Source organism: Alicyclobacillus hesperidum (genome assembly GCF_900107035.1).
GTDB lineage: Bacteria > Bacillota > Bacilli > Alicyclobacillales > Alicyclobacillaceae > Alicyclobacillus > Alicyclobacillus hesperidum.
Genome location: NZ_FNOJ01000001.1, coordinates 1 through 57,671, shown reverse-complemented (window position 1 = coordinate 57,671; position 57,671 = coordinate 1). Strand labels below are relative to the sequence as shown.

The window sequence follows — 57,671 nt, the reverse complement described above, 5'->3', positions numbered from 1 at the left end:
CCGACGAGCGGATCGTGATGACCGCCATCGACAAGTTTGGCGGGGGACCCGTTGGGCTCGAAACGCTGGCGGCGGCTGTAGGTGAGGAAGCAAGCACGATTGAAGACGTCTATGAACCGTATCTGCTACAAATGGGCCTGTTAAAGCGCACGCCGCGTGGACGTGTGGTGATGCCGGCGGCATATCGACATTTTGGCAGAAAGATGCCATGATCGTGAAAGAGTCTGAAGCATCTGTGCGATAGTGGCCCGGTTGTCTGAACGACACTCGGACGTACCCCCACAATTGGGGCGGAGAATTCGAATGCGTGAAGAGAGGTGGAAGCGTGGGCGTTTTGCCGTTTCGGGGGCGTCGTATCGAGGAACGGAACGAGTTAGCCCGATTGCTCCACGGTGCAAAATCCGGGAATGCGAGTGCGCGCAATGAGCTCATTGCGATGTACATTCCTTTTATTCTGCGGATTGCGGCACAGACGGCACGCAGGTATATCGACCCCAAAGCTGACGACGAATATAGTATCTGCTTGTCCGCGTTTAACGAAGCGATCGATCGTTTTCAGGAAGGCAAGGCAGCGTCATTTTTGACGTTTGCCGAGACGGTAATCCGCAGGCGTTTGATCGATTTCTTCCGAAGCCAGCATCAGCATCGGTTGAAGCAATTGCCGTGGAGCGAATTCGATGTGATTGACGACGAAGACAATGTCTCCAATTGGGCGGAGGTAAGTTCATCGCTGGAAGTTCATCAGGCAGAGCAGGAGGCGGCTATGCGTGCTCTCGAAATCGAAGAGTATGCGCATCGGCTGGCGGCGTTTGATCTGTCGTTCCACGAATTGATCGACATTTCGCCAAAACACGAGGATGCACGGCGGAATGCATTGGCCTGTGCACGCGCCATCGCTTCGGACGCAGAGTTGCTGGCCTTTGTCGAACGCAGGCGTGCACTTCCGTTAAAAGCGCTGGAGGATCGGGTCAACGTGTCGCGAAAGACGCTGGAGAGGCAGCGCAAATATATTTTAGCCATCGTCATCTTACTTGCGGGTGATTTTCCACTGCTCAAATCCTTCTTGATGAATGCGGAAGGGGCGTGACATCATGCGGAGAAGGGATGAGGAAGAGGCCGTTATCTTATCGCTTGACGGAGATTGTGCAGTTGTTTTCATGCGCGACGGCAGCTTTCGACGCATCCGCGTGAGGGAGGGTGCACAGGTTGGCGAATTGTGCTCGGTGGCGTCGCGAGAGCACCGATACGCTCGTGCCTTGCGCAACCTAGGCAACAGCGGTCGACGCTGGCGAACGACGGGCTTGGCGGCTGTTGTGGCGTGCTGTGTACTCATTGGAGGGCTGATGGTCGGCGCAATATCCCATCGCTCCGACTATGCGTTGGTATCTTTGGACGCAAACGGCCAAGTGAGCTTCGCCGTCGATGCGCAAATGCGCGTTGTGTCGGCGCGTGGGCTCAACTCAGAGGGACAAAAGGTTCTCTCGGCTGTCCCAGTAAAAGGTTTGCGGCTTACATCGGCCGTGGACGAAGTGGTCAGGAAGCTCGCACAAACACAGGCGTTGCCCCGCAATGACAGCATTGTTGTGACAACGGCCTCTGTTGCGCAGAGTGCCGATGTGCATGCGGTGGATGAAGAAGTCATATCGGCCATCCATACGGCATTGGGTAGGCGTGATCCGGGGAATGTGTACCATATGGATGTACCCAAATCTGTGTGGGCACAGGCCCAAGCTGCGCACGTATCGCCCGGGCAATATGCCACATACTTACTCGCGCAACAAGTGGGGGTACCGGTGAAGTTGACCGATCTGAATTCGGCCAACTTACAGACGGTTCTCGCCGAGGCGCACGACTTGCATACGGCGTTATCCGGTTTCAACACGGGAGACTATCAGCAAGTAGCCTCGATTGTGGAAAGTGCCGTCGGGTCATCGACTTTGAATTCCACACAACAGTATCAGTATAATGGGTGAAGTTGCCCCGTCCGCACAGCGCAAGCTGTGCGGAATTGTGTGTAAGGAAAGGATGGGACGATACCTGTGCGGGTCGATGAATTTGACTATTACCTCCCGGAACACTTGATTGCCCAAGAGCCGTTGCCAGAACGGGATCAATCCCGTCTACTTGTGGTCGATCCGGTCGTGCAAGCAATATGGCATCGCAAGTTTGCCGACATTGTCGAAGAACTACATCCGGGTGATGTGCTGGTGATGAACGATTCGCGCGTCTTGCCAGCGCGTCTCTATGCTCGTAAAAGTGCGACGGGAGCCCAGGTAGAACTGCTGTTGCTACGCCCGTCCGAAGCGGATTCGCACACATGGTATGCCTTGGCCCGCCCAGCAAAACGGCTTCGTCAAGGAACGCCACTCACGCTTGGTGAAGGCGAAGATGCCATTGAAATTGAAGTGGTGGCGGAGGGCGAAGAAGGTATCCGAGAAATTCGATTCCTCACTGAGGAGTCGGTCATTGACATCGCCAACCGGTATGGCGAGATGCCGCTCCCACCTTATATTCACAATAACCTGGAGGATCAGGAACGTTATCAAACTGTGTACGCTAAGCGCGTTGGATCGGTTGCGGCACCGACCGCGGGACTGCATTTCACGCCGCAATTGTTGGAGCGCATTGGTGCGAAGGGTGTCGATATCCGACATGTCACCCTGCACGTTGGGCTTGGCACATTTCGACCTGTACAAGTTGAGACGGTTGAAAGCCATCACATGCACAGCGAATGGTATGAGGTGAGTCCAGAGACGGCCGCAGCTGTCAACCAGGCAAAGGCAGAGGGGCGGCGCATCGTCGCGGTCGGCACGACGGCACTACGTACATTAGAAGCGGCAGGTGCGTCCGGAACGCTTGAAGCCAAGCAGGATGAGACGGATATTTTTGTTTACCCTGGATATAAATTTAAGATGATAGATGCGTTGATTACAAATTTTCATCTGCCAAAATCGACGTTGTTTATGCTTGTTTGCGCGTTGATGGGCACAGAGTTTGCCAAAACCGTCTATGCCGAAGCCGTCGCGGAGTCTTACCGGTTCTTCAGTTTCGGTGACGCGATGTTCATTACGAGGAGGGCCGCCGTTGAAGCAACCGGTAACGTATGAACGGATTGCGCGTTGCTCACACACTTTAGCGCGTCGTGGACGTGTTCACACTCCTCATGGCGAGATCGAAACGCCAGTGTTCATGCCGGTCGGCACACAGGCGACGGTGAAGACGATGGCTCCTTGGGAACTGACCGAGCTCGGAGCCCAGATCATTTTGTCGAATACCTACCATTTACACCTTCGCCCAGGTGAAGATATCGTGCGCCAGGCTGGTGGCCTGCATGGTTTCATGCAGTGGCCAGGAGCGGTTTTGACGGACAGTGGCGGGTTTCAAGTCTTCAGCCTGGCGAGTCTGCGCAAAATCACCGATGAGGGCGTCGCCTTCCGCTCGCACATCGACGGGAGTCCACGCTTTTTTTCGCCCGAATCGGTGATGGGCATTGAAAACGCGTTGGGTGCCGACATCATCATGCAACTCGACGAATGTCCGCCCTATCCTGCGTCCCGAGGGTATTTGCGCACGTCGCTGGATCGCACCCTGGCATGGGCAAAGCGTTGCAAAGAAGCGCATCGCAGACCAGAGGAGCAGGCCTTGTTTGGCATCGTGCAAGGTGGTGAGCATCTCGATTTGCGTAGAGAAGCGGCGGAGCGCCTCGTCGAGCTCGATCTTCCAGGCTATGCGGTCGGAGGGCTTAGCGTCGGCGAGCCGAAGCCATTGATGTACGAGATACTCGCGTACACCACCCCTTTGCTGCCAGCGGACAAGCCTCGCTACTTGATGGGAGTCGGTAGCCCTGATGATCTCTTTGAGGGCGTGGAGCGTGGGATCGATATGTTTGACTGCGTGCTGCCCACCCGCATCGCACGCAATGGAACGGTTTTCACTGCAACGGGCAAACGCGTGCTCAAACATGCTCGATATCGCGACGATTTCCGCCCACTCGACGAGGCGTGCTCGTGTCGTGTCTGCAAGACGTTCTCGCGGGCATACATCCGACATTTGCTTAAGGCGGACGAGATTTTAGGCCTGCGCCTGACGAGCTATCACAATGTACACTTCCTGCTCGACATGATGGCCAAGATCCGAAAGTCCATTGAGGAAGACAGGTTTTTGCAACTCAAACGCGAATTTTATGAAACGTATGGTTATACTGGTCAGCGAGAGGACGTGTTGGATTGAAAGGCGGAAGCAGTCTCATTTTTCTGATCATCGTCGTGATCGTGTTTTACTTCTTGATGATTGTGCCACAGCGCCGTCAGCAGAAGAAACGTGCAGAAATGATGAAGCAGATTGGCCCTGGAGCACGCGTGATGACGGCGTCCGGCTTATATGCCGAAGTCGTGGAGACGCGCGGCGATATCGTCGTCGCCCAAATTGCAGAGGGTGTGAATGTGGAAATGGATCAACGCGCAGTTGTGCGCGTGATTGAAGAGGGGCCGGCGCAGTACAACGACGAAGTGGACGAGTTGCCGGAGGCGGACGATAACGTGGTGTCAGGCGTATCGGAAACCGTGGATCAAGTCGATGACGAACTGACAAGTTCTGACGCGGAGCGTCAGTTTGACGAGCATCACAAGCAGCATGGGGAGTCGTGACGAATTACGACAACGGCCGTGGGCATACGCCTGCGGCCGTTTTGCTGGTTGGCTTGGTCATGCCACCTTGTGCGACGTGTGCGCATGAACCCTATTTACGCGTGAATGCGGTTCCTATCATGCCGCCGAATGCACCGATGACTGCCATCAGCAATACGCGAAACAGGCCACTTCCGTCCATCGTGAACGTGTTATACACGAATAGCCCGATAGCTACCATGATAAGGGCATAAAGAAGACCGGTTGCGCCCCCGTGAAACCATCCTCGGCTCTCCACTTGGCGGGCCGCCGCGATCGCGCCGCAAAACACGGCAACACAGTGCACGACATAAGCAGCCGCGGTAAGCGAGTTGACGTCCCATTCGCTGGATCGTGCGAACAGAAAAATTGCGACCGTCCCTAAGAAAGCAATGAAAAGACTCCAAAGACATCCATACAAAACCGGTATTGCACGCAGTACGTCGAGCCGGCTGCCACCTTCCGCCTGAGGCACGTTCATCACCTCTTGTACAAGTTTCACTACAAAATATTCGGGTATCAAGATAAATATGATCTTGTCCAAATAGATATGAATTGTTTATACTGGAAACTTGAAGAATTCTGTAATTGGTTTGCTGCGGGGGTGAGGGCATGACCGAGGGTACAACGTTATGGCGCCAGAACGTGTACAGTGCGGTTGTCGGAATCGCCGGATGCCTTGTTGCATTATACGGTTTGCCGAGTTTGCGCCATGAGAATGGCTGGCTCGTCGCCGCGATGGCGGTCATTGCGTGCTTGCTCGAATCCCTCCCGATCCCGCTACGACAGGCACAGGCGTCTTTGTTGCCGGCCGTCATCATCGCGCTCGTCGGCCTCGGGGGGCTTGAACCCGCGATGGTGTGTGGAATGTTGGCAGCGTGTGCGGCGCCGCTGTTCTTGCGAACGTGGGACAGCGTCATAGTATTGTTCAACGCCGGGCAGTATGCCCTTAGCACATGCGCCTTATGGCTCGTCTTGCACGCACTTCATTCTTTGCCCATTGTCTCCGTACATGCCATTGTCCTTTTCGATCTCGCCGCCGGTTCCCTGGTCTTTTTGGTGGTCAATCACTTGCTCGTTCACACCTTGCAGTGGCTTCGCGGAAACTTGTTGCCGTCGTCCATCGTTAGTGCGCTTGTCACGGACGCCGCCAATCTGGCTCTTTGCCTGCCGTTTGCTGTCCTTGTACTGGCGCTGGCTCCTGATAACGTGTGGTTCGCGCCCATCGTTATGTTGCCGTTGGCAATGCTTGCATATATGTTGCGGGCGCATCGGCAGACGCTTGATCTACAAATGATTCACGAGGCGACAACAAAACTCGCCACCGAATTTGATATCCGCGCAATCGCGGCGGACGCGGCGATTCTCACGCGCCGCATGACGCTCGCCGACTGTGTTGTCGTATTTCTGATCGACAACGAGCACAATGCGCTTGTCCCTATGGCTGTGTATCCGCAGGCGTACGATCACTTGTTTGACAAGAACGGTTGGCCTGAGGAGGCGGGTGGTGTTATTTGGAAAACTATTCACCACCGCGATCCCGTGCACATTCCGGACGTTCGTAAGGACGCGCGCGTACGCATTTTAGGAGATCACCCAACATTTTTAAGTATGGCCATCTTCCCCATGCATGCCCATCTGAAAGCACACGGCGCGATCGTCTGCTATGCCAAACGGCCTCGGGCTTTTGCACATGTACACCAATATATGGACACTCTGTCCAACCAAGTTTCCGTTCTGCTTGAGAACGCGAAGCTCTACCAGGAACTTCAGGAACGCACATTTCGCGACGAGGCGACGGGCCTGTTTAACTATCGCTATTTCTACGAGGAATTGGCAAAGCGGGTGCAAACGTCTGTAACGGAGAACCGCCCCGTTTCGGTGTTGATTGCCGACGTTGACTTCTTCAAAAAGTTCAACGACACCTATGGGCACTTGGCGGGAGATGTCGTGTTGCGTGAGGTTGGCCGCTTGCTGCAGCGGCATGCCGGAGTTCACGGAATCGCCGCGCGGTACGGCGGCGAAGAGTTTGCGATCCTCATCTGGGCGAACGCCGAAGAGGCTTATCGGATTGCGGAACAGATTCGGCAAGAGGTGAGTCGGTTGGCGGTCGAGTTTCATGGCTACCACCTGCAAGGGATTTCCGTCAGCGTCGGTGTCGCCACATGTCCTGACCATAGCCTATCGGATCGGGATCTCCTGCTCAAGGCCGACAGTGCGATGTATTGGGGCGCAAAACAGCGGGGCCGCAACCGAACGGCCATGTATGCGCCAGAGTTCGATACGCAATTGTTTGTCGACAGTTTAACCAGCTTGTACACGCACCACTTCGTCAACATTCGGATCCGCGATGACATGATGCAGGGTGTGACAAAGTGGGGGGTCATTTGTATTGACCTGAACCAGTTTGGCAAAGTCAATACAGGATTTGGATTTGATGTGGGGGACGCGGTTCTACGCCAAGTGGGTGTGCTCGTTCGTCAATGCCTTCGCCATACGGAACTCGCTTGTCGTTACGGAGGAGACGAAATTTTGATCGTCCTGCCGGATGTTGCAGAAACAGAGCTTGCGGGAGTTTGCGATCGCGTCGTGAACGCGATCGAACAACATCGTTACGTCGTCTCCGACCATGTGGTACTTTCCATGCGGACAACGGCTACATACCGCGTTTTTGAAGACGTCGCGGACGGCCCAGACTTATTCAATCGGGTGGCTGAGATGTTTGCACAACTGAGCACAGCTTCCGAGCAAACGATGGCGTAGTGCCCTGTTGCGAAGACGGGAGCGTGGGCAGATGTTTGAGAGTTCCTGCGTTTTCTACTTTCCCGCTTCGCTTCACGTTTTTCCGCCTCGAGGACGCATGAACGACGGTGCTACCAGGTCATACTAGCGCCGGAGGGATTAGCCATGCATAGCGTTCCCTTATGGCAATTTCCGGTACGCGCACTCGTCCTCTATTTGATTGTGATGATTGCCCTGCGCATTATGGGCAAACGGGAAATTGGTCAACTCTCCGTGTTCGATCTCGTCGTATCTGTCATGATGGCTGAGCTGTCCACCTTGCCGATGGAGGACCGACGCGTGCCCATTTATGAGGCGGCCATTTCCATTGCGTCGCTTGTGCTATTTCAGGTTGCAGTCGCGTTTCTCCAGATCAAGAGCCATCGTTTTCGCCACTTGATTGATGGTGAACCATCCGTGCTCATCGAACATGGGAGAATTCAGGATAGGGAAATGCGAAGAATTCGCTATTCGGTTCACGATTTGCTCACACAGCTTCGCGAAAAAGGTGTCGCGAACGTAGCGGATGTGGAATTTGCGATACTGGAGACGTCTGGCCAATTGAGTGTTATTCCGAAAGCCGAGGCACGCCCCCTCACACCGCGCGACTTGGGCAAGCCGGTCGCGGCAGAAGCCATTCCATGGCCGCTTGTCATCGATGGCCGCCCCGTGCCAAAGACGCTCACCCTCATCGGCCGCGATGAGGTGTGGCTGCGAGATGAGCTAAGGCATCGTGGCTATACCTTGGAAAACGTATTTTATGCGACCATCGATTCGGACGGAAGTATATGGATTGACGAGCGGGATCAAACATAGGGGACGCGCACGTGTCCATGCTGTCCCTCACACCGCAAAGGGCATCCAGCGGACGATTCGTGCCAACGCTGGACCCACTTTGGGAATGCGCGAGACGGCTCGGCTCGTGAGTACCCTCAGGGCGCACAAGAGCGCAAAGTAGACGATAAGTCCACCGCCAATGGCCAGGAGCAGGGTAGAGCCGGGCAATGGGCGATGGTGGAACGTGATGGCCTGCATGTACGCGAACATCCCAATTGCAGCGATACCAACGCGTAGGAGCGACTGTAGTCGAATGTGAAAGCCAATCATGCGTACGACAAACCACAAGTTTAAAAGCGTCGAGAGTGTAAACGAAAACGCCGTTGCCATGCTCACACCGAGGATACCGACTTCGGGGCGACGGGCCAGCACGACGATGAGCAACAGTTTGGCGACGCCACCGACAATGGAATTGACCATTGCGACACCAGCCCTGTTCAGACCCTGTAAAATGCCTGTCAGGGGCGCTTGCAGGCAGAGCAAAAACTCAAACGGAGCCATAATGGCGAGAATGGGGCCGATATTAGGCTGTTTGTAAATGACGGTCGTGAGAGGCCCTGCGAACAGCGTGAACACCACGGACGCAGGAAACGAGACAAGTGCGGTCGCAGTAAAGCTTTGCGAGAGTCGCTTGCGGATGCGGAACATCTCGCCTGCGGCCGCGGCTTCCGACACAGCCGGCACAAGATTGGTTGCCAGTGAGGATGTGATGACCGTCGGGAACACGAGCAGCGGGATCGCCATGCCGCTGTACTCGCCGTACATGCTGGTGGCTTGACTCGTGACAAAGCCTGCGGCCTGCAACGCACGCATGACCAGTACCGGTTCCGCTGCAAACAAGAGCGACCAGATCAATTTGCTTAAGGTCACAGGTAGTGAAATTTGGCCGATCGCGTGCACAGTGCTTCGCATCGACTCGGTGGCACGTGTGTAGGCAGGGTCAGGGATGACGTCTACCAGACGCGCTCGCCGACGCTGCTGAAAGACCATAAACAAAAGGCCGGAGAGTTCGCCAAGAACCATGCCCATCATGGCAGCGGCAGCGGCGTAGGAAAGCGAATAGCGGACAAAGTATGCCGCCAGGATCCAAATGCTTAGAATGCGCACCGTTTGCTCAAGAATCGAGGCCCACGCCGTTGGTGCCATGTCTTGCAGTCCCTGAAAGTAGCCGCGGTAAAGGCTTGAGATGGCGATAATGCCGACTACTGGAATCATTGCAAGATACGCCGGATAGGCGCGCGGGTCGGTCAGCCAATGTGTTTCGATCGCGTGACGGAATAGGTACATGAGCAGAGTGAACAGGACTGCAAGAGACGCGACCGAAATTCCTGAGATACGCATGATGCGCTGAATGCGGGCGCGATCGCGCTGTGCGACCGCTTCTGCCACGAGCTTGGAGATGGCCAAGGGGAAGCCCATGGTGACAAAGGTCAAAACCAAGCCAAGAATGGGAAAGACAATTTGGAACAACCCCATCCCCTCGGCTCCGATGATGCGAGTGAGGAAGATGCGGTATATAAAACCCATCACGCGGGTGACGAGCCCAGCGATCATCAGCACAAGCGCTCCGTGCAGGAAGGTGTGGCGATTCACGGTACAGTACCTCCCATTTTGATTTCTGTCTGCGGCGGACATGTACGTTATTCCGTATGCGAAACGGGCGTGAGGTAGTCCTTTTTTTGGACCACAGAGGAATTTGCACTGTGCGGGTGGAAACATAGATAGCTCAGGCAAGCCAAGGGAGATGCATAGGGCATGGATCCGTTTCAACTACCGTCGATCGCGGAACACAAAGCGGCCATACTCGAACTCTGCCGAGCCAAAATCGAGGAATTTAAGCTTCTCGGCTATGATCGGGTAGAGTTTGACGAGTTTTGGTCGTACATCGAATCAAAAGTGCGGTTTGGCATTCAATTGCACGAATTGGTGGAACTCATTCTATCCGTTCGCATCACGGATTACATGAACTATTTGACGGTGAACGCCTATCGCCAAATGCAAGATGGACTTGGTGATCCACCGCGTTCGTGACATCGGCAGGGATGGCGTACGCACTCGTGCCGCGGGGCAGGTTTTTTTTGTTTGACGGCGAAATTTGTCGTTCGTATACTGAACATGGCATGCTGTTGGAATCGACAGCGGATCGTTCGCTGTGTTCGACGCCACCCGTTTGCCGGGCGAGGTTGGACGGCGGACTGAAGGAGGACAAGCTATGAAATGGGGACGCCTGTTCGCGTTTCTGCTGATGGTCGCGGCTATCATCGGCGTTACAGCGGGCACAGTTCCACAGGTATGGAAGTCGATTCCACTCGGGCTCGACTTGCGAGGCGGTGTCGATTTGTTGTACGCGGTCGATACGCCAAAAGGGCAATCGCTTTCGGACAGCGGCCGCCAAGCCTTATTAAAGGCGGTTGAAATGCGCGTGAACTCGCTTGGCGTTTCATCGCCAAGCATCGATCTCGAAGGCAAGAACCAACTTGGGCAAGATCAGATCCGCGTCCAGGTTGCAGGCGTGAAGAATCAGCAAGAGGCGGTACAAGTCATCGGTGCAACCGCTCAGCTGGCCATTTACGGGGACGCAACCATTGACAAAAAGACAGGAAAAATTACACCTGTTGGCGCACCCCTTGCGACCGGGGCCGACCTGAAGAGTAATGCTAAGTGGGTCGTGGATCAGCAAGATGGCAAAAATGCGGTCGCCATCGAGTTTAAACAGGCGCAGAAGTGGATCGACATCACCAAAAAGTATGTCGGTAAGCCGATTTTTGTATTTCTCAACGGGCAATTGCTGACAGATCCCGTGATTCAGCAGGTTATGTACAGTGGTAGCAGTGAAATATCGGGTGGCAGCCTGACGACGCCGCAAGCGTGTATGGCGTTGGCAAACGAGTTGAATGCGGGCGCACTCCCGTATCCATTGACGCTCGAGAGTGAGACGAGCGTAGGTCCGTCGCTTGGCCAAACGAGCTTACAGCGGACGATGGTCGCAGGTCTCATTGCCATCATTATCATCTTCGCCTTCATGATTTGTGTATATCGCCTGGCCGGACTTATCGCCGATATTGCGCTCATCGCGTACGGTTATTTGACTTTGCTCGTCTTCTCGGGTCTGCACGTCGTACTCACGCTTTCGGGATTGGCGGCTCTCGTGCTGGGCGTGGGGATTGCGGTCGATGCGAATATCATCACATATGAGCGCATTAAGGACGAAATGCGAAACGGCCGCAGTTTGCGATCCGCAGTGCGTATCGGCAACAAGAACGCCTTGCGCACCATCGTCGACTCGAATGCGACGACGTTTATTGCTGGTGCTGTCATGTACATTTTCGGTGGACAAGGGGACGTTCGGGGGTTTGCCGTCGCGCTCATGGTCGGCATCATCGTCAGCCTTTTGACAGCAGTGTTGCTCAGCCGCCTCATGCTGCTTACGTTCACGGCGTCTGGCGCCGTTCGCCGCCCATGGTGGTACGGCGTCGGGAAGGGAGTGTTGAAACAGCATGAAACCCAGGTTTAACATCGTTCGGTTGAGCAAGTGGTTTTTTATGCTGTCAGGTGCCATTACCATCGCCGGCATTATCGTATTCGCATTGTTCGGATTTAACTTAAGCACAGATTTCAAAGCCGGATCGCGAATCCAGTTTCAATTGAATCAACAAGTTCCCGATGCCCGCGTGCGACAAATGTTTCAATCCGTCGGCCTCACGATTGGCGACACCGGTCTCACGGTTGGTGGCATTGAACGTAATGTCGCCATCGTCACACTCCCTGAACAGTTGAGCGCCAAACAGATTGCCGCCATTCAGTCGGCTGAACACAAATTCTTTCCGAGCGCCAAGCAAGACATTCAGGTGAATTCGGTCGATCCGTTTGTCGCACAACAAACGGCGCGCAAAGCGATTTGGGCCGTGCTCGCGGCGGCGGTGTGCATTGTGGTTTATGTGGCCATCCGCTTTGAATTCCGTTTTGCGATTGCCGGCATCATCGCCCTGTTGCACGACGCCTTTATCGTCCTTGCTGCCTTTGCTCTTTTGCGCCGCGAAGTCGATTTGACCTTTGTCGCGGCTTTGCTGACCATTGTGGGGTATTCCATCAACGACACCATCGTAATTTTTGACCGCATCCGTGAGAACGTGAAAATTCACAAGCCGGAAGACATCGATGCCCTGCGCGACGTGGTCAACAAGAGCCTGTGGCAGACGATGACGAGATCTATCAACACGGTCTTTACCGTGCTCGTTGCGGCTGTGATTCTCTACTTCTTCGGCGGGGTGTCCATACGCAACTTCACGTTTGCACTCATCATCGGTCTCATCAGCGGTGCATACTCGTCCATATTTATCGCGAGTCCGATTTGGGTTGCATGGAGAGGTCGCTCCATGCGTAAACATAAAGCTGTTGCCAATGAAGCAAGTGTGCAGTGATTCATGTTGCGCCGAAGCGCTCCCAAGGGGCGCTTCTTTAATTTAGTTAGCACACTTAGCAAACGTACATCGGTCACGCGTGGGAAAGGACGAGATCCGCAGTGGATGCAACAACCAGACTTGTGCGTCAAGGAACTCGCATCGCCTATGCCAATGCAGGGTTTAACGTCGCCCTTACGGCTGCGAAGGGACTCGTTGGCGCGATAGCACACAGTGACGCCCTCATCGCTGACGCGGTCCACTCAGCTTCTGATCTCGTCGGCTCCTTGGCCGTCATTATTGGGCTTCGCATCGCCCGCAAACCGCCTGATGAAGACCATCCATACGGCCATGGCAAGGCGGAGTTGATCGCTTCCATCGTCGTAGCCGGTTTGTTGATTGCCGCCGCCATTGATGTAGGCGTGTCGTCGATCTCGTCTTTTATGAAGTCCCCTAAAGCTCCTGAACTGGCGGCAGCCGAAATGGCCTTCGTCGCGATCGTAGTCAAAGAGCTACTTTTTCGATATAACGTCCGGATCGGCCGTCGCTTGCAAAGTAAGAGCCTGATGGCACAGGCATACGACCACCGTTCCGACGTCTATTCGTCGTTGGCGGCGCTCGTCGGCATTGTCCTGGCCATCATCGGTGAGCGGCTGCGTATCCGCTGGCTCATGTACATGGATGCCGCCGCTGGCCTGTTCGTGGCGTGTCTTGTCCTCAAAATGGCCATTCATATTGCGCAAGACTCGCTACAGAGTCTGATGGACAGGGTCGTGCTAGAAGAAGCCGCCTTACATCCGTACCGTGAACAAGTGATGCAGGTACACGGGGTACGGGCCATTGATGAACTGCGCGTGCGCGATCACGGCCAATACGTGATTGTTGATATCGAGATTGCGGTGGATGGGGACATCACTGTGTTCGCAGGCCACGAAATTGCCGCGGAGGTCCGGCGCGTCTTGCGTGAGAAATTCGCTCGTGTGCAAGACGTGTTTGTTCACGTGAACCCATATGAGGCGGGGGACGAGCGAAGAGAAGGGAATAGGGATTGTGAGTAATATGCAACCATTGTGGAGGGCCGCAAGTGTCCCTCCGGAGAATGCCGTCTCACTTGCGGATCGTCTGGGACTGCCGACGCGTGTTGCGCGCTGGCTGTTGGCGCGCAATATCAGCAGCGAAGATGAGGCCCGTCGATTTTTGTTTGCGCGCGAGGCGTGGACAGATCCGTTCGACTTTTTCGATATGCGCTTGGCTGTCGACCGCATCTTGTCAGCGGTGCGCAATCGTGAGCAGATTGTGATTGTTGGTGATTACGATGTGGATGGTGTGACAGCGAGCGCCATTCTGGCGAGTGAACTTGAGGCGCGGGGCGCCAACTGGCACTGCATCATTCCAGAGCGGGTTGCAGACGGTTACGGACTGGCGCCGTCATTAGTCGAGCGTGCACAACAACTTGGAGGCACCCTCATTGTCACGGTGGACAATGGCATTCGGGCACAGGCCGCCCTGGAAGTGGCTGGCGATCTTGGCATCGACGTGATTATTACGGATCACCATGAGCCGGGAGATGAGATTCTCACAGGTGCCTTCGCTGTGGTTCACTATAGCCGTCACGCCGACAAGGAACGGTCCCGCCCACTGTCTGGTGCCGGCGTGGCGTGGAAGCTGACGCAAGCTTTACAAACAGTCGATCCGCGGCGGGCGCAAGGTGCTCCTGCACAGTTTCACGAGGAGTGGTTGATAGGCCTTGCGGCGCTTGGTGCTGTAAGCGACATGATGCCGATGCGTGGCGAGAACCGACGGCTCGTCCGCGAAGGACTTACCGCTCTGCGCAGGTGCCAGCGCCCTGGCTGGTTACTGCTTTGTGAACGGGCCAGGGTCGATGTGAACCAGTTGTCCGTAAGTGACATCTCGTGGCGGATTGGGCCGCGCTTAAACGCGGCCGGAAGAATGGCTCACGCGGGTACGGCATTTTCTTTGCTCATGGCCGAACACCGGGCAGAGGCTCTCGATTTCGCAGACGAGATCGAGAGGTTAAACGTCCAGCGGAGACAGGCGACGGAGCGTGCGACGCAAGAAGCCATCGCCCAGGTCGAATCGATGTATGGATCCAACCCTGACGCTGTCGTGGCGTGTGGCGCGTGGCCATTAGGCGTTGTCGGCATTGTAGCAGCCAAATTGGTGAACCACTTTGGTTGCCCGGCCATCGCGCTGGCCCATATGGAGGACGGCACGTTGCGCGGGTCCGGGCGGGCACCTTCTGGCACCTCGTTGCACTCGGCGGTGGCCCTTTGCGCATCGTATCTCAGCCACTATGGCGGCCACGATGCGGCAATTGGTTGCGGTTTACAAGCGTCGTCCTTGGCCGATTTTCGAACGGCGTTCGCAGCAGCCGTGGCGCGTTTGCGGGAGGCAAATGGTGACACAGTCACATGCTCTTCACAGGAGATGCTCGCAGATGACTATCTGCCACTGTCGGAACATGGGTTGGAGTTGCTTGAGTGGGCACAGCGATTCGCGCCGTTTGGGCCTGAAAACGAACCTTTGCAACTATTTGTTGGGCCAGTGGAAGTACGTCAGGCTACGAAGATAGGAAATGGTTCACATGTGCGCCTTAGGCTTGCAGAAGGCGGCGTCGAACAGGATGCAGTTTGGTTTCAGTTACCGCCGCTTGCAGCTGCCAGGTTGGCGGCAGGCCTGCCAAAGGTTTGTGCGTTTTTGGTCGAGATCGAAGAAAACGTATGGCAAGGCAGGCGCTCTGCGCAGTTGCTCATTCGCCGCGGATGGGTGCTGGATGCGCCGGTTTTGCGATCGCGCTTTGCCACAGTGTACCGCCTCTTGCGCCAAGGTGTCACGCGGGCACAAGCCTTGCTTGAGCATTTGCACAATCGCGGGGAAGACAGTACACCCGAAGAGCTCGCTGCGATTTTGGCGACATTTGTCGAATTGGGATTTGCCGCTGAGCGCGATGGTGCGTATCATGTCATAGAGGGAGAAAAGCGCGATTTACGCGATGCAATGACATACCAGTCGCTCGTGCGCGAGCACTTGTCGCCATTAGATGACAGTGGGTGGACAGGCTCGGGTTTGTACGAGCGACAGCAAAGGGTGTAGAGGAGAGAATGTGTTGACCACTCGATATCGTGATTGGATTCGCGATGTTCCGGACTTTCCTAAGCCGGGCATCTTGTTTCGAGACATTACACCGCTTTTGGGCAATGGTCCCGTCTACCGACAGGCCATTGCCGATCTCGCCGAGCGCGTGCGGGCGTGGGGTGCTGACGTGATCGCAGGACCGGAGGCTCGTGGCTATGTGGTTGGTGCACCGCTAGCAGCGACGCTGGGACTGGGTTTCGTGCCAGTTCGCAAGCCGGGCAAATTGCCGTATACCACAGTATCTGTGACCTATGACTTAGAATATGGTCAGGATAGGCTCGAAATTCATAGTGATGCCATTCAAAAGGGACAACGTGTGGTCGTCGCAGACGATTTGCTCGCGACTGGGGGAACGATGAGCGCGACCATCGAACTGGTGCGCAAGTTGGGGGGAGAAGTTGTCGGCGCGGCTTTTTTCATCGAGTTAAAGGCCTTGGCGGGGCGTTCTCGCTTGGGTGATATTCCGATTCACACGCTGGTTCAATACGAATCGTGAACTGGCATGCTGTCGACGGGAGGTGACTGCCATGACGGAGCAAACGAAGGATCAGTCAATAGATGGCTTATGCGAAAAGTTGGCATCGTACTGCAGCCAGGAAGAACTTGATGAAGTGCGTCAGGCTTACGAGTTTGCGAGCCGTGCGCATGCAGGGCAGGTGCGCATGTCGGGTGAACCCTATATCACGCACCCGTTGGCGGTCGCGTATATTCTTGCAGACCTGCAGCTTGACGCGACCGCCGTCGTCGCGGCTCTTCTGCATGACGTGGTCGAGGATACATCGGTGACGGATTCCAACATCGTGCAGACGTTTGGGGCCGAGGTGGCGTCTCTCGTCGACGGCGTGACAAAGCTGAAGCGGATCCGCTTTGATTCGCGAGAGGAACAACAAGCCGAAAATCTGCGCAAGATGTTTATGGCGATGGCGCGCGACATACGCGTTCTGATCATCAAGTTGGCGGATCGTTTGCATAATATGCGCACGCTGCGCTACCAAACGCCAGCGACACAGATGCGCAAAGCGCGCGAAACACTTGAAATCTTCGCTCCTTTGGCACACCGCCTTGGAATTAACACAATTAAGTGGGAATTGGAAGATATCTCGCTAAGGTATCTCAATCCGCAACAGTACTATCGGATTGTCAATTTGATGGCGCGCAAGCGACAGGAGCGCGAGCAGTTCATCGAAGGTGTGATGGACGTTTTGCGCCAGAAACTTGGCGAGCTCAATCTTAAGGCTGAAGTCAGCGGACGGGCGAAACACATTTACAGTATCTATCGCAAGATGACGACGCAGCATAAGGAGTTTAACGAAATTTACGACCTTTTTGCGATTCGCGTCACAGTCGAAAGCATCAAAGACTGCTATGGGGTGCTCGGTGTCGTGCACACCATGTGGAAGCCTATGCCCGGGCGTTTTAAAGACTACATCGCGATGCCAAAAGCGAACATGTATCAGAGTCTGCATACTACGGTTATCGGGCCTAATGGAGAACCTCTGGAGATTCAGATTCGCACCTGGGAAATGCACCAGACGGCGGAATACGGTATTGCCGCACACTGGGTATATAAGGAGTCCGGATCGCGCAGGGTCGAGGACGACTTTGCGAAGAAGTTGGCCTGGTTTCGCGAGGTACTTGAATGGCAACAGGATTTTCGCGATGCCCAGGAATTCATGGAAACCCTCAAAATCGATTTGTTCTCGGACCAGGTTTTTGTGTTCACACCAAAGGGCGACGTGATAGAACTGCCTGCTGGTTCTGTACCCATCGACTTCGCATACCGCATTCATACGGATATCGGAAACCACTGTATCGGCGCAAAAGTGAACGGCAAGATGGTGCCTCTCGACTACCGCCTGCGCACTGGCGATATTGTCGAGGTCATCACCAGCAAACATTCGTACGGCCCGAGCCGTGACTGGCTGAAAATTGTACAATCATCTCAGTCGAAAAGCAAAATTAGACAGTGGTTTAAACGTGAAAAGCGAGAGGAGAACGTCGCGCGTGGCCGTGAACAAATCGAGCGCGAGATCGTCCGTCAACGCTTGGAGCCCAAGCAGTTGTTGACCTCTGCGGGACTGGCGGAAGCCATGCATAAATTCAGTTTCTCTCGTGAGGAGGATCTCTACGCTGCGGTCGGTTATGGAGGCTTGAGTGCGGCTCAGGTTGTAACGCGGCTCGTGGAAGTATACCGGAGGTCTTTGGAAGAGAAGCCGGTTGATTCGATGTCCATTACCAAGGGACAGGCGAAGCCATCAGATACGGGTGTGCGCGTCAAAGGCGTTGACAACGTGTTAATTCGTTTTGCACGTTGTTGTAATCCTGTACCCGGCGATGACATTGTCGGCTTCATTACGCGGGGGCGCGGTGTTTCGGTGCACCGCGTCGATTGTCCAAATGTTGCTGCACTTTCGGCGGCTGAGACGCGGACCCTGGAGGTCGAGTGGGCGACGAGCAAAGACTGGTCGTACAACGCTGAAATTGAAGTGACTGCGTTGGATAGGCATGGTCTTGTCAATGAGGTACTTAACGCCGTCGCCGAGACGAAAACCGATATTACCGCCGTGAGTGCCCGGGCGGATGCGAAAAAGGTTGCGCACATTCATATGAGTATCCGCATTCGCAATTTGGATCACTTGCGCTCGGTCGTCGAGCGGTTAAAGCGGATCAAAGACATGTATAGTGTGCGACGCATCATTCAGTGAAGAAGTCTGACGAGGAGGCGTACGATGCGTGTAGTCGTGCAGCGAAGTGGTCCTGCCCGAGTTGAGGTTGACGGCGAGATCGTCGGACAAATCGGGAAAGGGCTCGTGCTATTGGTTGGCGTCAGCAGGGATGACACGGAAGCGGATGCCGTGTATTTGGCGGACAAGATTGTTGGGCTGCGCATTTTCCCGGACGCAGAAGGGAAATTGAACCATGATGTGCGCGAGGCTCGGGGCAGCATTCTTTCCATCAGCCAATTTACGCTCTACGGAGATGCGCGCAAAGGTCGGCGACCAAGTTATGCTGATGCAGCACCGCCTGACATGGCAGTGGAGTTATATAACCGGTTGAATACATTGTTGCGCGAGCGCAACGTTCATGTGGAGACAGGGCAGTTTCGGGCCATGATGCAAGTGTATCTCGTGAATGACGGGCCGGTGACCTTGTTGCTCGACAGCAAAAAGACATTTTAAGTGCATCCCAGTCTTTTGTGCAGTTATGTGAGGAAACACTCTCCGCGCATAGGCGCTATGTGTTTGACGGACGCTAGGCGGGGAGGTGCAGTCATGGAAAACGAGATTCACGCCACACACACCTGTTACGCATGTGGCCATATTATGCCGTTTGCAGGCCACGTTTTTGGCGGAATTGTCGTGGCGCATGGAAACGAGGTGGACGCGACCATCTCGGTCACCGGAACGACTGGCAACTATGTCGAGATGGCAATCGAACTCCAGTGCCCGAAATGCAACGCCATTAATCAGTTTAAAGCGCTTCACCCAAAGACGTGAAGTGCTGGTATGTGTCTCGCCGTGGCACCGCGCTTATTTAAGCATTTGTGCGCTGTAGAACCAACGCTTGTTCCCTTGCGTCTACATAAACATCCCAAAACGCACACCAGTCTCCTGACGCCTGGCCGGTATTGACCTCCAGGCGAAGACTGGAATCTCCCAACCGCTCCGCTCGTGCATTTAACAGTTCAATATGTGAACGCAGTTGATGCACAAATTGCGCCACGGACAGACTCGGTTGATCGAACGCGATGAAGAGTACCTCTCCCGCTCCCATACGGATGGCGACCGCATTCGGCACGGCGTGGGTCGACCAACATTGTCCAATGTAGGCGACGGCTTGTTCGCCTTCCACGACGTCCATGCTTTCATGGTTGGCAATCGAGACTACCACAGCCGTTGCTGTCGTCCACTCAGGAAACGGGCGCAAAACGGTTTGCGATAGCCACTCTGCGGGCTGGTCTGCGGCGAGCAGTTCGACGAGAAACTGGCGATGGTAAAGTTTCGTTTTCGCGTCATATAGATGTGCAATTGGTCGCCGTGTATCTTGATACGCGGCATAAACCGCGTCGCTTAGGCGTTGGGCTGTCCGTTGCAGACGGTTGCGATCCGCTTCTGTATACACGCGCTCAAGCGTAGACTGCACATTCATCGTACCAAAGACGTGGTTGCCACGAAGCAAAGGTACCCGAATAATAGATTGGATTCCTTGTGCTGCTAAACTGTAATCATCTTGAAATTCAGGGTTGCGCAAGATGTCCGCGCACATCACGGGTTGTTTCGTGCGCTGTACAAAGGCCACACCACTATTGGTAACAGGTATCAACGTTCCAACGGGTCTAGCCGGCACGTCATCGCGCAAAGACACTTCGTGTACAGCAGAAAACGCGGCGCCTTCTTCGACGAATTCCAGGCTTAGTCGATCTAAGGGCAGTTGCTCGACAATAGCGTCAGCCAAGTACGAGGTCAACTCGTGCAAGCGCGGATGACGTTGCACACCCGTGAGCACTGCATCGAGCCACTCGCGTTCACTCAAGCGCTCCAGGTTATGTGTGTCGTCAGGTACGAGATGCGGCTGGCGCGGCTGCAACGTCGCAATGAACGCAGAGAGTTGAAAGGATGTCGGTGGAACCGGAGCGCCGAATAAATACCCCTGAATCTCGTCACACTTGCTATCGCGCAGAAAGTCAAACTGTTGGACGGTTTCCACGCCTTCCGCCACAACGCTTAAGTTGAGCGATTTTGCAAGTGAAATGATAGCCCCAATAATCGGCGTCTGGTTGACCGCGCTCTGAATGCCCGCGGTAAACGAACGGTCAATTTTGAGCGTATGTACTGGAAACTGCATGAGATAGTTAAGCGACGAGTACCCAACGCCAAAATCGTCGATCGCGATGCGCACACCGATTTGGCGCAACTGGGTCAAGATGTGAACCGCTCGTTCGACGTCGTACATGGCCGTCCGCTCGGTGATTTCAAGCTCCAGCAATGATGGATCTAGGCCTGATTCAGCCAGCGCCTGCTGAACCAGTTGGGGAAATGACGGTTGTAAGAACTGGCGGCTTGAAATATTGACACTCGTGCGCACGCGATAACCTTGTCTGAGCCAGGAACTTCCTTGCTCACAGACGGCGCGCAGGACGTACTCGTCGATTGGCAGAATGAGATCGCTAGATTCGGCGATAGGGATGAATGCGTGTGGTGGAATGTCACCAAGCTCCGGATGCCGCCAGCGGCACAGAGCTTCGGCTCCGACGACTTGCATCGATTTAGCATGAACTTTGGGTTGATAATAAATTTGTAAATCGCGATTGCGCAGAGCGTGGCGGAGCATGGTTTCGACCATCAGCGGTGGCAATTCACGAGGAGGCCTCGCGCAGTCGGTGCGCACCTGGTTACTCCCCAATTGCTTTGCACAGCGGACTGCTGCATCGGCTTGGCGCAGCAGTTGTTCAGCCGTCATTTGTGGATGTGATCCCCTTGCGATGCCGACGCTGGCGGTGACAATGACTTCGGTGCCGGCAATGTGATGGGGTTCGGCGATGGCGAGTCGAATCCGTTCGGCCATCGCTTGTGCACCGTCCTGGTCAACGTCGATCAAGGCGACGGCAAACTCGTCAGCACAGAGTCTGCTTGCTGTAGCTGAACTCGATATGACCGCGACTATACGCTTTGCGGTTTCGCGCAGAACAATGTCTCCATCTGCGTAGCTGAAGTGTTCGTTGACCATGCGAAACCGATCCAAGTTGACAAGGAGTATTGAAACCGTTGGCGCGTTGGGCATTGCTTGTGCCACGGCATATAGAAAATGGCTACGGGAAAACAAATTGGTCAAGCCGTCCCGCTGCATTGTTAGAAAGTCACTGCCCACAAAGCCACCGCCTCGTAAAATGCCGCACTACAGAAGCATCTTAAGAAAAATCTTATTTCTATAGCGCATGACAAAAGTTCAGTTCCCTACTTGATGTCGCACTTTCACTCTTTCGACATTCGTAGAGGAAAGTCCTCTTGTCTCGGCACATCTCAGCGGCTATCGACAGGGGGCAGTTGCGGCGCGAGAATCGCCCAGGCCAGAGGGCCTATAAGGCTCGATATGATAGATACCAGGATGGTGCTGGCGGCCCAGATTTCTGGTAGCAAGTGGGCATTGACGGCAAGCTGCGCGGCTGCTGCCACCAAACTTAGCCGGCTCGAGAGGAGGAAGCCTGCCGCCCATGCCTGGCGCTTGCCGTGGAAGCGCAGGAGGGTGAGTGCAGGTAGGAGTTTCACAGTAAAAGCCAGCACTGCGAAGACAGGCAGCCAGTATAATGCCCTTACCGCGTGCAGTTGCGCGATTGGCATCGCATACCCAGTTGCCACAAAGAACATGGGCACAAATACGGCATAACCGACGCCATAGCTGTAGGTGGCGACGAGCGGCTTGTGCGCAAATTTGAGCCCACGGACGATCACACCGGCCAAAAAAGCGCCCAAAATCGGTTCGCTGCCTGTCGCCTCGGCCAGTATGGCAAAGATGGCGACAAGCGCGATCGTCGCGCGCGTTCGCTCCATGGCTTGCCCCAACAAGCGGCCTGCGGCAGGCACTTGCCGCAATTTCTCGAGGCTCAGGCCCACACCAAGCGCGATCGGCACGATGGCGAGTGTCAGCCAGACTTGCCAGGGATCCTCTGACTTGTGGGCGCCAAGGAGCAGCGAGACCAACAGCATGGTCATGAAGTCTGCGATCACGGCGCTGTATAAGATGGCTTGGCCCAAAGGCCGATGAAGGTACCCTGTTTCTTCAAGCACGGGCAGGACGACGCCAAGCGACGTTGTGGCGAACAAAAGCGACAGCATATAGGGATTCGCACCGTCGGGGGCAAAATGTGCCAGACTTGCGCAACACACAAAGCTGAAGAGCAGGGTGGCGCAAAACATCATGGTTCCGATGACGGCCGGGGATGTACCCTCTCTGTGATCATCGCGCTTCCTAAACAGCAAGTGAACATCGATTTCCATGCCAGACAGGAACATAAGAAACAAAAGTCCCAAATCGCCGAGTCGGCGCAACCACCAAGCGTCCATGGGGGTTAGGTGCAGTGCGGGAAGTTTGAGAAGTAAGCCAAAGATCAAATACGATATGGCGCTCGGCACTTTGAACAGCGGTGTGCGTCCAAGCAATGCGGCAACCGCAAATGCGGCAACAAACAATGTGAGAAATCGAAACATGGTAGGATCCATTCGCTCACCCCGCAAACGGTATACGATATGCGTTGCGGGACAAGCGAATGACACCACCTCAGTGAATCAAAGTATAGATCTGTTGCGCAATCACGATGCAAGTGACGCCGATAAACAATGGGCGCACGTATCGTGAACCCTTGCGAATGGCAAATCGCGATCCGGTAAACGCGCCAAGCATCATACATACGCCAAGGATGAGGCCATCTTCATAGCGGATGGAGCCGACACTGGCAAATGCGATCAAGGCGCCTACATTGCTCGCGAAGTTCAGCGTGCGGGCGTTGCCACTCGCCGCTAAAAAATCAAAGCCAAGCAGGACAAAGCCCATCATCAGGAACGAACCTGTACCTGGGCCAAAAAAGCCGTCGTAAAAGCCGAGCACGATGGCGAGTAATGCTGTCCAAAAGTAGGTTCGAGCCTTCGTCGTACGCATCGCTTCGACCAGACCCAAGTTCTTCTTAAAGATTGTATAAGAGGCGACGAAGACGAGCATGACAAGGACGAATGGGCGGAGGAAGGAAGACGGAAGGTGATGGACAACGATGGCGCCGGCCGCCGCCGCGAACACGCCGAGCGGAAAGAGGGGGCCAACCAGGCGAATACTCACCTTCCCGGACGTCAAGTACGACGTAAAGCTCGTGACGGCGGACATGGTTCCTGCCAACTTGTTTGTGCCCAAGGCCAATGATGGGGGCAGTCCGACGAACAAAAGAGCAGGTAGCGAAATCAGGCCGCCGCCGCCGACCGTCGCATCGATGAATGCAGCAACGAAGCCGGAAACGGCCAGGGTGATGACGGTTATGAGTGACAGGTGCACGGTGTAACGCGTCCTTTCTGTGCGCACGATGCTCGTTCCAAAATCCTGAATATTGTACTGCCGACCGCCTTGTCTGACAACCTTCGTTTGTTTCATAACCCTTTGCGTGCATGGTTTTTCAGCGGCCAGCCAAGCTAACGCTAGATGAACTGGAGACGAGGGGGATGCGCATGTATCGATCGCGCTTGTTGTCGGTTGCTGCCGCTGGCGCCGTCGCGCTTATGGTCGCCGGATGCGGTGCAAACACGGGTGCCATGATATCGAAGTCACAAACGTCGTTGCGGCCGTCTCACGACGTTGCTGCCGTGTTACAAAAGCCAGATCCGGCAGGTATTCCAGCCGCTGTCTCATTGACAGCCTTGCAGCGGAACAACGTATGGTACAACATCGACCTGCCGGACGGCGATACAGGCTATCGCTGGGGATATATGCACGGGGTGTTCCAAATTCAGCGCACGGACGATCGCGGCGCCACTTGGCGCGGCGTGAACGTTCCCGTCCGTTTTGACGTAGGCACAGAATCTGTCTACCACGGAGTAGAAAACCCACAGCTAGCCGTGGTCAACCTGGACACGCTTTATTTGTATGGCGTCTCTGGGCATTCCTTCGTGCGGGCGGGAACAAGTGATGGGGGTGCGCACTGGAGTGTTTATCGCACGGATTTAGGTGCGGATGGATTCCGGGTGACAAGCGTAAGCCAGCCAGCAAAGTCACAAGGATGGGTTTTACTCGCTGGAACGAGTGCCGCGAATCGCGGAGTGACCCTCTTGTATCATGTGACGAACGGAGGCGCTACGGTCGAACAAGTCAAGGTCGGACACTTGCCTTCGGCCTCCGGTCTGCCCATGAACGCGCAGGCTGTCGTCGCGTTCACCAACCTGCGCAGTGGGTGGTTGCTTACGACCACGTTGTCTGGAGAACTGTCGCTTTATAGGACAGACGATGGCGGTCGTCATTGGTCCATGCGCACCCTGAATCCTCCAAAGCAAATCCTTGGCGCGAAGGCCGTTAAGGTTTATCAGCCGCAACTACTCGAAAACGAAGGGACGTTTGCCGCCGTTTTCACTACTGGAACAGGCAAATCCAGCAAGCAACACGTGGTCATCTTCCGATCGCGCGACGGTGGTAAGACGTTTGCCGGCGAGTTGACGGATCAACTGGATGGAGCCAAGGCGAACTATGAAGGACAACCAGCCGTGTTCGCGACGCCGGACTATGGCTATGCCGTCAACGATGGCCGTTTGCTACGCAGCACAGACTCCGGCGACAGTTGGCTGACGGTTCACTCGCCGTCCTTGGAACTGTGGTTACAACGTTATCCGTGCGTCTTAGCGATGAACTTTGTATCCTATACGCAGGGTTACATGTTGTTGGCCGACGCCGCCCAAAAGCATACGGTGTTGTTGCAAACTGCAGGCCTGCGCGACCGTTGGCAGCCGGTCCCCTAACCGGCTGCAACAGTGGCACTTCAACGCCGGAACAAAGCGGTAAAGACTTCATCGGCTGCCCGCTGACCCTGCACAATGCAGTCGGGCAAGCCCAGACCTTCGTATCCGGCGCCCGCCACAGCAAGGGCGGGCGCTTGGCTTTGAATCGCAGCGTGGAGCCTTTGCAGGTGGTCGCCGTGGCCAACGAGATAATTGGGCATCGCGTGCGACCAGCGTGTGACCTTGTGCCAGACTGGTTCGGCCTGAATGCCCACTATACTCTCCACTTCGCGACTGACCTGTTTGACCATCGCCTCGTCGTCCAGCTGAAGATACTCTTCTTGTCCCGCGCGCCCGACGTAACAGCGCAGTACAACCATATTGCTGGGGGTCGTGTGTGGCCATTTGCTTGACATCCACGTGCTCGCTGTCATGGCCATACCTTCCGAGCGAGGAACCAAAAAACCTGAAGCATGTGACAAATCGACGGCGACATCTTGCTTTCGGTACGCGAGGATGATGGTTGCCGTCGATGCATACGGCACGTCAAACTCGTCGCTGACAATGTCTAGCTGACGGAGCAACGGCTTGGCAGCCGCGACAGGCGTCGTGAGAACAACACCATCAAACGTTTCGCTAGCACTGCTGCCATTGTCGCCCGTGGATCGCACTTCATAGCCATTCTCCGTCCGGCGCATGGCCACAACTTGCGTTCCGAGACGAATCGAGACCGCTTGAGCGATGTCGTCGCGCAAACGCTCGATCACGCTTTCGAGCCCCGTGCGCACTGTCACGAAGGCGCTGCGTCCAGACAGTCCGCTGCGATTGGTTTGTTGTCGCTTGCGGCTGGCCATCGCCCCAATGATTAAACTGCGCGATTGCACGGCGAGATCGTACAATTGACGCCAGGTGGCAAACAGGCTTAGTTGATCGATGCGCCCTGCATAGATGCCCGCGAGCAAAGGTTCACCTAGATAATCCACCCATTCATCCCCCAGGCGAGATCGCAAAAACGCTCCAAGCGACACATCCTGTTGAATCGGACTGGCTGGCAGCCAGACGTCCGCCAGCGCCCGCAATTTCCCAGTCCCCGACAGTAAAGACGAGGTGAGGAACTTTTCCACTTCGGCAGGAATCCCGACGAATGTACCTTGTGGCATAGGGTGCAGTTTGCCGTTGCGGACGATGAATGTCTGTGAGGCTTCCGGATTCATGTATACGATGTCGGTTTCCATACCGAGATCGCGCAAAAGTTGTACCCCGGCCGGTTTGCGTGCAAGCATAGAGTCAGGACCGCCTTCAACAACCAGCCCTTGTTCTCTGTACGTGCGAATCTTTCCACCAAGACGCGAGTCCTTTTCGTAGAGCACAATATCGCAGGGCACGTCTTCGCTACGGCTCTTTTCAATGAGGTGCCGGGCCGCCGTCAAGCCTGTGATCCCACCGCCGATCACGGCCACTTTCATGGCGCTATCAGCTCCGTTTCTCGTTCAGCTCGGCGCACAGCGTCGCGCAGGCCGGCCAGAAATGCTGGATCGTCGTTCATTTGGCGGGTGCGCACGAGATGTAGGCCCAAGTCGCGGGCCCGAGCCTGCGCCTCGATGTCAATATCGTAAAGTACTTCCAGATGATCCGCGACAAAACCTTGCGAGCACGATACGACTTCGCGGTAACCCTGCTCCCGCAATTCGCTTAAAACATCGAGAATGTCCGGGCCAAGCCACGGCTCATGGGTGCGACCCGCACTTTGCCAAGCATACATGTAATGCGGCAAGTTCAGGCGTTTGGCAATCTCGTCGCCCGATTCGCGCAGTTGATCGACATAGGGGTCGTTCATTTCGAGAATGCGCGCAGGCAACGAGTGTGCCGAGAAGACGACCATCGCGTTTTGCGGGTCGCTGCAGCGAGCCAAGGCCTCTTGGACGCGACTGGTCAGAACGTCGAGAAAGCGCGGTTCCATATGCCAATCGCGAATGTAGCGAAAGGCCGGCCCCCCTAAGCGTGCCGCCGTCTCTCGCACCTGTTTATGGTAAGTTTCAATACTCATGGTCGAATAGTGTGGTGCTAGAACGATGGCTATGGCCTCGGTGATGCCGTCTTCTTGCATTTTCTCCACAGCGTCCGAGATGAATGGCGTCGTGTGTTTCATGCCTTGATATAGGCGGACGGGTCTACCTCCGTCTGCATTGAGCAGCTCAGCAAGTCCTTCCGCCTGCCGACGCGTGATCTCGGCAAGCGGGGAAACGCCGCCAATCGCTTCGTAGCGGCGGATGAGATCAGCCAGCTGTTCGTCTGAAGGTGGCCGACCGTGGCGAATATCGGTGTAATACGGTAGTACTTCGTCAAGGCTGTGCGGCGTGCCATAGGCCATTACCAGCAAGCCGAGCGGTTGTGTATTCAACGCGTTTCCTCCCTAGCGGGCGCCTTGCCCAGTTTGCCTTGGTGTGTACGCGTGTACCGTTTCTACCAAGTGACGCAGCACACCGAGGTCTGTGGATGGTTTGACGCCATGCCCCAGATTAAATACATAGCCTGGTGTCGCCGTGCCTTCATCTAAGATGTCTTGCGCAAGTTTGTCGATCACGTCGATGGGCGCGAATAACATTGCCGGATCGAAATTGCCTTGCAGCGCAACTTGGTTGCCGACTCGAGCGCGTGCACGAGAGAGTGGCACGCGCCAATCGACGCCAATGACGTTCGCTCCGGTCTCGGCAAAGTCCCCCAGGAGTTCACCCGTATTGACGCCGAAGTAGATCAGAGGCACGTCAAGTTTTCGCAGTTCATGGAAGATGCGAGTCATAAACGGCTTGACACTCTTACGAAAGGCGTCGACGGAAAGGCTACCGACCCAGGAATCGAATACCTGCAAGGCCGACGCTCCCGCTTCAACCTGCGCTCGCCCATAGTGGATCACCATATCTGCAAGCTTGTCCATTAACGTCTGCCAAAGGTCTGGACGGGACACCATCATCGTTTTGGTTTGCAAATAGTCGCGCGACGGCCCACCTTCGATCATGTAACTCGCGAGTGTAAACGGCCCGCCTGTGAAGCCGATGAGCGGGATGTCCAACTCCGCGCGCAACACGCGAATGCTCGTGAGGACGTGTGGCAGCGCCTCACTTGGCGTAAACGGTCGCAGGTTCTCGATATCTTCTTTTGTGCGGATGGGCTGTGCGATGACTGGACCGACATTTTCGCGAATGGAAAATTCGAGCCCCATTGCCCCGACCGGAACCATGATGTCCGAGAATAAAATGGCCGCGTCGACACCCAGTTTGCGAACTGGCATCATCGTGACTTCCGCACAGAGTTCTGGTTCAGCGCAGATATCCAACAGCGAATGACGCTCGCGGATCTTACGGTAGTCGGGATCATAACGGCCGGCTTGGCGCATGAACCAAACAGGCGTCACGTCCGTTCGTTGGCGCCGGCAAGCCTGTAGAAAGCGTTCGTTGACCAATGTGTGAATCTCCATTCGACGTCCACCCACCTTATCTCAGTAGGATGGCCGATAGTTGGTGGCTTTCATCCACTGTTATACCGAAGCTAGAAATGGACTTGCAAACGGGTGGCAGGTGCGGTGTGCTGCAAATCCGGTGAATTCGTAAAACTGTCATTTGCCTTGCGCGAGGAGTATAATGATGGTGCAAGATAAAGTGCGAGGAGGCGTGCTCGTGAGTTTGGAATTGGATTTCTACCAGATGATGATTCAACCGATGCGCGACGAGCTGACCAATATTGGATTTCGTGAACTTCGTACGGCCGAAGAGGTCGATGAAGTGATGGCAGATAAGACAGGGACGACCTTTTTTGTGGTGAATTCGGTATGTGGGTGTGCAGGCGGGATTGCGCGGCCGGCCGTGGCGATGGCTTTAGAGAACGACCGTCGTCCGGATCGGCTGGTGACCGTATTTGCGGGACAAGACAAGGAAGCTACCGCGCGCGCACGCGAATTTTTCACAGACATGCCGCCGTCGTCGCCTTCCTTTTTCCTCTTTAAAGACGGCGAATTGGTTGGTGTGTTGCATCGTAGTGATATCGAAGGATCGCGGGCGGACATTGTCGCAGGCAAGTTGATGGCCTTGTTCGACAAGTACTGCGAGGCAAAGACCAACTGATAGCGTAGCGCAAGCCGCTCCGAAGCTGGGGCGGCTTTTTTTGACCATTCTGTTCGTCCCTACCCAGGCACCGTCTGCCTGATGTGGTATGATGAAGGCATCATGCTAAAGGGGAGCGGCTGTTGATGAGCGGCTTTACATACTGGCAAGGCGCCGAAGATGTGTTTCCAAACGTCCGCAATATTTTTTGCGTCGGTCGCAATTACCGCGATCACGCTGCTGAACTGGGCAACAAGGTTCCCACGTCGCCGATGATTTTTGGCAAGTTCACACACGCCCTGGTGGCCGCTCGCGGCCAGGTGCCGTTTCCTGCGGGACGCCCGGAAATTCATCATGAGCTGGAAATCGTACTTTGGATTGATCGCACCCTCGCAGACGGAGACAAGCCGGAACAGGCTGTTGGGGCCATTGCGTTGGGGCTGGATTTGACGGATCGCGCATTACAAAGTCAACTCAAGGCACAGGGTCATCCGTGGGAAGCGGCCAAAAGCTTTCGGCATTCGGCGATTGTCTCCGACTTTTATACCGTCTCATCGTTTACTGACGTGATCGATTCGACGTTTGCCATGACCGTCAATGGCCGAAAGGTGCAGGTCGGACAGCCGCACGACATGGTATTTTCGTTTGCCGATCTGATTCGCCACTGCGCCCAGACGTATGGACTCGGGCACGGGGACTTGCTGTTTACGGGTACGCCTGCTGGAGTTGGTCCGTTGCAGCCGGGCGACGAGGTAGTGTTGACCATGAATGGACAGACGTGGGCATCGTTTTCGCTGGCGAAACCGGACGAGGGGGGAATCGTTTGAGTTCGAGTGCACTCGATTCGTATTTAGAGGCGATTTACGTGTTGCACGCCGAAGGGGAGCAGGTTTTGGCGTCGCGCGTAGCTGATTATCTGGGCGTGTCGCGCCCAACCGTCTCGCAGACGCTTCAACGTTTGCAGGGGCAAGGATACGTCGAAATTGGCGAGGCTCGTGAGTTGCTGTTGACTGACGAAGGCAGGGCGCGGGCCGAGGCTATTGTTCGCAAACACCGCTTGTTGGAGCGCTGGTTGACCGATGTTTTGGGACTCGACTGGGCGGATGCGCACGTCGAGGCGGCACGTCTGGAAGGCAGTGTGTCGCCGTTGGTGGAGGATCGGTTGAACGAACTGCTCAACCACCCGGCCACCTGCCCGCATGGCAACGTGATTCCAGGCAACGGTTTTGTGCAGCCCAAAGGGATTTCGCTTTCGGAAGCGCCGACAGGCGTACCACTCGAAGTGATACGCATCGTCGAAGTTGCCGAGGAAGACCTGGATTTGTTGCGATTTTTTCACCGGACAGGCCTTGTCCCCGGCGAAGTGGTCGAAGCTGGACAGCATCAGCCATACGAAGCTGGGATTCCAGTGAAGGTGCGTGGACAAAGCCTTTCGCTCGATCCGGCCATCGCGGCGCGCGTTCAGGTGCGCCCGCGCTAATCACCGCAAAGGCATAGATCTGGCCCGTTTCGTCCACCTTAAGCGCGACGAGAAGCGAGTGAGGTGGGCGTGTTGTTTCGCAAGTCAACGGTTTCGAGAACATGGCTTCGCCTGGCTAAAGGGTTGCTTGCCCTATGCGGCGCACTTGTATGCCTGTTGCTACCTGTTTCGTCCACGCAGGCTGCCGGTAAAGCTCCGTATGTCAATGCGAAGGCCGCAATTGTCTACGATGCAACCGCGAAAAAGGTTTTGTATGACAAGTTGGCCGATGCGCCCATGTATCCTGCCAGCACCACGAAGTTGATGACAGCCATTTTGCTTGTTCAGCACCTCGAACCTGATAGTCCCGTGTACATCGGCACAAAAGCGGCTCATCAACCACGCGTTCGCCTTGGCGTCAGTCCGGGGACGACCATTAGAGCGGACGATGCGTTGCGCGCACTGCTTATGAAAAGCGCCAATGATGTGGCGTACGGCATTGCCGAGACGGTGGGCGGATCGCAGGAAGGGTTTGCCCGCATGATGAACGTGCAAGCCAGGCTTCTTGGCTGTACACACACGCGATTTGTGACACCTAACGGTTTGCATGCGGATGCACACACGACATCGGCCAAAGACATCGCATTCATCCTGGCTGAGGCCATCCGTTATCCACGCATCGTTAAGGCCATGCAGACGCCGTCGGCAATCGTTGCCGGTAAGTCCATTCGCAATGGTAACAGGCTACTCTATAGCCCGCCCAGTGCCATCGGCACGTTCATCGGTGGGAAAACAGGATTTACCTCCAAGGCGATGTATTGTCTCGCTACAGCTGTGCGCCGAGCCGACGGACACGTCATGATCAGCGTCGTTTTTGGCGCGCCTCGTAAAAGCCTCATGTATCGTGAAACCATTCGTTTGCTGACGTGGGCCAACCGAATGTCGAATCATAGCGCAAGTTGACAAGCAGGTCCCTCATAACCTGTATTACGACGGGTGATGGGGGGCCTTCGCATGGGCAAAAGCGTCGCGTTGGCATATGTGCTTTGGTTTTTTCTCGGTTACCTAGGCATTCACCGGCTCTATTGTGGGCGCATTGGCAGCGGTATCGTCATGGCAGCCTGTACAGTGGTGGGCGGGCTGACGGCACCACTCTTCATCGGCCACGTGTTGCTGTTTATTGTCGGCGTCTGGTGGTTGTTCGATCTCGTCTTAACCGCGCGCATGGCAGGATACCGCGGTTGATGTTCAACCGCGGCGACCGTATAATGGTGCCGTTATGCCATGCGCTCATTGTGGAAAGGAAGTCGAGGCATGAAACTGCAAATCGCCGGCGTGACGTTGGACAACCCTGTCATTCTCGCGCCGATGGCTGGCGTTTGCAATCCACCTTTTCGCATTCTTGCCAAGGAATTAGGCGCAGGTATGGTGTGCGCCGAAATGGTCAGCGACAAGGCCTTAGTTCATGGCAATGCAAAGTCGAAACGGATGCTCACCATTCTGCCGGACGAACATCCGGTCAGTCTGCAATTGATGGGCTATGATAAAGCCTCAATGGAACAGGCCGCAGAAATGGTCGGGGAGACAAACGCCGATTTGATCGATATCAATATGGGCTGCCCAGTCCTGAAAATCTATAAGAATGGCAGCGGTGCGGCGCTCGCGCGCGATCCCAACTACGCTGCCGAGATTGTCCGCGCGGTCGTCAGCCACGTCGATAAACCGGTGACTGTCAAGTTCCGCAAAGGATGGGATGACGATCACGTCAATGCCGTGGAAGTGGCTCTTGCCGTGCAAGAAGCTGGGGCACAAGCAGTCGCGGTCCATGGGCGCACGGCAAAGCAGATGTATGCAGGAAAGGCGGATTGGGACATTATCCGTCGCGTCAAGGAAGCTGTGAAGATTCCCGTCATTGGCAACGGTGATGTGACGGATCCCCTGGCGGCCAAACGATTGCTGGATGAAACAGGATGCGATGCGGTGATGGTGGGGCGCGCGGCCTTGGGGAATCCTTGGATTTTCCGCGAGATCGCGCATTATCTTGAGACTGGCGAGTTTTTGCCTGCCCCGTCGGTGGATGAGAGAATCGCCGTCACGCTGCGCCATATGCGCCTGCTTGTCGAACACAAAGGCGAGGACATCGGCGTGCGCGAGATGCGCAAACATGCAGCTTGGTATATTAAGGGTTTGCCAGGTTCCGCGGAGATGCGGACGCTCATCAATCAGCAGACGACCATGGTTGGCATGGAACAGGTCTTGCGCGGTTATGTCGAGGAATTATTGAGCCAGAAGTCGGCCTAACGATAGTCGTTGCGGCGGGTAAGAAGCCATTGGGCTTCGGCCCGCCGCCTTTGTCATTCAAGTGCTTGACCTTTGGTTTCGCGCCCTAGCAGGCTGACGAACAAAAAGCCGACGATAATGACGGCAAAGAAAATGCCGAAGACCCAGCCGTAACCCAGTTGAGATCCGAGTAACCAGCCCGTTATGAACGGAGCGAGGGCGCTGCCGATGCGGCCAAAGCCCGCGGCCCAGCCCATACCCGTCGCGCGGAAGGCGGTTGGAAACTGTTCGACTGTAAACGCATAGGTGCCCGCAAATGCAGCCAGCATGAAGTAGGACAAGAGCAGTCCGAAGATGATAAGGCTTGCTGTGTTCCAGGCAAAGCCGAAAGCGAGCGCTGCCAAGGCGGCAAGAATCATCGAAGTGGCGAGCGTCTTTTTACGCCCCCACTTTTCCACCAACCAGGCGGCCGTCAGGTATCCAGGGATTTGCGCAAGCGTCATGACAAGCGAATACCCCAAGCTGTGCACAAGAGAGTAGCCTTTGTCGGACAACACCGACGGCAGCCACAAAAACATTCCATAATAGGAGTAATTCATGACAAGCCAGAGTATCCACGTCACCAACGACCGGCGGGCAATGCCGGGCGACCAAATCTGGCGCACAGCCTGACTCATCGAGGTGCGCTGAGATAAATGCTGGTATTTCGGGGTTTCTGGCAACGCAAATCGCAAAACGATCGTGTACAGGGCCGGGATCGCACCGATTAAAAAGACGATCCGCCAGCCGTGCGCGGGAATGACGAAAAACGAGACGAGCGCGGCGACGAGCGAACCAATCGCCCAAAACGACTCCAACAGGACGACGCGGCGTGCGCGAACGGACTCCGGTGAACTCTCTAACACGTAGGTGGTTGCGACAGGCAGTTCGCCTCCAAGTCCTAAACCGACAAAGAAGCGAAGAACGAAGAAAATTCCAATTCCTGCAGCAAATGCGGACAGGCCTGTCGCCAAGCTGTAGATAAGCAGCGTGACGAGGAATAAGGACCTTCGACCAAATCGATCTGCGAACAGGCCGGCGAGTCCTGAACCAATGGCCATGCCTATGGAACTGACACTGCCGACCAGACCAGTCACCGTGTGTGTGAGGTGCCATTCCTTGGACAGCGAGACCAACACATACGACAAGATGCCGACGTCGAATGCGTCAAACAACAGTCCTAATCCAGAAGCTGTAAGAATTCTGGTTGCGGAGACGCGTTTGCCGCGGACGGTAATTGGATCCACCATGCCAGTCACCTTCCTTCTCAATCAAGTTATCCACGGTATATGAAACGGGCCGGCAGGTGGTGACAAACGCCGTGGCAGGAAGTAGCAAGTGGCTATCGAAGTCGTCATGGCGGACAGAAAGAACACAGTGCAAACAGGGGTGAGCGAGGATGGCGAAATCGGTGCAATTGTGGCTCGGGCCGACTGGTAGTGGTCGGTCGCAGGGCGTGATCGAGGAGATACGCAAGGAAGTTCAGGCACGGCCCATTGGTGCGCCACTCTTGTGGATTGTCCCAGACGAGACGGCATTTGCCGCCGAACAAATGCTGATGGCGTCCATAGATTCCGCATTGCGGCCAGAGGTCATCACGTTGCGACGGCTCGCCGAGCGCGTGCGCACGAGTGCTGGGCGTGGTGGGCGCGTGATCAACCGGGTTGGTCGAAACATTTTGCTTCGCGCCGCCTATGAAGACGTACGCGACAGCCTTGGACCGCTTAAACGAGCGGTAGCGGGTACAGGACTCTATGAGCAAATCCTCGCTGTGTTCGACGAAATGATCCGCTACGAGGTCGACCTACAAGCTCTTGAGGGCGCCATTGAGACGGCGGCGGCTCGCATCGATGAGATGGATCACCCGCACCACAGCCGTGCCGCTGCGTCGCTGTTTGGCAAGTTGCGCGACGTCTGCACGCTCTATGTGCGCTATCGGGAACTTTTGCAACAGCATGATTTGTTCGATCCAGCGCTTACCTTGACCGATGCCTCCCATGTGGCAGACGAAGTGTCTTGGTTGCGCGCAAGCCAAGTGTTCGTCGATGGCTTCAACTTGTTTGCGCCGCAAGAACTTCGCTTGATCACGGCGCTGATCGAACAAGCGGACAGGGCGGTTGTCGTGCTCGGCGACGTTCAGCCCGACGATCTTGTAACTTTTGCCCAGAGGCGAGATAGCCTTGCGAAGTGGCCGCGGTTGCAGGACTGGCTGCACCAATGCGGGAGCGTGGACGCTGAGCGTGGCGATCCCGCTCATCTCTATAGTGTGGCCAGGCTTGTATCCATCTTGCAGGAGCGGGGGATCTCCTGGGAGACGGTGTCATTTACGCCTGGCAAGCGCTTTGCGAAACCGGAGTTACTCCGATTGGAGCGAGCGCTTGCGGGACAACCCGGAAACCTGGACGGTCACACCGAAAGTGTGCGACTTTGGCGTGCGGCGGATGAGGAAACGGAAATACAAGCGGTGGTCGATGAAATTGTCTCACTGCTCGAGCGTGGGGACGCACTTGGACGGGAAATTGCGGTCGTCTGTCCGTCGTTAGATAACTACGGGCGACGCCTTGCGGAAAGCTTTGTGCAAGCCGGGGTGGCGCACGCCATTGACGTTTTTCCCACTTTGGATGAGCATCCGCTCGGCCATTTTTTGACGAAGTCCATCGCGCTCGTGCAGTCGAATATGTCGGCAGCGGCCGTCGCCTCCTGGATTCGTAGCGCGTACAGCGGACTCTCTGCGGAAGATCGAGACAGATTTGATCTCTATATCCGCATGTACGACGTCTCGGGTAGCGCGGTTTGGTTTCAGGACCAGCCGTGGACGTTTGCACAAGAGGTGACCGACGACGCGATAGAGACGACGCGTGAGGATCAGTTTGCCAATCGCATCCGCGTGCAACTAGCAACCAAGCTACAACCGTTTGTCGCCGCGTGCAGCGCACCGACGATTCGGCTGGAGGATTTCGCGGTGGCGATCTGGCAGTTGCTTCAGGCCTTTGACGTGAAGGCCAAGGTTGCGGCGGCAGTCGTCAACGGTGACGCACAGGCGAGCGTGCTCGCAGCGAGTGTCGAGGAGCAGGCGTGGAATCAATGTATCGCCTTGTTAGACGATCTCGCTGGCATCTACCCGGATGTTCGCTTGCCCCAGCGCGACGTCTTAAACCTAGTGCTTGACGCGCTAAGGCGCGAGCGGCTCGCCACGATTCCGAGCAGCGTCGATCAGGTGTTCATCTGCGATTACCGCCGCGCAGACCACTGGACGAAGCCGTACGTGTTTGTCGTTGGCGCAGACGATACTCACCTGCCACTACGACCGGGTGATACGGGAATTCTGCGCGACGACGAGCGCGAGATGTTCACACGCGCCTTTGGCGTTCCGCTTGGCTTCACTCAAACCGAACAACATCTGGTATTCCAGCGTGTTGCGTATCAGGTGCTGACGCGCGCCAGTAAGTTGCTGACGGTCAGTTGGGCAGTGAGGGCTGGTGTCAAGGAACACGAGGCGGCGGCCCATGTGCGTTTTGTGGCGAATGCACTCGGCGTCACAGTGACGGATGTGCAATTGCCGGAAGCCGGGCCCGCAAATGACGTACAGGTGCCCATTGTGCGACCGGATCGCGCGTTGCACATGCTCGTGCAACAGCTTGCGGATGTACGCCGGGGAGTTACTTGGAACGAGGTTTTGGCGGCACCGACTGTCCAGGATGTACTCGATTATTTTTTGGATACAAGCGTCGAACGCAGACAGATGTTGCGTGGCAGTTTGCGCGGACTGGTGCATCGCCCGAACCGCGGCCAACTTCCACCTGACCTCGCAGAGGACCTGTTTGGTCGACCGTTGCGCACGAGCGTTCATCGTCTTGAAACGTTTGCTGCCTGTCCAGAGCGGCACTTTTTGCAGTATGGGCTCAAGCTTGAACCTTTGTCGTTTGCGGCCGTGCGCCCACAGGACGTCGGGACATTTTTGCACGACGTCGCGCAAGCATTGATTGCACGCTTGCTCGATCTCGAAGCCACAGGCGTCTCGTTGGCGGACGCGGATGAGCAAGTCGTTAGCGCGGCAGACGCTGTATTCGAGGAGCAAATCCAGCGGGCCAAGTATAGGCGCTTGCAGGCGGAACGAGTTGGCGGTGTGAGCATCGCCGATCTGTTGCAAGGCGTACAATGGCTGGCACGGGCGTTTTGGCGCCAGTTGCACGATAGCGCATTTCGCCCATACGGCCTCGAAAGGTCGTACGGGCTTGGCGAAGAGGCTTGGCCACCTCTTGCCTGGACGACGAATGAGGGCACAGAGGTCGAACTGCGTGGCCGTATTGATCGTGTGGATTTATTCGAGCGAGACGGGGTGAGTTGGTTTCGCATACTCGACTACAAGTCCAATGCTAACACGAAACTCGATGCCACAAAGGTGTTTTACGGGCTGCAATTGCAATTGTTAACCTATGCCGAAGTCGTGCGCAGGCAATTATCCGAAGAATCATCGGTGGCCAAGCCAGCGGGCGTACATTACATGCCACTTCTGGCGTCTCAGGGTATTAAGAACGCGCCGCAGAGCTTATCGCGTGATAAGATTTTAGGCATGTGCCGAGCGAAAGGGTATATGCACGCCAGTCACGACGTCATTGAGGCAATGGATCGCCAGTTGATCGCGGGGGGAGTAACCCCACTGTTTTCGGGCGTTCTTAAAACGAACGGAGAGTATAGGAAGGACGCCGAAGTGTGGTCTGACGAAGAATGGCAGCACGTGACGCAGTTTGTTTGGTCGTGGGTCGAACGGACTGCGAATCGGATCATGGCTGGGGATATCGGTGCGCAGCCGTACTTTATCAAGCACACAGACAGTGGTTGTACGAACTGCCCCTTTGGCATGGTCTGTCACTTTGAACATGCGGATCACCATGCTTCCTACCGCGTGCTGCAAACGCGTACCTTTGCTGACGTGCTTTCTGCAAAGGAGGTTGAAAGCCGATGAAATGGTCTGAGGATCAAGCGCGAGCGATTAGCCTTCGGGATCAAAACGCAATCGTTTCGGCAGGCGCGGGCTCAGGCAAAACGGCTGTGCTCACGGAGCGGATTGCGACATTGTTGACGCAAGATCCTGGATTAGAGATGGAAAATTTCTTAGTTGTGACCTTTACGGACGCTGCAGCCAACGAAATGCGCGGGCGCATCGCCAAGCGGCTTGAGGAGTTGCGCGAAGAAGCTGGGCAACATGGCGAGCGGGCGCAGGCACGCCGTTATGAGCACCTTATCAACACGCTTTGGCAGGCGCAGATCTCGACTATCCACAGCTTTTGTCTGCAGATGATTCGGCGAAATGCGCTATCTCTGAACATCTCCCCCGGGGTTGATCTGCTCGATGCCAACGAACAGCGCGTCATGATTCGGCAAGCGGCTCGCGATGTGGTCGAGGCGGCTCTTGCAGGGCCAACGGGAGATGAGGTACAGCGCGCCCTTGTGGCATTAAGGCTTGTGGGGAGGGAACCGATTATACAAGCCTTAGTTGATCTATGTGACACGGCGCGCAGCCAAGTCCACCCCGAGGCATGGCTTGATCAGGCAAAAGCCATGTATCGCCTCGACGGAACTTTCCATGACAATGCGTTTGGCGATTGGTTTCAAACATGGCTTTGCGACAGTTTAGCGCAGGCATTATCCAGTATGCAGATGGCAGAGCAAGAGGCAGCAAGCGTACCGGAACTTGCGAAGTTTCACGAATGGGCGAACGATGCCATCCATGCACTGCAAAGTGCTTTGCAAATAACACAAACTTCCCCATGCGCAGTGGATGCCGTGGCGGATACGCTTCGCGTTTTCGACAGGCGAGCGCCCCAGATAAAGTATAACGGTCCAGAGGTAGAAATCGTGCGGGCATGCGCCGAAAAGGCAAAGAAAATAGTCCGCGACGACATTACATCTGTTCTCTATCGTGGCGAATCCATGCTCAAGCAAGACTTGGCAGACTTGGCGCCACATGTTCACGTACTGGTCGATCTTGCCAAAGCCGTACTTGCCGAAATAGACCAGCGCAAGGCGCAGCGCGAAGCGCTCGATTTTCAGGATCTCGAACATCTCAGCTACCGCCTTTTGACGTCGTCAGACAGTCTGGCACTCGCGCGTGTACGCGACCAGTATCGGCACGTGTTTGTCGATGAATACCAAGATACCAGCCCGATTCAGGATGCCCTCGTGGATCTGATCACAAGCGGCGCAAACAACCTGTTTGCCGTAGGTGACGTGAAGCAGAGTATCTATAGATTTCGGATGGCGGAGCCCAATTTATTCCTAGACCGATATCGTCGTTACCACCAAGGTGAGGGTGGCACTTGTATTGACCTGCGCGACAACTATCGAAGTCGCAAGGAAGTCGTTGCCGTGGTGAACTATGTCTTTCGACAGTTGTTTCAAGAAGCGACGTCGGGCTTTGACTATAACGAGCGAGTGGAGATGCGCGCGTCAGCCCCATACCCACCCTATGTAGAGGCGCAGGCGGCCGTCGAGTTTCACATCTTCGTCCCAAATTTAAACACCGATATTCCTCAGGAATCCGACATAGAGGTCATGGACGAGGCAGAAGAGGATACCGTTAGGCTCGAGAACTTGGAACGCGAGGCGGACTGGGTGGCGCGCCAGATCGCGCAATGGATGCAGGAAGGAGCGATGATATACGACAGCAAGCGCGAAAGCCCTCGCCCTCTCGCCTATCGCGATATTGCGATTTTGCTACGCACAGGCAAGCAGAGTTTGAACACTGTGGTGGCCGCATTACAGAGACACGGCATACCGGCAAATGCGGACACAAGTACGGGATTTTTCGGAGCACCTGAGATTCAGTGGCTGATTGCCGCCTTACGAGCCATTGACAATCCCCTTGACTCGTTGTCGTTGGTCGCGTTGCTCAAATCACCACTCATCGGTTGGGACGATTTGATGCTGGCAAGGGTGCGTGTTGTCACAGGCGGATCGTACTGGCACGCACTCTCAAAGGCTGCTGACAGCACTGAAATCGGCGACTCTGTACGCGATGCGGCACTGGCGGCTCGTGATCAGATTCTCCGCTGGCGCACCCTTGCCACCCGCATGCAGGTGGCGGAACTCGTGCGAGAAATTCTCGACGAGACCGGCTATCTTCTTTATCTTGATGGCATGACTCGAGGCTCAGTACGTCGGGCCAACGTTGATAAACTGCTGGATCTTGCAAGCTCGCATAGATCGACAGAGAGGAGTGATTTGTTTGGCTTCCTCGAGGCTTGGCGCGCATGGGAGGAAGCCGATCTCGACTTTGGTTCGGCTCTGCCAGCAGACGCGGACGCGGTCTCAGTCATGACTGTGCACCATAGTAAGGGCCTCGAATTTGCGCGCGTGTTTGTCCTCAACCTAGGACGCCAATTCAACTTGCGTCATCAAGGTCCCTTGATGCTTGAACGAACGACAGGCATTGGCGCCAATATGTACGATCCGGCAACAGGTCAGCGTTGGCGAACTGTCGCGTCTATCGCGGCTTCCTATGCGGATAAACGCGAGACTCTGGCGGAAGAAGCGCGCATCTTATACGTCGCTATGACGCGCGCCAAGGAAAAACTCATCTTGGTGGGAACAGCGAACGAATTAGAAAAAAAGGTGCGCGAGTCGTATCAAGCGCATGCCCCGGGGGAACCGAAGCTGTCCGAAGCGTGGTTTTTTGCGGCGAAGTCTTACCTAGATTGGCTCGTTCCGGCGTTGGTGCGCCATCCCGCGGGCGCAGAACTACGCGCTTTGGATCGTAGCACATGGGACGGACATCTGTTGGATGCAGGGGACGCCGTGCTCTCCCTCTCGATTCATGGTAGTGGCGAGTCTAGGATAGGAGCCGCAGAGAACCATGCAGAATCGCCATTTGCCGACATGTCGATTGACGACGTTGAAGCTTTGCTTACCGCCAGTCGGCATTCAGACACAAGAGGGCCGCGTGCCATTCAAATTCGGCCGTCGCAGGAAACCCGCGTCGCCAACTTGTACGCGAAGGTCACGGCGACCGACATGCGCCGTTTGCATGCTGCTTTGTCAGGGCAGGGTAAGCATGGCTTGGGGGCTGCCACATCTTTACTTGAAGATCCAGCCTTTGTCCGGGCACAAACAGTCTCGCCACGCGAGCGCGGAACCGCGTTTCACGCATTCATGCAGCGCTGTGCATGGCCATGTGACGCAGATCCAGAGGCGGTTGTCAAAGAGCGGGATAGGCTTTTCGCAACGGGTTTGCTCGATGCTCGTCTCGCCGCTGCGTTACAAGTGGATGACGTCGTGCAATTTCTTCGTTCGGATCTCGGTTTGCGGATGCGACAAGCGGATTGTGTATATCGCGAGCAACCGTTTTTTCATCGTATCGACGTCCACATTGGCCATGAGCACACCGTGCCCGTCGTGGCGCAAGGCGTCATCGACTGCTTGTTTGAAGAGGCGGAGCGCTGGATTGTCATTGACTATAAGACGGACAGAATGCAAAGTGAGGAAGATTTGGAGCGGCTTGTCCAAGAGTACCAGGCACAAGTAGCTACGTATGTTGCGGCGCTCTCACCGTTGGCACGCGAAAAGAGCATTGAGGCTTATTTATATTTTGTCGCGGCGGGACGCGCCATGACTGTCCAACCGATGGTTTTGTCATCTGTATTTGAGCGACTGCAAAGCGCACGAGGTGAGCATTAATCTTTCGTGACAACCCCCTGCCCGGGTGAGGCAGGGGGATTTTTCGTTCCGTTTATGCAAGCACGTCGCGTGCACCGTAGTAATGGGCGGTGTAGTAGGGGTTTGCAAACACGTTGTGGACAATGACGACGCCTTCGCCGTTGTTGGCGGACGACGATTCAATCATGTTGCCGTTCCCCATGTAGATACCGACATGCGTGACGTGGTTTGCATACTGGCTTGCGTAGGAATCAGTATCCGTGAAAAACAATAGATCTCCTGGCTGTACAGAGGTCTGGGCGACTGGTGTTCCGACAGTGGCTTGATCATGCGATTGCCGCGGCAGCGAAATCCCAAAATGGGCGTATACATACTGTACGAAGCCCGAGCAGTCAAAGCCTGTCGCGGGCGTGCTTCCTCCCCATGCATACCGGATGCCAATCAAAGATTGCGCGTAATTCAAGATATTTTGACGTAGCTGTGCGTCTGCTGAGGTCGATGCTTCTGAGTTCTGCGACGTTGTGCTTGACGTGCTGACTGTCGAAGTCCCACCGCCAGAGGCGGCGTTAGCACTGGCACCTGATGTCGCGGATGGGGAGGATGCCGAGGGCGTCGAGTAACTTACCGGGATGGGTAAAAAAACGGTTTGTCCAATTTGCAGGTTGGTTACGTCCGTAATTTGCGGGTTTGCAGCTTCAAGGGCGGCCAAAGAAACACCGTGTGTATTGGCGATTTTGTACAGCGTATCGCCTGCCGCCACGACGTAGGGTGTTGGCAGCGTAATCTCGTCTCCAGGGTAGATGGACGCCGGATTATGAATTTGCGGATTCGCGAGTTCCAGAGCGGCCAACGGCACATCATTGGCGACCGCAATCTTGTACATGGTGTCTCCGGCTTGAACCGTATAGCCTGTGGCGCTGTTGCCAGTTCCGGCAAAGGCGACGCCCATTCCAGGTGTGGCAAGGGTTGCGATGGTTGTAACAACTGCGATGATACCCTTTTTCATGCTGTCGACTCTCCCTTTTGACACGAATGACATACCATTCGCGCGTCAGGAGGCTTTCACCTTCATGTAAATCGATCCAGTGTAAGGGCAGTCAGGGGAGGTTGCTGGGATGCCTGGTGACGTTAGGTAACCGTAACCTGCCACAGGACTCGGTGAATTCGTCGAGAAGGGTACTATATCACATTCCGCGAGGAGGGACAGAAAGGTCTAGCATTTGCACGGACGACAGATTGACGCGGAGGCATTGGCGGAAAAGCCATGACGGGCGGCTGATGCCTCCGCGTTTGCTGTCGTCATCGAATTGATGAAATGTGCTTTAAAAGCTTGCGAGGCGGCTCTGCACGCGGTCGTCTGCCAACCAATTGCGCATGGACACGGCGAGTTTGGGATCTTCCAGTCCAAATGCGAGATTCGCCTTCAACCAGCCTTCCAAGTTGCCGATATCATGGCGGACACCTTCAAATTGGTAGGCGTCGACGAGATTCAAGGCGGCCAGGCGCTGGATGGCGTCCGTCAGTTGGAGTTCGCCACCATGGCCGAGGGGCGTCTCCTCCAACGCGTCGAAAATCGAAGGCGGCAGGACGTAACGGCCTAGTACCGCCAAGTTGGATGGAGCTTCTGCTTCGCTTGGTTTTTCGATTAAGCGCCGGACAGCAATGGGTTCTCGACTCGCGGTACGCTTTGCCGGCTCAACAATGCCGTATTTGGACACGTCAGACGTAGGCACAGGTTGAATGCCGAGCAGGGCCCTGTCCGAATTCTCGTATTGCGCCAGCAATTGTCGCGTAACCGGCTCGTCCGACTGAATGATATCGTCGCCGAGCAAAACGGCAAACGGTTCAGAGCCGACGAATGATTTTGCGCACAAGATGGCATGTCCGAGGCCAAGCGGAGTCTTCTGCCTGGTGTAGTGGATATCGACAAGATCAGAAATCGCTTGCACTTCTGTGAGCATGCTTGCCTTGCGGCTCTGCTCGAGATGAAGTTCCAATTCAGGGGAGCGGTCAAAGTGATCTTCGATCGCCTTTTTTGCGCGACCTGTGATGATCAAGATCTCTTCGATCCCGGAGTACACCGCTTCCTCTACGATGTACTGAATGCACGGTTTATTTAAAATGGGCAGCATTTCTTTCGGCACTGCCTTGGTTGCCGGCAACATGCGCGTGCCAAAACCGGCAGCTGGAATTACCGCCTTGCGTACTTTCATCTTCATTCACCTCTGGCGACGATTCGCTGCTAAGAAGCCTGTCCTTCATATTTTAGCCATAGTTGATGTGCTACGCCAGGGTTTGGTCAAACATTCCAGTTGTATCCGAACAGCGTGCACGCGACGACATATTGTGAAGAGAATCTAAGGAGAAGGCGGGAGTGTGACTTGGCGCGCAAACCAGAGCTGGGAAAGTGGTTGTTGTACCGATTTTTCGCTCGTCATATGAGCGCTCGTAAACATTTGCCGACGACGCGAAAATACAACGAAAAAGCGCTAGCCGCCATGCTTCAAGCATATGGCGCGGTGTATATAAAGCCTGCCGCAGGCTCGCGCGGGCGCGGTGTGATGAAGGTATGGAAGCGGCAGAGCCGCGTGATCGTCCAACATACGGTGCATAAGCCAATTGCGTTTAACACCCTTGGCGAGGCCTGTACCTACATCAAACGCCTTCAGGGAGACCAAGTCTATATTGTGCAACAAGCCATTCATCTGCTGCATGTAGAGGGGCGTCCTATGGACGTTCGCGTGATGATGCAGCGTGAGCGGCCAGGGGGCAAGTGGTTGTACTCTGGCATGGTGGCAAAAGTTGCAGGACCGCATAGCATCGTGACCAATGTGGCGCTCAGTCGCGGCGCGGTGATGAGTGTCGATCGCGCTCTGCGCCAAGCGGGCTGGACGACAGAGCGGACGGAACACATGAAATCGCGGCTGATTGAACTTGCACACGAGTGGGCGAAACACTTTGATACGTATCAGCCCTACCGTGAGCTCGGGTTTGATATCGCGATCGACACGCGCGGGCGAATTTGGCTGTTAGAAGAAAATACGGGGCCAAGCCATCGATTGTTTGCGAAAAGCATCGACGGGCGTGCCGATTACAGACGCATACAAAATCGCTGGCGTCGCTACGAGCGGGCGCGGCGAAGTAGTAGTCTGCACGCTCGTAACACCCCCACAGCGCGACGCGAGGTCGAACGCGTGGCTGTCAAGGCGCACCAAGACCTCGCGTGAAGGACAGGGGCACGGTGTCTCCCGGCACGTACTGATCCTCATCGAGGCGGATTAGGGCATTTGTTGATGCCAGTCCGCTTATGCTGCCCGAGGATTGTTGCACTTGTGCCTTGGCGGTGAGAATACCGTCTTGCCAACTCGCGATAGCGCGGTGCAGACGAACGTGTTTCAAGGGCTTCAGCCGTATCGGTTCCATGAGTCTGGCTCGATAAGGAAACGGGCAGGCGCTGTAATCGCCCATCATGCGTCGGATGGCAGGCAGGATGAGGCTGTGAAATTGCACGAAGCAAGCTGCCGGATTGCCTGACATCGCAAACACGTTGGTTGTGTCAATCCGCCTGACGACGAGCGGAGAACCTGGGCGCATCCATATGCGTGAAACGGCGATGGGAAGATCGCCAGGAATTGAGGCAATCGCGCGCTGTGCGTAATCGGTGTCGCCGACGGAGGCACCGCCAGTCATCAGAATGCAGTCGACAGCGCCAATTCGGCGTTCTATTTCGTCACGGATCTTCTGAAAATCATCAGGAAGATACACGATGTCGACGACGATGGCACCCATTTCAGACAGGCTGGCGGCAAGGAACGCGTCGCTCGCCGCGTACACTTGTCCCGTGGCAAGTGGCTGCTTACCAGTGCGAAGTTCGCTGCCCGTCACGAGAATCGCAATCCTGCAAGCGCGGTGAATAGGTACTTTTGTAACACCAGCGGCTCGCAGCACGGCGATGGTTTGCCCGTCAAGCGGGAGGCCTGCTCCAATGAGCGGAGCACCTCTCCGGACGTCGTCGCCCCGACGTTGAATCGATTCATTTGGCCGCACGCGTTGTAGCAAGCGAATTGTCTCGCCCTGCACGTCGACCCACTCCTGGCGGACCACGGCAGCGGCACCTGATGGCACCATGGCACCTGTGCGCACGCGCACCGCATCGCCGTTTGCGAGTGTAATGGGGGCGGGATCGCCCGCGGCCACGGCGCCGCGAATGAACAGTGGCTCCATCGCGTTCAAATCGGAGGCCGCAATGGCAAATCCGTCCATCATGGCGCGATCAAACGGTGGCAGGTCGATGGCAGATACGACGTCTTGTGCGATCCGCCGCTTTGTCGCCGTCGCCTGCCACACCTCGATCCACTCCGGCGGGAGTGGCGCGGACAGCGATTGAATCGCCATCCACGCGTCGTCAAACGGGAGAATCCTCACTTTTTAACACCCCCGCGTTGTGCCTCCTCGGTATCGTTTACGCCAAAACCTTTTCAATGGCGTCAATCACGTCTTGCGATAGCTTAATGCCCGCTGCTTTCGCATTTTCCACGACCTGTTCTGGACGGCTCGCGCCAACGAGGGCACTCGCAACGTTGTCTAACCGCAAGGTCCAGGCAATCGCCATTTGCGCGAGCGTGAAGCCAGCTTCTTCCGCGATGGCAATCAGGGCTTCCACTTTATCGAGTACCACATCGTCGACATGCATGAACTGATTGACGCCGGGTGTGGCCAAGCGCGATCCCGCTGGCACAGGTTGACCCTTGCGATACTTGCCAGTCAGGATACCTTGCGCCAGCGGTGAGAAGACAACTTGGCCGATGCCTGCGTTTTCGCAGATCGGGACAACTGCCTTTTCAATATAGCGCTCGAACATGTTGTAAATGGGTTGGCTCGCCGCGAACTTATGCAACCGCAACTCCTTTTGTAGCTGTACACCGAGTGCAATCTTGTCGGCGGGCCATTCGCTCAAACCTGCGTATAATACTTTTCCTTGCGCAATGAGGTCGTCGATTGCGCGCAGCGTCTCTTCGAGATCGGTGTCGGGATCGAACCTATGGAAGTAGAAGATGTCCACATAATCGACACCAAGCGCTTTCAAACTTTGTTCGGCCTGCTCGATAATATGTTTGCGGCTCAGTCCGCGATCGTTCGGGCCATCGCCAACGGGCCAAAACGCCTTCGTGGTGATTACGTAGCTTTGCCGCGGGTATGGCTGTAAGGCCTCGCGCATGACCTCTTCGGCGGCGTGCGGCCTCGCCCCGTAGACATTGGCACAGTCGAAATGGTTGATGCCCAGTTCATACGCCTGCTTGACACAAGCAATAGCCTGCTCCTTCTCCGTCACGGTGCCGTATGTAAGCCAACTGCCCAGTGCGATTTCTGACACTTTCAAACCGCTCTTACCAAGTCTGCGATATTCCATATGATAAAACACCTCCTTTCATATTGTACCTTGGTTGGACCAATACACAAAATTCGTACAATCATTGGCCGAAGGAGCGTTGGGCAACGAGAATGCGTCGTTCTGAGACAAAGGAATGCGCTGCGGCGAGACAGAAATAGAATGAGACACGAAGAGGAGGGGGTAAAGGTGGATATCCAACGTATCTTGGGTATGAAACCGCTTACGGATGTGAAGTCCGTACTATGCGTGCAGCCGCATCCAGACGATAACGAGGTAGGGGCAGGTGGCACACTGGCGCGGTTGGCGGCAAATGGGTGTCTCGTGTATTACGTAACCGTGACTGACGGCCGTTACGGCGGATCGGAATCTGCGGTGTCTGCAGAAGCATTGGTTCGCGTACGGCAGGCTGAACTGCGCAGAGCAGGGGAAATGGTCGGCGTGGTGCACCACCATGAACTGTCGTTTGAGGACTTGGGCAATTACTCGGAATCGGATGTGATGTCTGCACTCATTCCCATCCTGCGCGACAAGCGGCCAGAAGCGGTGATGACAGTGGATCCGTGGGCGCCTTATGAGGCACATCCAGATCATCAAAAGGTCGGCCGTGCAGTGGCGGCGGCCGTGCTTGCGGCGAACAGTTCTATCCATGCGGACTCTGGCCAACCATACAACACGCCGATGGTCGCGTTCTACGCAACTGCTTACCCAAACACGTATGTCGATATCACAGACTTTTGGGACGTCAAACTGGCCTCGATACTCGCCCACGAAAGCCAATTTGCCAACGACGAGTGGCCGTTGCTCGTTCAGTATTTTGAGCATCAGGCCAGGCAGTACTATGGCGCTATGCAGATGGCACAAGGAGTCGCGGAACCTTTGACGGCGGGCTTTGCGGAAGCGTTTAAAGTGTTGTCTCCGCGCCAACTGCACTTTTTCCCTGCGGCACTTCACATGTGATTTTGGGGGTGGGACTATGCTGGGACCACAGGCAACGCTGCAAACAAGTCAGCCCACTCGACAAGTGCCTGCGGGAAAACGCCTCGCCTACGCTGCCAATCAAGTGGCCATTAATATGCTTTGGCAAGCCTTCAACGCAGTGGCAGTGTATTTTTACGTCACAAACCTGCACGTATCGGCTGTCGCCATCTCTTCGGGCATGATTGCGTACGGCGTGCTGAATGCTCTTTTTAACTTGCTTGCCGGACACATCAGCGACCGCACCCATACGCGCTGGGGCAGGCGGATTCCGTATATTGCCGGATGTTCATTGCCATTTGCCTTGTCGTTTTTCTTCCTCTTTTCGCCCCCATCGCTCGGCCAGACTGGACTTTTATGCTATTTCTTTGGCATGACGCTCGTATTTGATCTAAGTTTCACCTTTACGGCGTTGAATGCCGGAGCCTTGTATCCAGAAATGTTTGTGACCGAGCGCGACAGGGTCTACGTTTCGGCGCTGCAGCAACTGTTTGGCATCGTGGGCCTGATTGCCGGGGTAGCCCTCGCCAAGTCACTTGGAGAAACGTTAGGCTGGCGAAGCATGGGGCTCGTCTTCGGCGCTATTGGCATACTCAGCATGTATGTATCTCTGTATGGCAGCTTTGAACGCAAGGACACGCGGGAAAGTCCGTTTGGTTGGCGTGAGGCGCTGTCTGCTACGTTTCGCAATCGACGTTTTTTGGTCTATGTCGCCGCCAGTTTTTTGGTCCAATTTACGACGACGTTGTTTACGAGTGCGTCTTCGTTTTACACGACCTATGTTATTCGCTTGACGCCCATGCAAAATTCGTTGTTTCTCGGCGGCATTTTTGTTGTCGCCATGCCACTCTCGTTTGTCTGGGCCCGTGCTGCCGTGCGTTTCTCGTCAGCGCGTTCGCTTTGCCTGTCCATTCTTGTATATGCGCTCGTCGAACTGTCGTTATTGGTGGATCGCAACCCTGTTTCTTTACTCTGTACGGGTTTGGCACTCGGTGTTCCCATTGCGGGATTCATGGTGCTTTTAAACGTTCTTCTGGCCGAAGTGATTGACATCGATGCCGTGCGCACCGGCAGGCGCCGCGAGGGGATGTACTTAGGTGTGAACGGCTGTATCGTGCGTCTTGGCATGTCTTTACAATATGCGGTCATGGCTGTTTTCTTTGCGCTAAGCGGTTATCGATCCGGCGCATCTATACAATCTTCTGGTACCATCCTTGGTTTTCGAGTTTTGCTTGGACTTGTACCACTTATATTTCTACTGACAGCCTTCATGTTCATGCTTTTGTACATTCGCATGGGTAAGGAGCCCGTCGTCAAAGCCACCGAAGCAGCGTCATCTTCCACTTGAACTTGGGCGGTAAATGTTGTCTGTGTTAAGCTGTGCATAGACTTCGGCCATACGGCCATTATGCGAGGTGTCCATATTGCCACAGAAACAATACGACAAGGCTCCAGACTTTCAATTGAACGAGGGAAGCCGCTATGAAGCGGTTGTCCATACGGACAAAGGCGAGTTCACCATCGAATTGTTGGCGAACAAGGCGCCGCTTACGGTGAACAACTTCGTGTTCCTGGCGCGCGACGGCTATTATGACGGCGTGATTTTTCACCGCGTGATCAAAGAGTTCATGATTCAGGGCGGAGATCCGACGGGGACAGGGCGCGGTGGTCCAGGTTATCGCTTCCGCGACGAATTGCCGCCTGCTCTATCTTACGAGCCCGGGGTCGTTGCTATGGCCAACGCAGGGCCAAATACAAACGGGTCACAGTTCTTCATCTGCACGGGTGAAATGAGTAAGAATCTGAATCGGTCGCCCTATTATTCCGTGTTTGGCCGTGTCAGTGCGGGAATGGACACCGTAATGGACATTGCATCACAGCCTGTGGAGCAGAGTGATATGGGTGAAGTCAGCCGTCCGGTGGACCCAGTGCACATCGAGCGGATCGAAATCATCGAGTATAGCGCCTAAACCAGCTTACAATCGGGCAGGGATGTATCTGGAATCCGCATCCGCCTTGCCGTTTTGTCCATGCCTTTCTTCATCTTCGCGCGTAAGGTACAGCAAACGTGCGAGGAGGGATTGAGATGGCAAACCTTCGGGCGCTTGCGATGCAGCACATTGGCCGTCCGGTTGAGGTGCATACCGCTTATGGTGTACACCGGGGCATTCTGCACCATATCGATGATCGCGGATTGTATTTGCAAATGTACCGCCAAGGTGGGCGACTTGCTGCCGCTTCACATGAGGTCAATGCGCGGACCCTGGATCAGGGCGCAACGGAATTGGATGTGCAGTCTGCTTGGTGGATCTGGCCATTTTTCTTCATTCCATGGGCGGCAGCATGGGCTTTGGCCCCGTGGTGGGGACCTTACTGGTGGTGAGCCGGGTGTGTCACCCGGCTCTTACTTTACATCGGTTTGCCTAAAAGGAGGACAAGTCTTGGCGAAGACCGCGTTTATCACATCGGCAGGCAAAGGTCTCGGGCATGCGATGGTGTTAAGGCTTGCACGGGCCGGCTGGGACGTAGCCTTTACATACGGCAAGAGTCAGGAAGAAGCACTGCGCCTCGCGGCAGATGTCGCGGAACAGGGGCGCGGGGTTCTTGCCATTTCCTGCGATTTATTCGATCGGGAGTCTGTGCTCGACGCGCTGGCGCAAGCAAAACAGCAGTTTTCCCATATTGATGCGCTGGTTCATAATTTCGGACCCTTTGTCTTCGAACGCAAACCATTGGCCGATTACGATGAAGAGATGTGGCAGCGTATGATGCACGGGAACTTGACGAACTTTTTTTGGCTGTATAGGGAAGTTGTCCACGATATGCGCGCGCGGGGGTTTGGCCGGTTTGTTACGGTGGGCTACGAAGGCGCAGGCGAAGCGCGTGGCTGGCGTTATCGGGCGGCGTATGCCGCAGCGAAGTCCGGGTTGGCGGCACTTACACGGTCGATCGCGCGCGAAGAGCGCACATATGGAATTACCGCAAACATGGTTTGCCCTGGGGATATTCGCGGTGAGGACAAGATGCGGATGATTGAAGATGTCGCCGCTGAGCGAACGGAGGAAGGGTTGCGGCCGCCGGTCGGCGAGGATGTTGCACGCGCAGTGGAATGGTTTCTGCGCGAGGACAGCCAGGAAGTGAACGGAACGGTTCTCGAGGTGACCGGCGCCCGCGAGATCGTAGCGAAAGATTCGTTTCCAAAGCGTGCGCCGTGACGTTATGTTTCCTGTTCTTTGCGCAGTTTTCCGCGCTGACGCAGCGTTTGGCGCAGAGATGAACTCAGACGCCATGTCAGATATAGGGCGAATGCGGCAGCTAGGAGCAAGTACAAAATGCTATCCCGCATACGCTGTCCCTCCTTTTTCTTTTGCAGCCTGCACAGGGCGGGCAAATGGGTAGTGTATATGAATGTTTTCCAAGTTCCGTTTTGCTATGCGGCAATACAAATTGAAAAGCTTCACTCGCAAGCCTGCATTTGTGACATAATAGTGACCGGAGGAGGGCTGTCCGTGGAGGTTCATACTGTCGGGATTGTCGGCGCAGGAGCAGTTGGGCGAGGGATTGCCATGACCTGTGCTGTTAGCGGATTGCAAGTGCGGCTGTACGATGTGGATTCGAACGTCGTCGAAACGGCCATGTTTCAAATTGGCCAACGCGTGGCTTCACAGGCACGACATGCGCGCTTGATGCAGGACGAGATGGAAGGGGTGCTACACCGCATTCGCACGCTATCGCGTCTCGACGGAATGGACGAGGCGGACATCGTCATCGAGGCGGTACCGGAGGATCTCGAGACGAAGCGCATGGTCTTCTCACAGCTCGATCGGATATGTCCAGAGCGCACAGTGTTTGTCACAGGTACTTCAGGGCTGTCTATCACGGAATTGGCTCAGGCTACGTTGCGTCCGGATCGCTTTATCGGAATGCATTTCTTCCATCCTGTCTCAACCGTCGGTTTAGTGGAGATTGCGCGTGGGTACGAAACGAGTTACGAAACGTTTGAGGTCGCAGTTGCCTTGTGTAGGCGGATCGACAAGACGCCCATCGTCGTTCAGGATGTCCCGCCCTTCGTCGTCAATCGCATTCTTGTGCCGATGGTCAATGAGGCCATCTTTATGCTGCAAGAAGGGCTAGCGACTGCGGAGGATATTGATACCGCGATGCGGCTTGGCGCGAACCACCCGATAGGGCCGCTGGCGCTGGCCGATAAGATGGGGCTTGATGCGCTTTTAACCATCACTGAAACGTTGTTGCGAGAAACAGGAGATCCGAAATATCGCCCGCCGCGGTTGCTTCGTCAATTGGTTCGCTCTGGAAAGCTAGGCCGCAAAACGGGCGAGGGTTTCTATCATTACGATGAAGATTGACATGTTCGCCATGCTTGAAACGCTTGGTCAAGGATGGCCGCGGAGCGATGCAGTTGGGCAAGCTCGTCAGCTTCAAGGGGCAGTTCGAGTACGTTTTCGACGCCTTTGTGCGAGAGCTTGACAGGAAGCCCTATAAATACGTCTTCTGGCAGGCCATACGCACCTGCGCTGCGCACGGAGACGGGAAGCAACTGCGGAATCGGCGAAAGAAGGGCCTGAATCATCGCCACGACCGCGTGTGCGGGTGTTATCGCAGCGCCGTGTGTATGAAATTTAGACAAAATTTCACCACCGCCGTGGCGAGTGCGTTCGACGGCCGTTTGCCAGAGCTCATCGGTCATCAAAAGTGAGGCGGGTATGCCGTGGATGGATGCGAACTGTCGAACGGGCAGCATGTGATCGCCGTGGCCGCCTAGGATCATTGCGCGCACGTCGCGCTGACTGACATCACACAAGGCCGCTATCCAGGTCGCTAGACGAGCGCTATCGAGTATTCCACCTTGCGCGACCACCTTGTTGGCAGCAAATCCGCTTTTCTCCCAGGCTACGCGGGCGAGGATGTCTGCCGGATTGGTTAGTACAATCACGAATGCGTTTGGTGCCAATTGCTTGATGACCTCGCAAATGTCTCCCACAATCTGTGCGTTTGTCGCCAATAATTCCTCTCGCGCGATTCCCGGTCGTCTCCCGATCCCGGCGGTAATTACAACAATCTGTGCCCCGGCGCAGAGTGCGGGATCGCTACCACCTTGCACACGGCTGTCACAGCCTGTTAAGACACCGGCTTGGACGATATCAAGCGCCTTGCCTTCCGCCAGTGCGCCGTTTACATCGATGAGGGCGATCTCACCGAAGTTGTTGTACAATAGAAGTTCTGCAATCGCGCCACCGGTACCGCCGGCACCGAAAACGGCCACCTTTATCTCGTTTGCCAACATCGCCCACCTCGATTTCCGTCGGTTACGACCTCATCGTACGAGGTGCGGGGGCAAACCGTTCTCAATCCGGGCGCTCTAACGGCTCAAGATAGGCGGAGCGCAAGCCCTTTGGATACAGATTATTCAGCCGCGAAGGGGCGCCCTTGGCAAAGCCAAGCCCATATCCGGCATATGTCAGATGGACAAACCCGCGCAGATTTGACGGGTTATCGAGCGCTTCTCCGCGCAAATAGGTCATGGCCCTCTCTTCGTCAAGTTCCGTCGAAGAAAGAAAAGCATGGGCGGGCAAGGCGCGAGATAGGGCGTGGTGTGGTGCGAACTGCCCGTTTTTCCACGTTGCCACTGGGCATCCTGGCCGTAAAATGCGCAATCCATCCGTTGGCAATCCAGCTAACTCATCGCTGAACACGATGTCTTTGTGCAGGCGCGGCTGAACAAAGGACGGCGGCGGATCCGTCACCATGGAGTGTAGCCAAGTCGACCAGTCGCGAGGGCCTTTCGCCGATCGTGTCCCCCGAACGCGGGTCGTCCTTGGCGACGCGTCCTCTGCCAGTCGCAGACGAGCGACAAAGTGCCCTTCGCCGTGCGCAAGGTGTGGCCAGAGGCGGCGAGTGCCGACAAGTTCAGGGCGATCCGATCCCCATTCCGGACGCCCACAGCTCCATCCAGGCCATTCCGGAAGCGGTTCGATTGCGAGTGGAAACGAGTCGAGTAACCATGCGACAATTTGTTCATTCTCCATCGGATTAAACGTACAGGTCGAGTAGATGAGGCGTCCGCCCGGTTTAAGCAACTGCACGGCGCTCTTCAGAATGTCTCGTTGCCGAATCTGGCAGCGCTCCGGACTCGCGGCTTGCCACTCGCGAACGGCCTCTGGGTCTTTGCGAAACATACCTTCGCCGGAGCAGGGCGCGTCGACAAGCACAGCGTCGAACGAAGCCGACCACGTTTCGGCCAACCGATCCGGCGTTTCGTTGACGATGGCGGCGTTTGCGCCAACGCGCTCAACGTTTTCGGCAAGTGCACGCACGCGCGTCGGATGTATTTCGTTTGCAATCAGCTGTCCGCCCCCTGCGCGCGAAAGCAACGATGCTACATAGGTGGTTTTGCCGCCGGGTGCTGCACATAGATCGAGAATGCGTTCGCCGGTTTGTGGAGCAACCGCGATCGCGATGGCCATCGCAGACGGCTCCTGCAGGTAGTAGGCCCCAGCCTCATGTAACACGGTTTTGCCAAGCGGTGCGTTGAGATGGATATAATATCCGTCTGGCGCCCAGGGGATGGCCGCGTTGAGATGGGGCAGCAGAACGTTGGGTACATAGCCAGGCGTGGCCTTGCTTTTCGTTATGCGAAGGCCGCGGGTGGGCGGCGAGGCAAGCGCATGGAACAACAAGCCCGCTTCTGCGCCCATCCACTGCTGCATAAGTTCACAAAACGCCGCTGGCAATACAATACGTTTATCGCTTTTAGCCATCAGCGAATTCTCCTTTCGCTAGTCGGTTGTCCACAATCGCCAGAGACGGTATAGTGGTACGGGACCTGCGCATATTCCGGCGCTGATGGCGCCATGTTCGTAGAGGTGAAATGGAATGCTGAATCAACCTAGTAAGACGCTGGTGACCGTCCCGAATCCACATCCGGATCGCGTCTATACAGTCGAGATGGAGACCGCCGAGTTCACGACGCTCTGTCCGATGACGGGACAACCAGACTTTGCGACCATCCATATCGAATACCAGCCACATGAGAAGCTGGTGGAACTAAAATCCCTTAAGCTTTATTTGTGGAGCTATCGCAATGAGGCCAGCTATCACGAGGACTGCGTCAATCGCATCTTGAATGACTTTGTTGCTGCTGCTGAGCCTCGATCCGCCAAAGTCGTTGGTGATTTTACCATTCGCGGCGGCATTCACACAAAGGTGACGGTTGAATACACGAAGTAATAGAACTTGCTCGGCGCGATCGCCAGCTGGTAGTGCCAGTTGGAGGATCGCGTTTTTTGTTAGGAAGCTCGAGATGGTAACCGCGTAAGCGTAAAGCGGGCCACACATGGTTTTTCTCGTCAAGGGGCAGGCCATCCAGGAGCCAGTTCGGCTCCCAAATCGCCGAACCCAGTGCCAGAGATGGTGGGTTTCAGGCCATGTTCGGCTAGAACCAGGCAGAGGACAGGTCGCTGTCGTAGAAGGCGGCGATGCGTTCGCGGCAAATCTCGCGCTTTTCACGATGGAGCACAGGTGAATACATGTGCAAAACCTCCCGCTGTGCTTCATGAGATCATTCTCGAGCACCTAGGCGAAAAGCCGTGTGTGAAACAGTTGACGCTTGCGTTACAGCCGCACAGTCATACGCCACCTTGCCACATATCATGGTGGGGGAACGAGTGAGGTGGTGGGCGTGGCTGAGGAAGGGAACCAACGAAAACTGTTCGGAATTGCGACGACATCGTTGCCGATTGTTCGCGGTGCGAAGAGGCGTCCTGCATTTCACTATGTCCGCATTGCGCGCGCCGCAGTAAGACAAGGGTTAGATGTTTGCTTGTTCGATCCGCACCACGTGAACTGGCAAACCGCAACCGTGAACGGATACGTACCGGAACGTGCACAGGTGCCTGAGGGAAACTGGGTCAAGCGGACTCTTCCGTTGCCTGACGTAATCTATGAAAATGTGTACGTGCATCTGGCGATTCGGGGTTATTCCGCAACACTTCGCACACAGGCCAAACGGCATCACATTCCGTTGTTTAATCCGATGTTGCCGGGAAAGTGGAAGATGATTGCGGTGCTGCGCCAGGCAGGTCTGAGCGACGCAACACCAGAAACGGAGCGCGTTGTATCGAGTGAACAAGTGATTCATCGAGTAAACGAGTGGCAAACTGCCTACGTGAAACCCATCGGTGGCTACGGGGGGATGAACGTCTACCGAATCGAACAACTCCGTGCAGACCAGTACAGGGTCAGTGCGGATCGACGAGGTGCAGAGGGTGGAAAATGGCGCAAGGTGATGTCGGAATCTCAGCTTCGCACATGGCTGCGGCGGCGCATCGGAGGTTATCTAGTGCAGCGTGGCTTAAAGCTTCTGAGCATCGGTGGCCGCAAAGTCGATTTTCGCGTTGTCCTGCACCGCGACGAACACGGTGAGTGGCAACTTGTTGGTATCGTTCCCAAAGTTGCAGCGCCGGACGGTGTGGTGACCAACATCATCGCGGGGGGTGAGCGGGTGCCACTAAGTCGGCTTGCACAAATGGCTGAGGCAGATGGCAAAGCCATCCCGCTGGATGCGCTGGAAGCCCGCGCCCGGGCGATTGCGCGAGCGCTCTCGCGACGCTATGCGACAACTGCATTGGTGGGTTTTGATATGGCAGTTGAAGAGGATGGATCGGTCAAGATGATTGAAATGAATCCTAAACCCGCGCGATCGCTTTTGGAAGGTACGATGTTGGCCCGATTGGCAGAGTACCAAGCGGGATTTGCAAAGTTTCTAACAAAATAGGTTGCGCAGAATGGCAGAGCGCGGACACATGCCGTGGGCACGTTCACGTTGCATAGCCGATGGTTATCGTCGATTTTTTAGCCAGGGGAAGCGAGTTCTTCTCCTGGCTGTCGCAATTCATACGGGTGATGTCGCGTGCGCATGAGCGGCAACCATAGAGGCACATGGTGCACACCGATGCTGTACAGATAGCGAAAGGCGTGAAAATAGCGAGCATCGGGAATGCATAATGCGCAACAGAAATGGATATCCATAAAAATACATTGGACAATCTCCATCCTGCGTAGTATAGTAGTCGATGCCGCTGCGGACGGTGCAGTTTGCGACGCCCGGTGGCCAGTCGGTTACAATGCTATGCTCGCGAGTGCGTGAGCGGTGCAAAACGTACCGGTTGACGATGAAGTGTGAGATGTGATATATTGATTGGGCTGCCTCGAACGGCAGCGTCGCTCCTTGAAAACTAAACACACACCACGCCAGTTTATCTGTCTCGTGTATGCGGGGTAGTGAGATTTCATTGAGAGTTTGATCCTGGCTCAGGACGAACGCTGGCGGCGTGCCTAATACATGCAAGTCGTGCGGACATCTTCGGATGTCAGCGGCGGACGGGTGAGTAACACGTGGGCAATCTGCCTTTCAGACCGGAATAACACTCGGAAACGGGTGCTAATGCCGGAT

At 55.5% G+C, this 57,671-nt stretch carries 51 protein-coding genes and 1 rRNA gene (1 of these 52 running past the window's edge); 36 read left to right on the top strand and 16 right to left on the bottom strand.

Annotation, left to right across the window (positions count from 1 at the left end; all coding sequences use genetic code 11):
• The 6 genes from ruvB to yajC all read left to right on the top strand — a co-directional run.
• On the top strand, positions 1–212 hold the 3' end of the coding sequence (ruvB, locus tag BLU70_RS00260) for a Holliday junction branch migration DNA helicase RuvB (protein ID WP_006446378.1). Its footprint begins 781 nt before the window's first position; 212 of the gene's 993 nt are visible here — the last part of the coding sequence; the start codon falls outside the window, past its left edge; its stop codon occupies positions 210–212.
• A gap of 95 nt (positions 213–307) precedes the next feature.
• Positions 308–1,087, top strand: a complete 780-nt coding sequence (gene sigI / locus BLU70_RS00255; RefSeq protein ID WP_244885061.1) for an RNA polymerase sigma factor SigI — start codon at positions 308–310, stop codon at positions 1,085–1,087.
• A 4-nt stretch (positions 1,088–1,091) separates the two neighbouring features.
• On the top strand, positions 1,092–1,973 hold the full coding sequence (locus tag BLU70_RS00250) for an anti-sigma-I factor RsgI family protein (RefSeq protein WP_006446380.1): 882 nt from the start codon (positions 1,092–1,094) through the stop codon (positions 1,971–1,973).
• A 66-nt stretch (positions 1,974–2,039) separates the two neighbouring features.
• Positions 2,040–3,107 (top strand): tRNA preQ1(34) S-adenosylmethionine ribosyltransferase-isomerase QueA, encoded by a 1,068-nt coding sequence (gene queA / locus BLU70_RS00245; RefSeq protein WP_006446381.1) that lies wholly within the window; start codon positions 2,040–2,042, stop codon positions 3,105–3,107.
• Positions 3,085–4,230, top strand: a complete 1,146-nt coding sequence (gene tgt / locus BLU70_RS00240; protein ID WP_074691157.1) for a tRNA guanosine(34) transglycosylase Tgt — start codon at positions 3,085–3,087, stop codon at positions 4,228–4,230. Before queA ends, tgt begins: the two co-directional genes overlap by 23 nt.
• Complete coding sequence (gene yajC, locus BLU70_RS00235) at positions 4,227–4,646, top strand: preprotein translocase subunit YajC (RefSeq protein ID WP_006446383.1); 420 nt, start codon at positions 4,227–4,229, stop codon at positions 4,644–4,646. Before tgt ends, yajC begins: the two co-directional genes overlap by 4 nt.
• A 91-nt stretch (positions 4,647–4,737) precedes the next feature.
• On the opposite strand, the gene BLU70_RS00230 is transcribed toward yajC, so the two are convergent.
• On the bottom strand, positions 4,738–5,145 hold the full coding sequence (locus BLU70_RS00230; protein WP_040289030.1) for a TIGR04086 family membrane protein: 408 nt from the start codon (positions 5,143–5,145) through the stop codon (positions 4,738–4,740).
• Positions 5,146–5,276: 131 nt separating this feature from the next.
• On the opposite strand from BLU70_RS00230, the gene BLU70_RS00225 reads away from it, so the two are divergent.
• Together BLU70_RS00225 and BLU70_RS00220 are read left to right on the top strand one after the other, a co-directional pair.
• Positions 5,277–7,427 carry a sensor domain-containing diguanylate cyclase gene (locus BLU70_RS00225; RefSeq protein ID WP_074691155.1) on the top strand — a complete coding sequence of 717 codons (2,151 nt, stop codon included), beginning with the start codon at positions 5,277–5,279 and terminating at the stop codon, positions 7,425–7,427.
• A gap of 144 nt (positions 7,428–7,571) precedes the next feature.
• Entirely contained in the window at positions 7,572–8,261 is a 690-nt protein-coding gene (locus tag BLU70_RS00220; RefSeq protein ID WP_040289032.1) for a DUF421 domain-containing protein, read from the top strand.
• Positions 8,262–8,288: 27 nt separating this feature from the next.
• Here the strand turns inward: BLU70_RS00220 and spoVB are convergent, their stop codons facing one another.
• A complete protein-coding gene (spoVB, locus tag BLU70_RS00215; RefSeq protein WP_040289033.1) occupies positions 8,289–9,875 on the bottom strand; it encodes a stage V sporulation protein B in 1,587 nt (528 codons plus the stop codon).
• Positions 9,876–10,037: 162 nt separating this feature from the next.
• Between spoVB and BLU70_RS00210 the strand changes: the two genes are divergently transcribed.
• The 9 genes from BLU70_RS00210 (at position 10,038) to BLU70_RS00165 (ending at position 19,335) form a co-directional block, all read left to right on the top strand.
• The gene (locus BLU70_RS00210) at positions 10,038–10,313 is read left to right on the top strand and encodes a post-transcriptional regulator (protein ID WP_006446388.1); all 276 of its coding nucleotides are present in this window, start codon (positions 10,038–10,040) and stop codon (positions 10,311–10,313) included.
• Positions 10,314–10,494: 181 nt separating this feature from the next.
• Positions 10,495–11,796, top strand: coding sequence for a protein translocase subunit SecD (gene secD / locus BLU70_RS00200; protein WP_074691151.1), 1,302 nt, complete (start codon positions 10,495–10,497; stop codon positions 11,794–11,796).
• Positions 11,780–12,703, top strand: coding sequence for a protein translocase subunit SecF (secF, locus tag BLU70_RS00195; RefSeq protein WP_040289035.1), 924 nt, complete (start codon positions 11,780–11,782; stop codon positions 12,701–12,703). Before secD ends, secF begins: the two co-directional genes overlap by 17 nt.
• A 101-nt stretch (positions 12,704–12,804) precedes the next feature.
• The gene (locus BLU70_RS00190) at positions 12,805–13,740 is read left to right on the top strand and encodes a cation diffusion facilitator family transporter (protein ID WP_143027446.1); all 936 of its coding nucleotides are present in this window, start codon (positions 12,805–12,807) and stop codon (positions 13,738–13,740) included.
• Between the two features lies 1 nt (position 13,741).
• The gene (gene recJ, locus BLU70_RS00185) at positions 13,742–15,796 is read left to right on the top strand and encodes a single-stranded-DNA-specific exonuclease RecJ (RefSeq protein ID WP_074691149.1); all 2,055 of its coding nucleotides are present in this window, start codon (positions 13,742–13,744) and stop codon (positions 15,794–15,796) included.
• 10 nt (positions 15,797–15,806) lie between these two features.
• The gene (locus tag BLU70_RS00180; RefSeq protein WP_006446393.1) at positions 15,807–16,334 is read left to right on the top strand and encodes an adenine phosphoribosyltransferase; all 528 of its coding nucleotides are present in this window, start codon (positions 15,807–15,809) and stop codon (positions 16,332–16,334) included.
• 31 nt (positions 16,335–16,365) lie between these two features.
• Positions 16,366–18,543 (top strand): RelA/SpoT family protein, encoded by a 2,178-nt coding sequence (locus tag BLU70_RS00175; RefSeq protein WP_006446394.1) that lies wholly within the window; start codon positions 16,366–16,368, stop codon positions 18,541–18,543.
• A 24-nt stretch (positions 18,544–18,567) separates the two neighbouring features.
• Positions 18,568–19,017 carry a D-aminoacyl-tRNA deacylase gene (gene dtd / locus BLU70_RS00170; protein ID WP_040289037.1) on the top strand — a complete coding sequence of 150 codons (450 nt, stop codon included), beginning with the start codon at positions 18,568–18,570 and terminating at the stop codon, positions 19,015–19,017.
• 93 nt (positions 19,018–19,110) lie between these two features.
• Positions 19,111–19,335, top strand: a complete 225-nt coding sequence (locus BLU70_RS00165; RefSeq protein ID WP_040289038.1) for a hypothetical protein — start codon at positions 19,111–19,113, stop codon at positions 19,333–19,335.
• 37 nt (positions 19,336–19,372) lie between these two features.
• Here BLU70_RS00165 and BLU70_RS00160 read toward each other — a convergent pair whose 3' ends face one another.
• The 3 genes from BLU70_RS00160 to BLU70_RS00150 all read right to left on the bottom strand — a co-directional run bounded on the left by BLU70_RS00160 (position 19,373) and on the right by BLU70_RS00150 (position 23,971).
• The gene (locus BLU70_RS00160; protein ID WP_244885060.1) at positions 19,373–21,706 is read right to left on the bottom strand and encodes an EAL domain-containing protein; all 2,334 of its coding nucleotides are present in this window, start codon (positions 21,704–21,706) and stop codon (positions 19,373–19,375) included.
• A 152-nt stretch (positions 21,707–21,858) separates the two neighbouring features.
• Positions 21,859–23,055: a cation:proton antiporter gene (locus BLU70_RS00155; protein WP_074691147.1), complete on the bottom strand. Its 1,197-nt coding sequence runs from the start codon at positions 23,053–23,055 to the stop codon at positions 21,859–21,861.
• A gap of 58 nt (positions 23,056–23,113) precedes the next feature.
• Complete coding sequence (locus BLU70_RS00150) at positions 23,114–23,971, bottom strand: sulfite exporter TauE/SafE family protein (protein WP_006446399.1); 858 nt, start codon at positions 23,969–23,971, stop codon at positions 23,114–23,116.
• A 74-nt stretch (positions 23,972–24,045) separates the two neighbouring features.
• On the opposite strand from BLU70_RS00150, the gene BLU70_RS00145 reads away from it, so the two are divergent.
• On the top strand, positions 24,046–25,323 hold the full coding sequence (locus BLU70_RS00145; RefSeq protein WP_244885059.1) for a WD40/YVTN/BNR-like repeat-containing protein: 1,278 nt from the start codon (positions 24,046–24,048) through the stop codon (positions 25,321–25,323).
• 20 nt (positions 25,324–25,343) lie between these two features.
• Here BLU70_RS00145 and hemG read toward each other — a convergent pair whose 3' ends face one another.
• The 3 genes from hemG to hemE are packed head-to-tail and all read right to left on the bottom strand — an operon-like array spanning position 25,344 to position 28,777.
• Positions 25,344–26,768 carry a protoporphyrinogen oxidase gene (hemG, locus tag BLU70_RS00140; protein WP_074691143.1) on the bottom strand — a complete coding sequence of 475 codons (1,425 nt, stop codon included), beginning with the start codon at positions 26,766–26,768 and terminating at the stop codon, positions 25,344–25,346.
• The gene (gene hemH, locus BLU70_RS00135; protein WP_074691141.1) at positions 26,765–27,703 is read right to left on the bottom strand and encodes a ferrochelatase; all 939 of its coding nucleotides are present in this window, start codon (positions 27,701–27,703) and stop codon (positions 26,765–26,767) included. Before hemH ends, hemG begins: the two co-directional genes overlap by 4 nt.
• Before the next feature lie 12 nt (positions 27,704–27,715).
• The gene (gene hemE, locus BLU70_RS00130) at positions 27,716–28,777 is read right to left on the bottom strand and encodes a uroporphyrinogen decarboxylase (RefSeq protein ID WP_074691139.1); all 1,062 of its coding nucleotides are present in this window, start codon (positions 28,775–28,777) and stop codon (positions 27,716–27,718) included.
• 163 nt (positions 28,778–28,940) lie between these two features.
• Between hemE and BLU70_RS00125 the strand changes: the two genes are divergently transcribed.
• The 6 genes from BLU70_RS00125 to dusB all read left to right on the top strand — a co-directional run bounded on the left by BLU70_RS00125 (position 28,941) and on the right by dusB (position 33,159).
• Positions 28,941–29,420, top strand: a complete 480-nt coding sequence (locus BLU70_RS00125; RefSeq protein ID WP_006446404.1) for a BrxA/BrxB family bacilliredoxin — start codon at positions 28,941–28,943, stop codon at positions 29,418–29,420.
• A gap of 125 nt (positions 29,421–29,545) precedes the next feature.
• Complete coding sequence (locus tag BLU70_RS00120; protein WP_052012243.1) at positions 29,546–30,226, top strand: fumarylacetoacetate hydrolase family protein; 681 nt, start codon at positions 29,546–29,548, stop codon at positions 30,224–30,226.
• Positions 30,223–30,879 (top strand): metal-dependent transcriptional regulator, encoded by a 657-nt coding sequence (locus BLU70_RS00115; RefSeq protein WP_006446406.1) that lies wholly within the window; start codon positions 30,223–30,225, stop codon positions 30,877–30,879. The genes BLU70_RS00120 and BLU70_RS00115 overlap by 4 nt, the downstream gene beginning before the upstream one ends.
• A 69-nt stretch (positions 30,880–30,948) precedes the next feature.
• Positions 30,949–31,821: a D-alanyl-D-alanine carboxypeptidase family protein gene (locus BLU70_RS00110; RefSeq protein WP_420168212.1), complete on the top strand. Its 873-nt coding sequence runs from the start codon at positions 30,949–30,951 to the stop codon at positions 31,819–31,821.
• A 51-nt stretch (positions 31,822–31,872) separates the two neighbouring features.
• Positions 31,873–32,103: a TM2 domain-containing protein gene (locus BLU70_RS00105; RefSeq protein ID WP_040289042.1), complete on the top strand. Its 231-nt coding sequence runs from the start codon at positions 31,873–31,875 to the stop codon at positions 32,101–32,103.
• Between the two features lie 69 nt (positions 32,104–32,172).
• Entirely contained in the window at positions 32,173–33,159 is a 987-nt protein-coding gene (gene dusB, locus BLU70_RS00100; RefSeq protein ID WP_006446409.1) for a tRNA dihydrouridine synthase DusB, read from the top strand.
• 53 nt (positions 33,160–33,212) lie between these two features.
• Here the strand turns inward: dusB and BLU70_RS00095 are convergent, their stop codons facing one another.
• Complete coding sequence (locus tag BLU70_RS00095; protein ID WP_040289043.1) at positions 33,213–34,427, bottom strand: MFS transporter; 1,215 nt, start codon at positions 34,425–34,427, stop codon at positions 33,213–33,215.
• Between the two features lie 149 nt (positions 34,428–34,576).
• Here BLU70_RS00095 and BLU70_RS00090 point away from each other — a divergent pair, with 149 nt between their 5' ends.
• Positions 34,577–38,143 carry a PD-(D/E)XK nuclease family protein gene (locus BLU70_RS00090; protein WP_074691137.1) on the top strand — a complete coding sequence of 1,189 codons (3,567 nt, stop codon included), beginning with the start codon at positions 34,577–34,579 and terminating at the stop codon, positions 38,141–38,143.
• Positions 38,140–41,853 carry a helicase-exonuclease AddAB subunit AddA gene (gene addA, locus BLU70_RS00085; RefSeq protein WP_006446413.1) on the top strand — a complete coding sequence of 1,238 codons (3,714 nt, stop codon included), beginning with the start codon at positions 38,140–38,142 and terminating at the stop codon, positions 41,851–41,853. The genes BLU70_RS00090 and addA overlap by 4 nt, the downstream gene beginning before the upstream one ends.
• 52 nt (positions 41,854–41,905) lie before the next feature.
• Here addA and BLU70_RS00080 read toward each other — a convergent pair whose 3' ends face one another.
• Both BLU70_RS00080 and galU read right to left on the bottom strand, forming a co-directional pair.
• Positions 41,906–42,838 (bottom strand): C40 family peptidase, encoded by a 933-nt coding sequence (locus BLU70_RS00080; protein ID WP_074691135.1) that lies wholly within the window; start codon positions 42,836–42,838, stop codon positions 41,906–41,908.
• Positions 42,839–43,154: 316 nt separating this feature from the next.
• Positions 43,155–44,045, bottom strand: coding sequence for a UTP--glucose-1-phosphate uridylyltransferase GalU (galU, locus tag BLU70_RS00075; protein ID WP_040289044.1), 891 nt, complete (start codon positions 44,043–44,045; stop codon positions 43,155–43,157).
• Positions 44,046–44,213: 168 nt separating this feature from the next.
• On the opposite strand from galU, the gene BLU70_RS00070 reads away from it, so the two are divergent.
• The gene (locus BLU70_RS00070) at positions 44,214–45,059 is read left to right on the top strand and encodes a YheC/YheD family protein (RefSeq protein WP_074691132.1); all 846 of its coding nucleotides are present in this window, start codon (positions 44,214–44,216) and stop codon (positions 45,057–45,059) included.
• On the opposite strand, the gene BLU70_RS00065 is transcribed toward BLU70_RS00070, so the two are convergent.
• Positions 45,034–46,257 carry a molybdopterin molybdotransferase MoeA gene (locus BLU70_RS00065; protein ID WP_006446418.1) on the bottom strand — a complete coding sequence of 408 codons (1,224 nt, stop codon included), beginning with the start codon at positions 46,255–46,257 and terminating at the stop codon, positions 45,034–45,036. The two genes, BLU70_RS00070 and BLU70_RS00065, sit on opposite strands and share 26 nt — an antisense overlap.
• Positions 46,258–46,294: 37 nt before the next feature.
• Positions 46,295–47,242: an aldo/keto reductase family protein gene (locus BLU70_RS00060; RefSeq protein ID WP_006446419.1), complete on the bottom strand. Its 948-nt coding sequence runs from the start codon at positions 47,240–47,242 to the stop codon at positions 46,295–46,297.
• 168 nt (positions 47,243–47,410) lie between these two features.
• Here BLU70_RS00060 and BLU70_RS00055 point away from each other — a divergent pair, with 168 nt between their 5' ends.
• The 5 genes from BLU70_RS00055 to BLU70_RS00035 all read left to right on the top strand — a co-directional run bounded on the left by BLU70_RS00055 (position 47,411) and on the right by BLU70_RS00035 (position 51,414).
• The gene (locus tag BLU70_RS00055; RefSeq protein ID WP_040289045.1) at positions 47,411–48,181 is read left to right on the top strand and encodes a PIG-L deacetylase family protein; all 771 of its coding nucleotides are present in this window, start codon (positions 47,411–47,413) and stop codon (positions 48,179–48,181) included.
• Between the two features lie 16 nt (positions 48,182–48,197).
• The gene (locus BLU70_RS00050) at positions 48,198–49,547 is read left to right on the top strand and encodes an MFS transporter (RefSeq protein WP_074691130.1); all 1,350 of its coding nucleotides are present in this window, start codon (positions 48,198–48,200) and stop codon (positions 49,545–49,547) included.
• A 67-nt stretch (positions 49,548–49,614) separates the two neighbouring features.
• Complete coding sequence (locus BLU70_RS00045) at positions 49,615–50,169, top strand: peptidylprolyl isomerase (RefSeq protein ID WP_074691128.1); 555 nt, start codon at positions 49,615–49,617, stop codon at positions 50,167–50,169.
• Between the two features lie 116 nt (positions 50,170–50,285).
• Positions 50,286–50,582, top strand: a complete 297-nt coding sequence (locus BLU70_RS00040; protein WP_074691126.1) for a hypothetical protein — start codon at positions 50,286–50,288, stop codon at positions 50,580–50,582.
• Positions 50,583–50,640: 58 nt separating this feature from the next.
• Positions 50,641–51,414, top strand: coding sequence for an SDR family oxidoreductase (locus BLU70_RS00035; RefSeq protein WP_074691124.1), 774 nt, complete (start codon positions 50,641–50,643; stop codon positions 51,412–51,414).
• A 2-nt stretch (positions 51,415–51,416) separates the two neighbouring features.
• On the opposite strand, the gene BLU70_RS14850 is transcribed toward BLU70_RS00035, so the two are convergent.
• Positions 51,417–51,545, bottom strand: a complete 129-nt coding sequence (locus tag BLU70_RS14850; protein ID WP_269744850.1) for a hypothetical protein — start codon at positions 51,543–51,545, stop codon at positions 51,417–51,419.
• Between the two features lie 163 nt (positions 51,546–51,708).
• Here BLU70_RS14850 and BLU70_RS00030 point away from each other — a divergent pair, with 163 nt between their 5' ends.
• A complete protein-coding gene (locus BLU70_RS00030; RefSeq protein ID WP_040289048.1) occupies positions 51,709–52,566 on the top strand; it encodes a 3-hydroxyacyl-CoA dehydrogenase family protein in 858 nt (285 codons plus the stop codon).
• Here the strand turns inward: BLU70_RS00030 and BLU70_RS00025 are convergent.
• A complete protein-coding gene (locus BLU70_RS00025) occupies positions 52,551–53,501 on the bottom strand; it encodes a malate dehydrogenase (RefSeq protein ID WP_176780806.1) in 951 nt (316 codons plus the stop codon). The two genes, BLU70_RS00030 and BLU70_RS00025, sit on opposite strands and share 16 nt — an antisense overlap.
• A gap of 64 nt (positions 53,502–53,565) precedes the next feature.
• Positions 53,566–54,978 carry a methyltransferase RsmF C-terminal domain-like protein gene (locus tag BLU70_RS00020; RefSeq protein ID WP_074691120.1) on the bottom strand — a complete coding sequence of 471 codons (1,413 nt, stop codon included), beginning with the start codon at positions 54,976–54,978 and terminating at the stop codon, positions 53,566–53,568.
• 115 nt (positions 54,979–55,093) lie between these two features.
• Here BLU70_RS00020 and queF point away from each other — a divergent pair, with 115 nt between their 5' ends.
• From queF to BLU70_RS00005, 3 genes are all read left to right on the top strand, one after another.
• Positions 55,094–55,447, top strand: a complete 354-nt coding sequence (gene queF, locus BLU70_RS00015; protein ID WP_006446427.1) for a preQ(1) synthase — start codon at positions 55,094–55,096, stop codon at positions 55,445–55,447.
• A gap of 451 nt (positions 55,448–55,898) precedes the next feature.
• A complete protein-coding gene (locus BLU70_RS00010) occupies positions 55,899–56,993 on the top strand; it encodes a YheC/YheD family endospore coat-associated protein (protein ID WP_074691306.1) in 1,095 nt (364 codons plus the stop codon).
• A gap of 513 nt (positions 56,994–57,506) precedes the next feature.
• Positions 57,507–57,671, top strand: a 16S ribosomal RNA gene (locus tag BLU70_RS00005); the annotation flags it as partial.

What these genes read in the sequence shown, in the direction of transcription:
- BLU70_RS00250 (WP_006446380.1), top strand. Translation starts at nt 1,092, where the DNA reads ATGCGGAGAAGGGATGAGGAAGAGGCCGTTATCTTATCGCTTGACGGA.
- BLU70_RS00230 (WP_040289030.1), bottom strand. Translation starts at nt 5,145, where the DNA reads ATGAACGTGCCTCAGGCGGAAGGTGGCAGCCGGCTCGACGTACTGCGT.
- BLU70_RS00225 (WP_074691155.1), top strand. Translation starts at nt 5,277, where the DNA reads ATGACCGAGGGTACAACGTTATGGCGCCAGAACGTGTACAGTGCGGTT.
- BLU70_RS00220 (WP_040289032.1), top strand. Translation starts at nt 7,572, where the DNA reads ATGCATAGCGTTCCCTTATGGCAATTTCCGGTACGCGCACTCGTCCTC.
- BLU70_RS00210 (WP_006446388.1), top strand. Translation starts at nt 10,038, where the DNA reads ATGGATCCGTTTCAACTACCGTCGATCGCGGAACACAAAGCGGCCATA.
- secD (WP_074691151.1), top strand. Translation starts at nt 10,495, where the DNA reads ATGAAATGGGGACGCCTGTTCGCGTTTCTGCTGATGGTCGCGGCTATC.
- secF (WP_040289035.1), top strand. Translation starts at nt 11,780, where the DNA reads ATGAAACCCAGGTTTAACATCGTTCGGTTGAGCAAGTGGTTTTTTATG.
- recJ (WP_074691149.1), top strand. Translation starts at nt 13,742, where the DNA reads ATGCAACCATTGTGGAGGGCCGCAAGTGTCCCTCCGGAGAATGCCGTC.
- BLU70_RS00175 (WP_006446394.1), top strand. Translation starts at nt 16,366, where the DNA reads ATGACGGAGCAAACGAAGGATCAGTCAATAGATGGCTTATGCGAAAAG.
- dtd (WP_040289037.1), top strand. Translation starts at nt 18,568, where the DNA reads ATGCGTGTAGTCGTGCAGCGAAGTGGTCCTGCCCGAGTTGAGGTTGAC.
- BLU70_RS00165 (WP_040289038.1), top strand. Translation starts at nt 19,111, where the DNA reads ATGGAAAACGAGATTCACGCCACACACACCTGTTACGCATGTGGCCAT.
- BLU70_RS00155 (WP_074691147.1), bottom strand. Translation starts at nt 23,055, where the DNA reads ATGGATCCTACCATGTTTCGATTTCTCACATTGTTTGTTGCCGCATTT.
- BLU70_RS00150 (WP_006446399.1), bottom strand. Translation starts at nt 23,971, where the DNA reads ATGAAACAAACGAAGGTTGTCAGACAAGGCGGTCGGCAGTACAATATT.
- BLU70_RS00145 (WP_244885059.1), top strand. Translation starts at nt 24,046, where the DNA reads ATGTATCGATCGCGCTTGTTGTCGGTTGCTGCCGCTGGCGCCGTCGCG.
- hemG (WP_074691143.1), bottom strand. Translation starts at nt 26,768, where the DNA reads ATGAAAGTGGCCGTGATCGGCGGTGGGATCACAGGCTTGACGGCGGCC.
- hemE (WP_074691139.1), bottom strand. Translation starts at nt 28,777, where the DNA reads ATGGAGATTCACACATTGGTCAACGAACGCTTTCTACAGGCTTGCCGG.
- BLU70_RS00125 (WP_006446404.1), top strand. Translation starts at nt 28,941, where the DNA reads ATGATGGTGCAAGATAAAGTGCGAGGAGGCGTGCTCGTGAGTTTGGAA.
- BLU70_RS00120 (WP_052012243.1), top strand. Translation starts at nt 29,546, where the DNA reads ATGAGCGGCTTTACATACTGGCAAGGCGCCGAAGATGTGTTTCCAAAC.
- BLU70_RS00105 (WP_040289042.1), top strand. Translation starts at nt 31,873, where the DNA reads ATGGGCAAAAGCGTCGCGTTGGCATATGTGCTTTGGTTTTTTCTCGGT.
- dusB (WP_006446409.1), top strand. Translation starts at nt 32,173, where the DNA reads ATGAAACTGCAAATCGCCGGCGTGACGTTGGACAACCCTGTCATTCTC.
- BLU70_RS00095 (WP_040289043.1), bottom strand. Translation starts at nt 34,427, where the DNA reads ATGGTGGATCCAATTACCGTCCGCGGCAAACGCGTCTCCGCAACCAGA.
- BLU70_RS00090 (WP_074691137.1), top strand. Translation starts at nt 34,577, where the DNA reads ATGGCGAAATCGGTGCAATTGTGGCTCGGGCCGACTGGTAGTGGTCGG.
- addA (WP_006446413.1), top strand. Translation starts at nt 38,140, where the DNA reads ATGAAATGGTCTGAGGATCAAGCGCGAGCGATTAGCCTTCGGGATCAA.
- BLU70_RS00080 (WP_074691135.1), bottom strand. Translation starts at nt 42,838, where the DNA reads ATGAAAAAGGGTATCATCGCAGTTGTTACAACCATCGCAACCCTTGCC.
- galU (WP_040289044.1), bottom strand. Translation starts at nt 44,045, where the DNA reads ATGAAAGTACGCAAGGCGGTAATTCCAGCTGCCGGTTTTGGCACGCGC.
- BLU70_RS00060 (WP_006446419.1), bottom strand. Translation starts at nt 47,242, where the DNA reads ATGGAATATCGCAGACTTGGTAAGAGCGGTTTGAAAGTGTCAGAAATC.
- BLU70_RS00050 (WP_074691130.1), top strand. Translation starts at nt 48,198, where the DNA reads ATGCTGGGACCACAGGCAACGCTGCAAACAAGTCAGCCCACTCGACAA.
- BLU70_RS00040 (WP_074691126.1), top strand. Translation starts at nt 50,286, where the DNA reads ATGGCAAACCTTCGGGCGCTTGCGATGCAGCACATTGGCCGTCCGGTT.
- BLU70_RS14850 (WP_269744850.1), bottom strand. Translation starts at nt 51,545, where the DNA reads ATGCGGGATAGCATTTTGTACTTGCTCCTAGCTGCCGCATTCGCCCTA.
- BLU70_RS00020 (WP_074691120.1), bottom strand. Translation starts at nt 54,978, where the DNA reads ATGGCTAAAAGCGATAAACGTATTGTATTGCCAGCGGCGTTTTGTGAA.
- queF (WP_006446427.1), top strand. Translation starts at nt 55,094, where the DNA reads ATGCTGAATCAACCTAGTAAGACGCTGGTGACCGTCCCGAATCCACAT.